Origin of the sequence: Pseudomonas mosselii, assembly GCF_005796105.1 — a bacterium.
In the GTDB taxonomy this organism is placed as follows: Bacteria; Pseudomonadota; Gammaproteobacteria; order Pseudomonadales; family Pseudomonadaceae; genus Aquipseudomonas; species Aquipseudomonas mosselii_C.
In genome coordinates this window covers 1-57293 of sequence record NZ_VAUO01000006.1, presented here as the reverse complement: position 1 = coordinate 57293, position 57293 = coordinate 1, and the positions used below count along the sequence as shown (strand labels likewise).

The following is a 57293-nucleotide window of genomic DNA, read 5'->3' as shown; positions in this document are numbered from 1 at the left end:
TTGATCCACCAGGTATCGATGCCCACGTCGTACTTGGGTGATTTCTCCGGGTGGCCGATGTGGTTCCAGTAGGCCACGCGGTTGGTCTTGATGTGCCAGTTGGGAATCACGTAGTAGCCCGCCAGCAGTACCCGGTCCAGGGCGCGGCAATGCTCGACCAGGCTCTGGCGCGAATCGGCGTTGATCAACTGTTCGACCAACTGGTCGATGGCCGGGTCGCGCAGGCCGATGAAGTTGCGGCTGCCGGGGTTGTCGGCCGAGGTGCTGGACCAGAACTCGCGCTGCTCGTTACCCGGTGAGTTGGATTGCGGGAACCCACTGACGATCATGTCGTAGTCCCGCGAGCGCAGGCGGGTGATGTACTGCGACACGTCCACCCGGCGAATGTCGAGGTTGATACCAAGGTCGGCGAGGTTGCGCTTGAACGGCAGCAGCACCCGCTCGAACTGGGTCTGGGCGAGCAGGAACTCGATGCTCACGGGTTTGCCGGTGCTGTCGACCATCTTGTCGTCGACGATTTTCCAGCCGGCTTCCTGTAGCAGCTTGTAGGCCTCACGCTGTTGTTCACGGATCATGCCGCTGCCGTCGGTGACCGGGTTATGGAAGGCCTGGCTGAAGACCTGCTCGGGGATCTTGCCGCGCAGCGGTTCGAGAATTTTCAGCTCTTGTGGAGAGGGCAGGCCGCTGGCGGCCATCTCGGAGTTCTCGAAAAAGCTGTCGGTACGGATGTAGGCACCGTTGAACAGCTGCTTGTTGGTCCATTCGAAGTCGAACAGCAGGCTCAGCGCCTTGCGCACCCGCACGTCCTGGAACATGGGTTTGCGCAGGTTGTAGATGAAGCCCTGCATGCCCACCGGGTTGCCGTTGGGGATTTCTTCCTTGATCAGGCGACCTTCGCGCACTGCCGGGATGTCGTAGGCGGTGGCCCAGTTCTTGGCGCTGACTTCCAGTTCGTAGTCGAACGCGCCAGCCTTGAGGGCTTCGAGGGCGACCGTGTTGTCGCGGTAGACATCGAAGGTCATGGCGTCGAAGTTATAGAAACCTCGGTTGATCGGCAGGTCCTTGCCCCAATAGTCCTTGACCCGCTCGTAGCGGATCGAGCGTCCGGCCTTGACCTCGGCGACTTTGTACGGGCCGCTGCCCAGCGGAATCTCCAGGTTGCCACGGTTGAAGTCGCGGCCTGCGTACCAATGCTTGGGCAGCACCGGCAACTGGCCGAGGATCAGCGGTAGCTCGCGGTTGTTCTTGTGCTTGAACGTGAACAGTACCTTGAGCGGGTCTTCGGCGACCACCTCGGCGACGTCGGCGTAGTACTGGCGGTACAGCGGGGCGCCGTCCTTGATCAAGGTGTTGAAGGTGAACACCACATCGTCGGCCCGCATCGGGTGGCCGTCGTGGAAGCGCGCTTCAGGGCGCAGGTAGAAACGCACCCAGCTGTTGTCGGGGGCCTTTTCGATCTTGCCGGCCACCAGGCCGTACTCGGTGAACGGCTCATCCAGGCTCTGACGCATCAGGGTGTCGTAGATCAGACCGAGGCTGTCGGCCGGCACGCCCTTGTTGATGAACGGGTTGAGGCTGTCGAAACCGCCGAAGCTGGACTGGCGGAAGGTGCCACCCTTTGGTGCGTTGGGGTTGACGAAGTCGAAGTGCTTGAAGGTCGCCGGATACTTGGGCGGCTCGTCGTACAGGGTCAGGGCATGTTGCGGGGCGGCCAGCGTCGGCAGGCTGGTAAAGGCCAGTAAAAGGCTGGCGGCAAGCGTGCGCAGCGTCGGGGTCATTGGGCTTTCTCCGAAGGCTTGATCCACCAGGTATTCAGCCCGAGGGTGTAGGGCGGCGTGGTGACGAAGGCGAGGCGGTTGCGGTAGGCCAGGCGATGGTTGTCCAGGTACCAGTTGGGGATCATGTAGTACTGCCACGACAGCACCCGGTCCAGGGCGCGGGCAGCGGCCACCTGGTCATCGCGGCTGCGGGCGGCCAGCAGGGTGTCTAGCAGGTGATCGACCACCGCATCCTTGACCCCCGCGTAGTTCTTGCTGCCGTGGATCGCGGCCTGGCTTGAGTGGAAATACTGCCACTGCTCAAGGCCCGGGCTCAGGGTCTGGTTGAGGGTCATCAGAATCATGTCGAAATCGAACTGGTCCAGGCGTTGCTTGTACTGGGCGCGGTCTACGGTGCGCAGGTGCGCGTCGATGCCCATGCTGGCGAGGTTTTCGACATAAGGCTGGAGGATGCGTTCAAGGTTGGGGTTGACCAGCAGCAACTCCAGGCGGAACTGGCGGCCTTTGCTGTCCAACAGGCGTTGGCCATTGAGCTTCCAGCCTGCCTGCGCGAACAAGCCCAGGGCCTGGCGCAGGTTCTGCCGGCCAACGCCGTTGCCGTCGGTGTGGCTGACCTGGTAAGGCTCGGTGAACAGCGCTGGCGGCAACTGGTCGCGCAACGGCTTGAGCAGCAGCCACTCCTTGCCGGTGGGCAAGCCTGAGGCGGCGAACTCGCTGTTGGGGTAGTAACTGGTGGCGCGGCGGTAGGCGCCATTGAACAGCGCGCGGTTGGTCCACTCGAAGTCCAGCATCAGGCCCAGCGCCTGGCGTACGCGTGGGTCGCTGAAGGCCGCGCGGCGGCTGTTCATGAACAGGCCCTGGGTTTGCGTGGGGATCTGGTGCGGGATCTGTGCCTTGATCACCTCGCCACGGCGCACCGCAGGGAAGGTATAGCCGTTAGCCCAGTTCTTGGCCTGGTGCTCGATATAGATGTCGAACTCGCCGGCCTTGAAGGCTTCGAATGCCACGGTGGCGTCACGGTAGAACTCGTATTCGACGCGGTCGAAATTGTACTTGCCGCGGTTCACGGCCAGGTCCTTGCCCCAGTAGTTCTTGACTCGCTCGAACACCAGGCTGCGCCCTGGTTGCACCTCGCTGATGCGATACGGGCCACTGCCCAGCGGCGGCTCGAAGGTGGTCGCCTTGAAGTCGCGGCCTTGCCAGTAATGCTTGGGCAGCACCGGCATTTCGCCCAGGCGCAGGATCAGCAGTGGGTTGCCTGCGCGCTTGAAAACAAAGCGGATGCGCAGCGGACCGAGTACGTCGACGCGCTGCACTTCCTGCAGGTTGGTGCGGTACAGCGGATGGCCATCCTTGAGCAGGGTGCGGTAGCTGAAGGCCACATCGGCCGAGGTGATCGGCGTACCGTCGTGGAAGCGCGCTTCAGGGCGTAGATTGAACACCACCCAGCTGCGGTCTTCGCTGTACTCGACCGAGCGCGCGATCAGACCATAGCTGGAGGTGGGCTCATCGCCTGAGGGGTCGTACATGCCGGTGCCGACCATCAGCGTTTCGTTCAGCTCGCTGACGCCGTACTGCAGGAAATTGGGCGTGGTGACCGGACTCGATCCCTTGAAGGTGTAGGGATTGAGCGTGTCGAACGTGCCGAACGCCATGGCTCGCAAGGTGCCGCCCTTGGGCGCTTGCGGGTTGACCCAGTCGAAGTGGGTAAAGGTGGCTGGGTACTTGAGCATGCCGAACTGCGCGTATCCGTGGCTTTCGCTCACCATCGCGACGGCGGGGAAGCTCAAGGCCAGGCTGAGAGACAGCAGGAGGGGACGTATCAAGTCGGCATCCGATCCAGAGGCGTTGGGCTTGGGTCGGGCTACAGTAACAGCTTGTCTTGGTTGGAAAAAGAGTGTGGCGCGGGGGTTTGTACGGGGGTGAACGCATCGCGGGGTAAGTCGTATCAACGCAGCGTCGATACGACTTACCCCGCGCCAGGCTTATCCAGGCCGCATCAGCGTGCCAGGTAAACGGTCAGCGTCTGCCCAGGCTTGAGGGCATGCCCGCTGCGCGGGTTCCAACGCTTGAGGTGTTTCATTTCGACGTTGAAACGTTTTGCAACGAGGTAGTAGGAATCGCCCTTGCGCACCTTGTACTGGGTGGCGCGTTGCTGCGCCTCAGCCACGCGGTTGGCCGAGGCACTGCTGCCGCCACGCAGGGCCAGCACCTGGCCGACCTTGAGGTTGTGGTTACGCAGGCCGTTCCAGCTTTGCAATTGCTTGACCGAGACGCGGTTGGCCTTGGCGATGCTGCCCAGATTGTCGCCGCGCTTGACCCGGTAGCTGCGTGCCGCAGGAGCCTTGGCTTCGGCAAGCGCCGCTTGGAACACGGCCTTGTTCGGTTGCAGGCTGACCAGCTCTTCGGGCTTGAGGTTGGACATGCGGTCCGAGAGCAATTGCGCCTTGGCTGTTGGCACCAACAGTTGCTGTGGGCCGTCCACGGTCATGCGTTTCTTGAACGCCGGGTTGAGCTGGATCAGCTCGTCCTCGTCGATGTCGGCGAAGGCGGCGACACGCGACAGGTCGAGGCGATCGTTGATGGCGACGGCTTCGAAATACGGCTCGTTGGCGATCGGGTTGAGGTTCACGCCATACGCTTGCGGGGTGTTGATCACCTGCGACAGGGCCAGCAGCTTGGGCACGTAGTCGCGGGTTTCCTGCGGCAGCGGCAGGTTCCAGTAGTCGGTGGGCAGCCCGAGTTTCTCGTTGCGCTCGATGGCGCGGCTGACCGTGCCTTCGCCGGCGTTGTAGGCGGCCAGCGCCAGCAGCCAGTCGCCATTGAACATGTCGTGCAGGCGGCTGAGGTAGTCCAGGGCGGCGTTGGTCGAGGCGGTGACGTCACGCCGACCGTCGTAGAAGTTGGTCTGGCGCAGGTTGAAGTGGCGGCCGGTGGACGGGATGAACTGCCACATGCCAGCGGCGTGTGCACGGGAGTAGGCCATCGGGTTGTAGGCGCTCTCGATGGCTGGCAGCAGCGCCAGTTCCAGTGGCATGTCGCGTTCTTCGAGGCGCTCTACGATGTAGTGCAGGTAGAGACTGCCGCGCTCGCCAGCGGTCTCGACGAACGAGGGGTTGCTGGCGAACCACAGGCGTTGTTGCTCGATGCGCGGGTTGACGTCAATGCCGTCCTGCAAGGCGAAGCCCTGGCGCATGCGTACCCACACGTCCTGGGGCGGCTGTTCCTGTGCCTTCACCACCAAGGGCGCCGGCTTGTGCTTGATCCGAGCCTGGTAATTGTGCGCGCGAACGCTGTCGGATTCGTCGAGCTGACGGGTGCTCTGGCAGCCCACCAGTGTGGCGGCCAGCGCCAGTGCACTGATCTGTGCCAGTCGCGTCAGGGCGACCGAATGAGCGGTTCTGCGGCTACGGGAAGACATCGGCTGGAAGGGTTATCCGGGCAAAAAAGTTGGGCGATTCTAGGAACCGCTCCCCGGTCGGTCAACCTTTGAGCCAGCCTCGCGATATATCTTGGGGTTATCAGAACTGGTCCTTCCAAGACCTCAGCGCAGCAAAAACAGTGGCTTGAGTGGGGTTGGAATGCCCCCTCCATTCGTCTGCTTTTTGTTTAACGAATGTTTCTGCTGTGCGAAGAAATGGGTTGGTGAGGCGCTCCAGGCCGATGCTGGAGGGCAAGCTGATGCGATGCTCGGCGCGCAGCCGCGTCACCTCCTCGAAGCGCTGCATGACATGGGGATTCTGCGGCTCCACGGCGCAGGCAAAGCGCAGGTTGCTCAAGGTGTATTCGTGGGCGCAGTAGACCTCGGTTTCGGCAGGCAGGGCGGCCAGGCGTTGCAGCGAATGGTGCATCTGTTCGGGGCTGCCCTCGAACAGGCGGCCGCAGCCGGCGGCGAACAGCGTATCGCCGCTGAACAGCAGGGGTGTAGTGGCTTGCGCGGTGTAGTAGGCGATGTGGCCCAAGGTGTGGCCGGGCATGGCCAGTACCTGGAAACGCAGCCCCAGAACCTGCACGGTGTCGTTGTCCTCTAGCGCCAGGTCGCGTGCCGGGATGCGCTCGTGGGCCGGGCCGCTGACCCGTGCGCCGGTGGCGGCCTTGAGCGCCTCGACGCCCCCAACGTGGTCAGCGTGGTGGTGGGTCACCAGAATATCCTGCAAGGCCCAGCCGGGGTGTTCGCCTAGCCAGGCGAGCACTGGCGCGGCGTCGCCGGGGTCGACCACCGCGCAGCGTCGATTGGCAGTATCCTGTAACAACCAGATGTAGTTGTCGGAGAAAGCGGGTAGGGCAACGATCTGTATCATGGTGCGGATCCGTAATTCGCCAAGCTTCGGGGTTAGCAGCATCTTAGCCGCGATAGCCCGGCCGTAGAACCTTCGAGGGAGCATGCAATGACCGACCAAGCCTTCGCTCAGGCCGACCCCGAGTGGGTCGAGCTGATCCGCCTGGCCCGCGACTGGTTCGATGGGCCGCTGGGCCAATTGATGCTTAAAGAGGAAGAGCGGCTGCTGGGCGAAGAGCTCGGGCGCTTTTTTGGGGGTTACCTGGTGCACTATGGCCCCGGTGCCGAACCGCCACCCCACGCCCCGCAGGTGCAGCGTAACGTACGCTTGGGTGCGCCGTTGCCCGGCGTCGAGATCGTCTGCGAAGAACAGGCCTGGCCGCTGTCCGAACACGCCGCCGACGTGGTGGTGTTGCAGCATGGCCTGGACTTCAGCCTGTCGCCCCATGGCCTGCTGCGTGAAGCCGCCAGCGCAGTACGCCCTGGCGGGCATTTGCTGATCGTCGGGATCAACCCCTGGAGCAGTTGGGGCATGCGCCATGTCTTCAGTCGCGGGGCGTTGCGCAAGGCTCGCTGCATCTCGGCGTCGCGGGTTGGCGACTGGCTCAACCTGCTGGGTTTCGCGCTGGAGAAACGCCGGTATGGGTGCTATCGTCCGCCGCTCGCTTCACCCGCCTGGCAGCAGCGTCTGGCGGGCTGGGAGCGGGTCGCCGGGGGCTGGCAGAGCGCCGGTGGCGGCGTTTACCTGTTGGTGGCGCGCAAGATGGTGGTCGGCCTGCGCCCGCTGCGCCCGGCGCGTCGCGAGCCGATGGGCAAGCTGTTGCCGCTGCCGTTGGCCAAGGTCAATCGCAATGTCGCCACCGCGGATACCGAAAAGCACTGAACATGAGTGGTACATGAGCGATAACGTCGAGATCTACACCGATGGTGCCTGTAAGGGTAATCCTGGTCCGGGCGGCTGGGGTGTACTGATGGTTTTCAAGGGCGTCGAGAAGGAACTGTGGGGCGGCGAGCGTGAAACCACCAACAACCGCATGGAACTGATGGCCGCGATCGAGGGCCTCAAGGCACTCAAGCGCGAGTGCGAGGTGGTGCTGACCACCGACTCCCAGTACGTCATGAAAGGCATCAACGAGTGGATGACCAACTGGAAGAAACGCGGTTGGAAGACGGCCAGCAAGGAGCCGGTGAAGAACGCCGACCTATGGATGGCGCTCGATGAGCAGGTCAATCGGCATAAGGTGACCTGGAAGTGGGTGCGCGGGCATATCGGCCACCCTGGCAACGAGCGCGCCGACCAGTTGGCCAACCGTGGCGTGGACGAGGTGCGCAAGGCGCGTTGAAGCCGCGAAGGGCCGCAACCTGGTCCTAACCCCAAGCGGTGGTTGGGTTATACTCGCGCCCCGAATTCAGGCACTGCAAGTTGGAGTCCGCCGTGGAGCAGCAGCAAGACAAACGCTTCGTCGTACTGGACTCCAATGTCAACCCACTTGCAAAAATCAATTTGTTAGCTAATAACTTGATTTCATTGGATTTTTCTATGTTTACGAAGTTTTAGGCTGGAAAATCGTAAAAATAGATCAGATTTCCTTTCTTCGAGGCACTGCGCGTCTTCGTCTGGTGAGGAGAGTGGGGGAGGATTGATGGTGGTGAGGCTATAATGCTGCCTCACATCTTAAGGTGGGTAGGGTGACCCACCTTTTCTAGGAGGCACGCGTCTGCATTGTGTGCCTGTGCTCGCATCACTCAGGCCTCACCTTGATTTCTTTGATGGCCGGTCGATCAGGTACGACCTTTCACATTCCTCTTGGCTTCGTCCAGCAGGTCTTCGAGGCTTCTTTCAGGGTCACGCTTCTGGTAGCACTGGACGATGAGTGCAAGTGGTGGAATGCCAAGCACCTTCGCCAGCGAATCTATCGTTTCAAGCGTGGGAGATCGTAAGCCTCTCTCAAGCAGGCTCACGTACTCGCGGCTGACATCAGGTGGAAAATCGTTTTGCGTCTTATTGGCATGGATTCGTAGATCTCTCAAAGCCAGCGCAAAAGCTTGTTTCAGGTCACGCACGGGCTCTCTCCACAAAAGAGAGTATGTAGCCACATTGAGCTTCAGCTTTCAGCGTACTATAGTACGCATATCGAGAGAGCGAGGCATATAATATGTTTGAAACTAACGATTCGGGCCGACTCGAAGACAGTCCTTTCTTCGCTCCCCAGCCGGGGGGGCATCGTTGGGCCTATGTCGCACTGACGTCTAATCACGAATGGTTTTTTGTGACTTACGACGTCATTCAAGACGAAGAGGTGCATACCCAGCAGTTGATGATCCCCGGTCCCCAATACCTGCTCGGTTTGACTTCTAGGTCCAGTCCAGAAGAAGCAGTCAGGGAGGTCCAGCTCGTATCTCCTCCATGGTTGAATGAATGTGGGGTGTGGAGGATGGAGCCACTAACTGGCCTTAGCATAGTTGGGCAGCGCTTCTGCTACGAAGTGGCAGATGGCAAATTCTATCCAGCGGAGCTTCTCGGAAAGCCGTCGAAGGTCATGTGGCGAAGCGAGGTTAGTAGTGGTGGATAGTTTTAATGAAAAAAACCTTTTGGACCGCCATCGGAAGCTTCTGTTCGGTTTGGCCGGGTCCGAGGTTTTGTTTAGCTTCGAATGCAATGGCGGATGGGCATCGCTGATCGATGGGATATTGTGCCTGATCGATAAATATTGCGCTAAGCATAACTTGGATATAAGGGTCGTTCAGATTAAAGAAAAGTTTGGTTTACTTAGAGTCTACGTCGATGGTGGAGATGTAGTGATTGATCGGATTCTGGATGTTGCCGAATTGGTATCCAGTTGCACTTGCGAAATTTGCGGTGAGCTTGGTAGGTATTATGAAATCAATGGGTGGCTTCAGGTTCGCTGCCTTCGACATCAGCTACAGATGTCATCCGAAGCTACCCCTGTTTTTAGCGAGGATTATTCGATGAATGTTGCAAAAACGATTTCCTTGATATTGTGGTTCTTTGGGGGCGATTATGCTTGCTGGCTGAGTCAAGAGTGCTTGGCACTAGGTCGAGTGCGTCCTGTGGAGGCTCTCACAAGTATTCAGGGCTGCCAAGCAGTTCATGATTTTCTAAGAAGGCAGGAGCATGGGGTGGTTAGTTGAAATGAAGAGTTTTAAAAACTTTGAGTTGACTATGGTTGATCAGCCTGATCTGGAAGGTTTACTTCGGAAGAAGCTGTATGAGGATTTTTCCAAAGGGTTGGTTGATCTATGCGTTGTCCGCGAATTAGTGTCATCGCCTAGATTAATGTCGTACGGGGTGCAGGCATTTTCCCATCCTGGATTGGTTCTGGCAGGTGATTCCTTTCTGGATGCGAATACTATGTTGGCTGATGGCGGGCAAAAAACATACGCCATTTCGCTCGATGAATGGAGACAAATTGAGGGGGGTGTGGAGAGAATAGATTTTTATGATTTCCGTGATCGCTCCCTAATGAAGGTGCAGATCTGGTCTGTGAATCCACTTGCCCTCAGTTCATTTGCAATGGGCGTGGCAGTGGCGCTGAGTTATAAGCGATCAGAGCTTCAGGCCGAGTCTAGAATATCCTCAGCCTTGAATGAGCTAATGATGCCGTGGGGTTATTATGCTGAAGAATTCTAATTATGGTTTTGTGATGTTAAGTTTATATAAGGTGAGCGTGATTGTGGTGAATTTAGGGTGTCTTGTAAGTCAGGCCGAACCTCGTGCGGGTCTTAGCATGAGGTTCGCTACTTCCTGCGCTGTGCTTTAGATTTCTGAAATCTGTTAGTCAATGGGGCTGATGCATTTGTCGCCCAGCCGAATATATTTGAATGGCACTCCGCTAGTGGACTCTTTGAATGCTGCGTCGGAGTCATCAAACGAAGCTGCTACGATTGCTTGTAAACTCGATTCAGCGGAGAGCATTTTGAATAGCGCCAATTGGCTTTTTGTAGCCATTGAGTGCTGGCCAGGTTCGTCGAAAATTATAATGCCTGGATGGTTGCCTTTGACCAGATTGTGTGCGGAGGCCTGGTATAGGGCGATGATATAGCTCCAGATCAGGCGCACAAAGTCACTCGCACTAGAGTTTTGAGCCATGTCGCCATCCTTAGGTGCTTGCTCTTTTTCTTTCTTTTCGGCTGATGTGTCTAGAATTTCTCTCAGCTCAATTTTAGCCAGATATGGCAGCAGTGTGTGCCTATCGAACTCGATATCCTTTATGGGCGCGCTTTGGTAATCAAATGATCCAGCATTGGATCTGAATAGTTTAAAGAATAGATCGATTTTGAAAAGGTCGTCACTGGAGTAATGCTCTGAGCCGAGACCCTTTCTGCGTTTTTGATTGTCTTTCAGGCTAGCTGCGAGGGCAGTAAAACCTTCAATGAAATAGTCAAGTTTGCCATTGAATTTCTCGATTTTCTCAAGCTCCACTTCTACAAAAAGCTGCTGCTTTAACAGTGCCCTGGAGACTGTGGCCCCTTTGGTAACGTCGCTCCTTAGAGCTGCCAGTAAAGATCGAGCCCTCTCTAGCCTGGAGCTGTAGTCCTTAACAGATAACTCAGACTCCTCAATTTTTATCTTTATCCCTGCTTCTTGCCTAGAAAGCATTTTTGCCTGGCTGTCTAGGTAGCGGATATTTGTTTCAATATCCATTTTGCTGCCTGGATCATTTAAGCTGGAAAGTGAGTCTTCAATGTGCTGGTGGCATGTTGGGCATGAATCATTTGCGGTGTCCAGACCAAGTTCGGCGCCATATTTTTTAAGCTTTAAGGCGACTTGGTTTTTTGCTAGTTCTTCGGCAGCTTGTTTGGCTATTTGGGAGTGGTTAGCAAGTGTTGCCTTGTGTATGGCGAGATTACTTAGCGCATTCTCGTAGTTGGCTGTTAGATGGTTGATCTCTCTGGTCTTTGCCTCGATGTCTGCTATGGCATTTTTATTGGCATCCTCCGGTGTCCCGTTGGCTTTTTTTTCAAGATCTGCATGCCTGCGATGCAGGCTTGCTACAATTTCAGTGAGTTTGTATTTTTTGCCTTCAACTAATTTTTCGACGCCTATGTTTGCGGGGTCCAGTTCGGCATCAATTTTAGATGAGAGGCCTTCCAGCTTTAGACCGAGTTCGCGTGCTTCAATGCTTACCTTTTTGTGCAAATTATTCCAATCAGAGTTTAGTTTCTCTGACTCAAAATCTAATTCGGATCGCAGTGCTTGTTGCTCAAAGACTTGTGTTCCTAATAGGAATTCTACGACTTTTATCCTTGCGTCTTTCACACTGTAGAAGGGGATGTTGGCGATGTAGTCCGTCCAACCTCTCTTTTGCTCTACAGCAAATGCCGCAAATACTGCCTGGAGATAAAGCTTAACCCGTTTGCCTGATGAGTCATAGACCTCTGGCAGGTTAAGCTTTAAAAACTCTTCTAGGAACTTAAAAAAGCCATCAGTGGAAACTGCACTATATCCATCGTGGATGAACTTGTATGTAATCGGGCCGGTGTAATTTCGAGTAAGAGCAGGGCCTTCTACGACACGTGCTAGCTTTGGGTTGAAATGCTCGCTTCTGATTGAGCGAGTTATCGTGGCAATTTCTCCCTCACGATTTTCAATTTCAATCGATACACTAGACTCTGTTATTAAGAAGGTTTCTCCTTCAAACTCTACGCGATTTCGTACGGCATATTGAAGTGCACCGTCATTTTTACCGCCAACTAGTTCTTCCATGCCTAAGCTGTATAGCATGCAGTTTACTAGAGTGCTTTTGCCGGAGGAGTTTGATCCTCGAATTATGTTTAAGCCTTTGTTAAAGGTCTCCTGAAATCCAAATTTTTTCTCAGAGCATCGAATGTCTATTTTAAAGGCTCTTATCAGCATTTTTACTCCCATCCCTTGGCTGCGCTGGAAACCATGGCCTCAGTGATTCCTTTGCCAATAGTTTTAAGTGCTTCTTTTTCTGATTCTAGTGCGCTCTTGTCTTTGTTTATTTCTAAAAGAAGTGCACTTCCCTTGTCAGTTATTCCAATGCTACTGCCGTCAATTGCTAGTAGTCCTTCTTCAATTGCTAGTTGCAAGGCAATTGCAAGAGCTGGATCAAATCCCCAAATGGGTGAGAAAAGATTTTTACTTGTAACTGATCTATGCAGGAGATCCATTCGTGATTGGGTCTTTAACGCCCAGTTCAGTAGATGGAGCTTGATCAGACTACATTTTTTTCCCCATCCACAGATGTCGATAATTAATAGCGCTTGAGCGATCTTATACATTGGGCGATGCTCGGCAAGCACAGGAGAGGGCCTTTTTGTAAATTTGATTTTTGCCATCCCAATTACTCGTAGTCTAGTTGGCAGAGTCCCAGCCAGTTGGCTACTGCATGATTAACTATTCTGGTGGTAAGGATGTAGTCTACATGTGACTTGAGTTCGTTCTCAAGGCGGTTCTTGAGATCGCTTTTTATCTTCTCTGTAAGCTCGTCCGGTGTTGCGCGAAGAGTGTCCGACCACTCGTAGACTTCGCCTTCAAATGTACCTAGAATTCGGTCCACCTTATGGAATAGCAAGGGGGAGATTGTGTCTAGTTCAGCGCGAAATTGACTGAAGCTGAGAAAATTGTTCAGTGTTGAGGTGTAGATTCGCTCGACTTTTGCAGCATGTCTTTGTTCCAACCTATCTACACAGGTTAGCCCTTGGCTAGCGGCTACGCGAATCTTTGATTTTCGAAGAATATGCTCTTCGTATTCAGTAAGATCACCAGTGAGATCCGGTAGAGTAAGTGATGTGCCTTCTATGTAAAACGCTTCACCCTGTAGAGACTTCTGTTCTTGAATCTCTTTTCTATAGAAATCACCATCATGAAGCAATATTCCGAAGTCAGGGCTCAGAATGCTCAGCTTCCATGCTTTTGCCTCTTCGGCTTTTTCTTGAGCGTGGGCAAGCAGCTTATTTTTATCAATTTCTGGCGTGATGAATATCCATCTTCGAATCAAGGAGTTGCCGATTCGTTTCTTGATTTGAGTTTCGTATTTTTGCAGTTTTGCGATGTCTTCGGTAATCTTGTCTCGCTGTTTTCCGTATAAGGTAATAGGATCATATAGTTTTTTGGGGCAGTAACATTGAAAAGCTACACCGGTTCTCCCAACAAATCCTTCAATGCCGTAATCACCAGGTGACGCTGGCATCTCTTGATAGTCGTCTTCAGCGTGTTTGGTTTTGAAGATATTCTGAAACAAATTCTCCCAGCTATTCCCATCGAATAGCCCATGTTTTGTAAGATGCATGTGTGCTCCCGTCCTCAGCACGTGATGCCTCCTCGAACAGGAGGGCAGTTTGATTTTGATTACAATTGTTAAGAAATCTAAGGTCCTTCAATGCTGCTTGTGATGTCCAAATGTACGTGTTGATAGATGGTTTTTTGTAGATCCACTGCTTGTGAGCAAGGCTGTGCTAGATTTCATATTCACTGCCGTCACTCAGCTGGTCAGACTATAGCTAATTGCTGGCCATTGGCCAATAGAGTACATCTGTACTCCTTCGTCTTTGGTTTAGGGGTTCGAGTGGTGACTGTGTACTGGGCGCGTCAGTGAACGTGGGATAGACTGCCGATCTCGAAGCATCAGATTTGCCCTAGACCCGTCACTAGGATTCTCCGAAGAAGCTCTAGTGAGTTCAGGCGCTAGGCGTGCTCTAGATTCTTCCGGCTAACGCAGGTCGGTTATTTCTTTTAGCAATTTAAGGAGCGCTTATGCGCACCACCATAAAGGACTAGTCGCTGACTCAAGAAGTTGTATCCCAGATGAGATTAGGTACTCGGTCAGAGAAAAATAAAACTCCAGTATTGCTGTTTTTATATCCATGCGTACACCAGTCGGTGCTCTGTTGCGTCTAGCATCGTTCGTATGCAGCACGACACCATGCTTGATCTTGCTATTTTAGCGTGGTATAGTATATCTGATTCCGCATTTTTCAGCCTAATTGCTGTTAAGGTCCGGAAGGCTGAGTAAAGATCAGCGTAGCGAAGCATTAGCAGCTCCCACAAGGCTCTATTAGCTTGGCTACTTTAAGGTTGATGTAAGGATAAGTTTATAGATTTTATAATCTTTAGCTTGTTTGAACATGTCCGCTCATCTTTCTCGTGTGGGTATACGTATGAAATAAGGGGTCCCTAGGACCCCTTTTTTCTGACCAAGGGAAAAGGACTTTATGGATTACGAAGAAATCCTAGATCTGGCACTAGATCAGGTTTCGAAAAGCGGTGCGGCAGTTCCAGGCGCTAAATTCAGATCTTTTGTCTCAAAAATTGCGGCCGATAATCACGTCCAGTTTCCACCTGATGGAATGTCGAGCTTTGCAAAGTTTTTGGAAAACTTTCCTCATAAAGTCATCATTCAGCGAACGCCCGGTCGTGATATTCAAATTGCACCGATAGGTCGTGGAGAACTTTTAGCTGAGCCGACAGTTTCCAGCCCATTTACACGAATTCGCGAAGATTTTTTCAGCGCGTTGACTGCTCTGCCAAATCCTAAAGAGCCGGTCACTCATTACTATTCTATCGAAACTGATGAGGTTTTTTGTCAGTCAAGTGCGGTTGAGATGCCTGTCGACGGTATTCCACTTCCACCCGGTGGGCTCGAACAGGAAGTTGAGGTCCGGAGAGCCTTTATTGATGGCGTTAAGCTTGATTCCACCATCAAAGGTAAGCTGAGTGAAGCACTGGATGGTGCTAAACCTCTCGCAAGTTTTACTCACGCTGCTCGGGCATATGGTGTTGCTCAGAAATGGCATAAATTTAGGTTAAAGGCTCTCGCTCAAAAGCTAAAGGATTGGTCTGATGAGCGAGGACTAATCTGGCAGCCTACTTGGGTTACAGGTAGTCCTGGGAAGTCTCCGACGGTAATCGCCGAGGTTGCGGAGCCATTGGTGGATGAAGAGCTGGAAAATGGTTTGCAAAGCTTCTTAGCTCGTTTGAGCCGTGAAGATGTTTCTCGTATTTCAGTGCCTTTAGATGTGGTTTTAAAGCTTCTCTCTCATAAGTGATGCTTCATGAATCACAATATCATTATTGCGGGAGTTGCAGGCTCACGAGTAAAGAGACTCCAATCTGTGTTCGTTGAGATTGGTTGCGAATTTGATCCCTGGGTCTTTACTGTATTTGCTGGCTCGGATAGTAAGGAAGACGGGCTTAGAAAGGTTCAGGTTGAAGCTCTTTTGGATAAGGTGGTGAGTCAAGGTGGCGCTACCGTTGTGGGTGTCGCGAGCGGCACTGCGGCCGACCGCGAGTTGCTGGCTATCGAGCCTATGATCAGGCCTTTTTTTCGCTATCGGCGTATAGACGCTTGTCACCTTAAACTTGCTTATTCGGCTCCAAGTTTGGCGGATTTCAAAAGATTTTTAGCGGATGTCCTAGAGGAAGAGTGCTTCTGGCAAGAGCATATTAAACCTAAAGACCAGTATTCTCCGTTAATTCTGCCTGAGATGTTTTTGTCCAAGAAACATCATGGGCTCTGGCGTATGGCCGAGAGCTATAATGGCTTGGATAATCTAAAGGGTGTTAAAAAAAGCTTGGCAAGGTTCTCAGATGACCATAGTCGCCAAGCTAGATCTAATAATTACCCAGTCTGGGTTGATAGTAAAGAGAGGGCCTGGGATGTTCGAGGGCCGCGCCACGGTAAAGCAACTTTCCCTGAGACGTGGAAGTATTCTCATCAGCTAATAGAGGGCCTTCATTTTGATGTGAGTTCGGTGAATCAAAGAAGTTTTGAGTTCGTCGATAGGTACAAGAAAACTCACTTTAAGAAAAATGGACCTACGGAGTATCTTAATGTCACCCCGTTCGGAGCTGTGAGAGGTAAGAAATAGCCTGACGCAATTTTTTGCTCTCAGCCTACCATAGATAATTAATCTGACTGCTCCCCTAGCTGCGTTACATCGCGACGGTATTATTTGGAAACGATCAGGAAAGCCTAAGAGAGGAAAAGTGCTGTCTACATCCGAGATATTTGCCTCAGAAGAGGTACGCGACCTCTGCCTGCGAGAGCGTTATGTCCGGGGACATAGCACGAAGACGCGGACGTTCGTGGTTTTGCAAGACGGTGTAGAGGTAGGTTTGCTTATCTACGAAGACTGGGGGCTTCCGCAGGGCTTCATTTACGAAATTTTTGTGCTTCGCGAAGTGAGGGGGGCAGGAATAGGAGCGTGGATGCTTGGGCAGGCCGAGAGTATTGCATCTGAGATTGGCTGTATGAGCGTCAAGCTTACCGCAAGGTCCTTGGACCGAGAGCATTATTCCGATGAGGCTCTGATCCATTGGTACGAGCGCAAGGGGTACGTTCGGTGCGATCCAGACAGCTCAGATTTGACCAAGTGCTTTTCGCCCCCCGTTGAGTGATCGCGCTGTTGACCAAGGGCATTGAAGCGACACTGGCTTCGGCCAGGTCGAAGCCAGTGACGGTCCCCATTACAACCACATCCAGCATGGCATGCGTCTTGACGGACTTATTTGTCTTCCGCAGCGTTCGTACCCCGGTTCGAGTGGATTGCTGCCCGCGCTATCCTTACCTCTAGTGGCTTTGCCGTTTCCGTCTGATTAGCTGCTCCAATGTACAAGCGCCTGGTCGTCCTCCACTGGGGAGTAAAGCCCTTGCGGATTGTCGTCATATAGCCTTTCGAATAGAACGTACCCATGACGCTCGCGTCGTATCGTATATGCCAGGCGTTGTTGGCTTGCCTGCAAAATCGAAGTCGTGGAAAACTCCGATATGGGTCGGGCGAAACGCGCTGGTCGCGCGGGTATCTAACCAAGCGGCCAGCCATAGCCCACCTTGTAGGTTGATAGGTTGGGTGTGGCATTCGCTCGGACTACCTGGTGAGGGGGGACACATCGCCTGATTTGATTTTCCACGCTCCTCAGAAGTGCTACGTAGCAGAACTGTTTTTTCGTTTTACTGAAGCCAGAAGCTTTGATTTGTAGTCAACCTCCATGTTGCAAAGATATATCGTTATGTTTCTAGACTTGTTTAAGAAGCCATATGTCTCTCTAGGTTCGATGTATGTGAATGCTAAGTGGTTTTCACTGCTTTCGTGTTTTTGGCATGTAATATTTTTCTCCAATGAGTATTTGTTAACGGCGGCTTCGATGTGCTGCGCTATTGCATCAAATTCTCTGTCGAACGAGAAAATCACTAGATAGAGGTCTATCGGGGAGCCTTCGTTTATAATGTCGTTTTCGCTATATCGCTTAAATAATTGATGAAGGCCTTCATATATTTTCTGATAAAAGTTTTCTGTTGCGAGTTTGGATTCAACTAGTCCTATGGTTTTCCCGTTGTTTGTTATTTTTATATCTGCGCGGCCTGAACCTATGTAAGCTTCACGTTGAATTGATATTCTGCTGTTTTTAAAATAGGCTGCTCTTAGCAGGCTGGCAAGAACTGCGGTTAGGTTTTCCTCTTTAAACTTATTTTGAGAGGAGCTGTCGGAGTTTTTTAACCTGTACAAGCCGTCATTTCTTTTTATTTCAAGTAACGAAGCGCGTATATTTTCGCTGAGATTAAGCTCGTTTACCCATGAATCCCACATTCCAGACAACAAGGTGTGGACTGTTCTAAGGGGGTTATCTTGGTTTTTAAAAGGGTCGGCATGAAAATTGAGTATGCGGTCGTTGGAAATTTCAATATGTTTCCTGGTGAGCTTCAGTTCTTCTAGGAAAAGATGGCCTTGGGGCCGGTTGTATCTTTGAAATTCCTCTCTGAGCTTAAAGAGTTTTGCAAGGCACGCATTGTATTCGCTAAGTGTCTTTGCTGCCGTGGGATGGTCGGATTTGAGTTTTGCCGATGCCGCCTGTATTAGGTCGATACAGTTTTGTAATGGGTTGGATAATGTGATTTCGTTGAAGTAACCATTTTCGTTTCTGATGGCTAGCGAGCACACATTGCCTTGAGTTGCTATTTCAGATGGTATGCTGAGTTTGTCATCTGCTGTTACTATAAGATGAAAAGAGCCTCTGCCAGTTTTTATAGAGTAGTCGGCCCAGCGTCTCACGACATATAGTGTAATTGTAGGGTGGTAAAATGAAACTGCAAGGTTCTCTCCTTGGCTAAAAAGCGTGTAATAAAAAGTTGAGTAGGATTTTAGTGAGTCCTCTATGAGGTTTTTTATCTGGTCATTTGTCAGGTTTTTTAAAGATATTTGGCGTTGGATGTTTAGTGCAGTGTTTCTGATAATGTCGAGGGTAGTGCCGTGTGACATGTAAAGCTCTTCCCTTATGCCTTGCAGGTAAAGCTGGAAAGCAAGCAGGTAATCATGTTCTGCTTTGCTCAAGATGTTTTCTATATTGCGTTGGTCATGAATGTCGCCTTTGTATCTTAAAAAGTTTTGTATTCTAAGTAGCTTGTGCCGTTCAGGCGCGTTGTTAAAGATGATTATAAGGTCATCAAGTACGTCTAGGAAGACGCCTATGCTTTTTAGACTTCCGTTATGAAGTGCGACTCTCGTGTCAATGGTTTTTTCAAGATTTTTATTTCTGGATAAATGGCTGAGTTTCGAGATCATTTTATTTTTCCGTATTTTAAAATTTGTGCTGGCTCTGTGTTGATAAACTTGTGGTCGAGGTTTTTCGGTACTTGAATCGTTCGTTTGAATTGAGCCGGGTAGTTATTGTAATTGTAATTTCAATGCGAGTGGGAGTACATGCTGCTTAACCCATGCTTTCATGACTGTCCGAAAACTCTCATCCAGTCGAAAAAGTCCTCGGAGGCGTACCCGACGCTACAGTTGGCGTCGAACCGTTCGTTGATTCTGATGAGGGGCATCCGCTGAGCTTCGTGGGGAGAGGTTGGAAAAAACGCTCCACCAGGCTCGCTGTGCAGGAAGAAATCGCCGAGCTTTGCCCCGCAGTGCTCGCAGTGATTCATCCAGTATCGGGTGCCAGCTGTTTTGCTGTGGGCCAGTTTGAACTTGCTGCTAAAGCGGTAGATCTGCTTCGTGACCTGGGAGGAGAGACTGCCGACATTGGAGACAGTCCCCCGATATCCATGGCACTGCCATTCGCCCAGGTTGCTGGCGAGCGCGAAATCCTCGTTCTCGTCCTCGTAGTAATCGAATTCTTCGTGTGTCTCCGGCAACTTGAACGAATACACACGAGTCAAGCTGGGGCAGGCCCAGCAGCCGGAGACCGACTCCAGGATGTAGTAGTAGGGCGCCCTGACGCAAAATTCTGGTCCGTGCTCCAGGCCGTCGTGCTGCGTTACCGGCAGCCACTGAGCCAAGGGACCCATCTCGATTCCCTCTGGAATGTACCAGGTCTTCTGGCTAGGGTCCCATTTGGCACCGAGGGATTTTGCTTTCATCTTTCTCAGCGAAGGAGACTTTCAGGTCAATCCTTGCCATTCCTGTTTCCTTATTTCTGGCGCACCATGAAGTGCCCGAGCCCAAGCTAGAGCCTTATGGTGTTGCTTGGAGGCGCAGTATCCCAGAAAGTTGGCGCATCTGGAGAAGGTTCCTAACCAGAAATTGATTGCCAAAAAACGCGCTTCTGTGGCCTGCGAAGAATGCGGGTGACCTGTCGCACTTGTGGAAGGGGGCACCGCATTTGCTGACCAATACTTGAGGGTACTGACTCCCTTGAGCCGCTCTCTGAGGCACTTCAGCTCAGTCGAGTAGGCCCGGCGAATCCATAGAGTCCCTGTAGACCAAGATGGTTGCGCTTATATGGTAAGCCGCGTGCCATCCGTTGGCATTTCTGCCTCCAGAGATTGCTGAGTCTGGGTGATTCGGTAGAGGAGTTGTGGCAGAATCCTAGCTTCTATTGGGCATCAACCCTTGGTTTTCAAAAAACACAAGGGCTCCGAGTTAATTAGGATAGTTCTGATATAAGGAATTCGCAAATGCGGTTTGTTAATCTCATTTCTCTCATCCAAGCAAGTGAATCATTGGGTGAAGAGGTCTTCCAAAAATTTTTGCAGTTTCATGGTATAAAACTAAGGAAAGGGGAGCTTGAGGATTTATCTGGTTTGGTTGAAGAGCTTGATTATTCCCCAGGTGAAATGAAAGTTTTTGATGGTTTCTATTTGGGTTATAGAATACCTCAGATTGGTAAGGAATTTGATCTGCTCAGGTTTTCTGATGATGCCATAGTTAATATTGAGCTAAAAAGCACATGTACGAAAGAAAAGGCGAGAGAGCAGCTAAGAAGAAATCGATATTACCTAGCGTTCACCAAGAAAAAAGTCCGCGCTTTTACGTATATTTCTGGTAGTAAAAAACTGTACGAGCTTGATGAGGACTCTAATTTAGTAGAAGCTAAGGCTAGTGCCCTTAAAGCATTGCTTAAACGGAAAGTTCCTGTTTGGAATGAGAGGGTTGATGCGCTATTTGACCCCTCGAATTATTTGGTTTCTCCTTTTAATGCTACGGATAGATTTTTGAATAATGAATATTTTTTGACGCATCAGCAGGAAGAATATAAAAATAAAATTATGGAGTCAATTGAAGTTTCCAAAAGCTATCGTTTTATATCTGTGACAGGCAGCGCAGGTACTGGTAAAACGTTGCTAGTCTATGATATCGCTAAGGGTCTTCAGGTTTCAGGTTATAAACTTGCAGTCATCCATTGTGGAATTATAAATGATGGCCAGTCAAAGTTAAAGGATCACGGGTGGGATATTTCGGAAATAAAAGAATACAAAAAATTCAAGATTGAGCGCTACGATGTGGTGGTTGTCGATGAAGCGCAGCGTATTAGAAAGGCGCAGCTCGACATACTTGTTAAGTGGGTTGAGGATTCGGGGAGGATATGTATTTTTTCCTACGATAAGGCCCAAACGCTGTCTAGGGAAGAGGAGGCGATGGATGTTGCTAGCGATATAAATAAGGTCGTTCAGGATAGTTACAGTCTTTCGGAAAAAATAAGAACGAACAAAGAGATTTCTGATTTTATTAAGGCCCTGTTTAATAATAAAAGAAATCATCCTTTGTCAAGGAGGGATAATATTGAGATTAGCTATTTTGACAATGTTGATGATGCTAAGTCGTACCTTTCTTCGCTGGATGGAAATGACTGGGAGGTTATTCGTTTTACACCATCCTTATATAATGTTGAGCACCATGAGAAATATTTTTCCCAAGTGGGAAATACTTCGCATCAAGTGATTGGTCAGGAGTTTGATGGTGTTGCAATTCCGATTGATCACTATTTTAGCTATCGTGATAATGGTGAGCTGTATTATAAGGGGCGGGCTCATTATCATGTTTCCAAGATGCTATTTCAGAATATCACGCGTGCTAGAAAAAGACTTAAGCTGGTGATCATTAAAAATAATGAAATATTGACCCGGTGCGCATCCATTCTTCAGTAGGTTTCATGTATGCAGTGAAGGTTAAGTTTCTTGTTAGTAAAGGTGTTTGCTGATGCCGGGGTCGGAGTTTCCATTGTCTAGGGTTATTGCCGGCATCAGATGGTTAGAAATTAGTGCGCTCATTGAAGCTGATATACGATGGGGGTGAAGTGCGCGCTGTGGGGATTTCCCCGCGACGGATTGTTTAAGAAATGTTTTTCTTAGTTATGAGCAGTCTCTGCTTTATTTGCATAGGCCGAGCTATAGATACATCATTGAGCTTTACGGTAATTATTCGGTCTTTCTCGTAACTTCTCCTGATGGCTGAGAGTTTTTTGTGGAGAGTCGCCTGCACCGTTCGACGCGTCCCAGTCTCACATCGCTGAGAAATTCTCTCTCTAGGAGTTACTGCGTAAGGCTCTCGGCCAACTTCGGGTTTGGATTCTTGCTGAGGCAACAGCAGATGCTCGGACAGGTAAGATGATTCAGTGGTTTCTTATTTTGTGGTCAGGGTGCGCTGATGTTGATAGTGTGTATTGATCGGTTGCTGGCGTTATTTTTTTGATCTATTTGGGGTTGGCAGTGCTTTCATTAACTCCTCTTTAGATATCTTGTGTTGAGCAGAGTTGTAAATCATTCGGTGGAGCATGTCGTGCAGCATGCCATTTTGATATTCGAGTGATGCGACGCTTTTCTCAAGAGTCTGAATTTTTTGCATGGCCACGGTCATGTTTTTTGGGCGGTTTGGTGCTTTCTGGGTTTTGGCGATTAGCTCTTCTTTTTTCGCCTTGTATTCAAAGACCAGAATACTTTTTGTCGAGAGTGCTTGTCTCGTTGGGATGTAGTCCAGGTGCAGCTTGGCCGCTTGGCATATCGCGTCCCATGTGAGTTTCATGTCGGCTGGCCATGAACGAATGTCTTTGGCGATTTTTTTGATAATTTTGTCAGGAATGGGGGCTGGCATTGTTTTCGTCCATCATAAATTTCATGTATTCCAGGACTTCATTGCTCAGGTTAGACGTGTCCAGTTGCTCTGGGCGCGAATTAGGAGTGCTGGAGACTTTCTCCACAATCCGCTGCTCAAGACTGAAGTCCAAGCCGATGTTCTTAATCACCGCCCCGTCTGCGATTGCGGGGTCAGTCATGACGTTGAGCAATGCAAGATACCCTTGATAGCGCATAAAATGCGTATCATACCAGCGATCCGCTGGGCGGTTCCCTTTTTTCATGTCAGCCAACGCAGCATCGAGATTTTCTTTAATCGCATCTCGCTCGAATTCAATGGCTTCGATTGAGCGTTTGTGGCCTTTGCACAGCAGTAGTTCCGAACAGTTCAAGCAGTCTTTGAATTTGTTGCAGTAGCTGACGGTGTAATCGTGGGAGCATATGCCGAAAGCGGTGACAATGTTAGGGCCTTTGGGGCGTGAATTGCGATACTCCTCATGGGTGATCGGGTTGTGTGCAATTTGAATGGCAGGAATTCGATTTTCCGCAATTTTCTTTGCTGTTCGTGCAGGGTCCTCGTGCATGTAGGTGACGGTTTGTTGTTGCGAGGCGCGTGCGCTCCACTCTGTGATCATTTTGATTGAAATGCCCGCCTCTTTAGCAATTGTATTTAGTAGATGGCGGAATTGGTGCGAATTTACCGAAATATCTCCAAAGTTATGCTTGTGAAAAAAGCTCATGCTAATTTCTTTGTTTCCACGCATGATGCGCTTGCTAGTCATTCTTTTTGAGTAGTAGTCTCTGTTATAGGGCACCAAAAACACTGGGCTACTTGATAAGGTGCTCGACAGTTGGTTGTATCGAAGGCACATCAAGGCCTCCGACATCTTCAGGCGGTGAGCGCCTTTTTCATAAGGCAGCTGGTAGGGGAAGTCAGGGTTTAACTTCATATTGTGTCTTTTTACAACTTGCCATAGTGAGTTTAGCGTGTATCCCGTGACGCTGTAGCTCCCTGTGTTGTTAAGCATAAATGTCTCTGTGGAGCCGATAGACTTGAAGCCTAAAGCATCAGTCACTTGTTGAGGTGTTAATGGCGCATCGTCGTCGACATCCGGACAGGAGGTGTGGCGATAAAATTTGTCGCTGCCGCTTTCGAGGTGGCGGGCAAGTTTTCTTCCCTCAGCGGTAATGGATTGAAGTCGCTTGACGGCCTCTTCTGTGATCGGGGCGATAGTCTCTACGACGGCTTTTGCCATAAATTTATTAGTCTTAGGGGCGAAGCCCTTTAAAATCAGTTCGGGCTCACCGTTCTTGTTATTTTCATACGCATAGGGGACCGTTCTGAAATATCCCAGTTCGCTAATGCGGCAAGGAAATGACAGTAGCAATGCCGTGGTCGAGGTAATGAAGATGTCCTCATCGTCCTGTGGGACAGAGTAACCATTGGCGAAGATTTCAGCCGTGGCCCAAATCGCGTCCGAGCACGGCAGCTTTGCTTCATGCTGCTCGCGGCTAAGATTTTGAGGTGCTCCAGGGTTGGCATTCTTGCCAACAAACGAATGTGTCCAAAGAATCTGATGGGTTGTTAGTTTGTTGACGGAGATGTGTTTTCCAAGTGCCTCCAAGGCATTGCCCACGCCACTTCGATCCATGATGCTCTTCTCTAACAGAAGTTCGCTGGCAGCCACAAAGTGCCTATCTTGGGCATCACAGATTAAGGCATGGCCGTCTAAGCGGATCATCGCCGTTTCCAGTAGTTGAAGTGCGAGCACGCTTCGGGAGACTGTTTGCGTTGGCTTAATGTGCTGGGTATAGCGTATGTAGGCTTTAGCGAAATCTCCAAACGGGTTAGACATTAGATCACTGAGCTGCGGCGCTCGGGTCTTATGAAGCTGACGGCTCTCAAGATTAAGAAAACGAATTCTTCGGAACGGTGTTTCCCACGTGTGATTGTCCCAGGCAAAGCTGTCGAAATTCGACCACAGTGTGATTTTTGATTTTGCCTGGTCGATATAGTGTGCCAGATTGTTCCCAGCGGTTAGCGTAGCCTTGGGCTTGAATAAGACGATGTTATCCATTTTTCTGGTCCTCCAGCATCAGCTTCCGCATTTCACACCGACGAATCACCTCGATGACCGCTTCCTTTTCACGCTCGTAGTCGATGGTCATGAGTACATTGCGTCCGCTACCAACTGTGGGAATCAGGTTGTGCCTTTTTTCTTTCTCTATGAGCATGTCCAGCACTTGATGGTGAGGTCCGTCGAGCCACGGTTCGAAATGGGGGCAGTGGTAGCAGGCGACAGGAATACCGGCTGCACAGAAGGTGCGTTCACCACAGCCCCCAAGGTTGGTCGATTCACGTCCATTTAACGAGATACGACTGATCTTTCCCTCATTGCCATATGTTCGATCCTGAACTTCGTCTCGAATCGGCCCTGTGAAAGCTCGCACGATAGGGTTCATGTAGGGGGCTATCGGGCGAAGCATTCTGGCCGTTTCGGCATCATCCTTATAATACACATGCAAGGCCCTGGATGTTTTGTGGCCCAACCAAAACTGAAGCTGAGCCATCGGTACGCCCGCTCGTGCAAGTTGCCATGTACGTGTGTAGCGATTCCGGTAAGCATTCTCTAGCAGAATCTCACCCGTTCTCTCCGAGGTGATCTTGGTTCCAAATCCTTCTCGGCGAATAGCTTGTGTTGTAGATGATCCTAAACAATGAAGCAGTCGGCTGGCATAAATGAAGTCGAGTGTGCGCTCGTATTTTTTAACCATAGCCACACGACGCCTCAGATTACCGTAGCTGAAGAGAGGGAGTTCCAGTTCCTGTTCTTTGGTGAAATAAATGCCTGTCAGGGCTGTAAGCTCTGCAATTGTTCTCTTTGCTACTTGCTGGCAAAGGTCCCACAACTCGTCGGCGATTGGATGCACCTCAGGTGCACCCTGGCGGAATGCAACGGCCCTCTCTTTGGCGGCTGGAAATGCAATTCGCCGTCCTTTCACGCCCTGGGTTTCACCAAGCTCTTGCAGGTCTTTAATTTTTAGGCGTGCGAATTGAACGGGGCGCCTGCCATATTGGGCGGACAGTAAACACAGCGTAGATTTATCTAATGGGGTGATGCCTTTTTCGAGGTCTTGCCAAAGAGTGCGAATCAGCAGGTCATGCTCTTCATTGGTGTACCAGCCTTCATTTGGATCATCTGATTGGACCTTGCTGCCAGCTGGCCTAGGTGGAGCAGGAGGGTGCAACAGCCGGAGAAGCTCTATGGCTTCGGGGTCAACGCCAGGGAGGGCTAAGTCATGCCATTGTGTCAGAATGCGTTTAATGCTGTGAAAAAAGTTACAATGCGCGTAGTGCGCGTATGATTGGAAGCTATGTACGAAGTCTTCAGTAATCCGTGGGCAGGGAAAATTCGTGAGTAATTTATTTAAGTCGCTGATAGACGCCCAGATGACCGACGGTGAAAATTTGAACCTTGTGCACATTTTGGTCAGTGTTTGACTAAAGCCACTGAACGCCTCTGCGGACAAATTTTCATATATCGCCATGGCGGGCGCGTGCCCAACACCGACTACCTCGATGGACTCATCATGGTAGTTGATGAAGACTGTATTGTTGGTGTTGATAAACGGATTGTACTTCGGTTGGGTAGGCTGGACTGCTTCAGTTGTCGCGATAAGATTGTGCGAAGGAATCATGAGCGCGGCGTTCTCCGGTCGGTAACATAGCTGGCAGCTTTAAGGCCGGTTTCGGCAGCGCCTTCGATTATATGGCGTTCATTGTAGAGAGTTGCCATAGCTGAACCGGGAATCCAGCCCATCAGATAGCAGCGCTGCGACGCTTCTTCAGTCTCATTCAAACCCAGCTCTTGCGCGGATTTTGAGAATCGATAATTCCAATCGTGCCTGAGCAGGTGCGGATGAAGTTCACGCAGTGCAGGATACTTATCACGAATCAGCTGTAGTGCATTGTAAAAAGCGCTCGCCTCTAAGGGTTTGCCTTGTGTAGCGTTTGCTCGGTGGTTGATGAAGATAAAATGTTCGTCACCAAACTCCACATAGGGAACCAGGGCTCTGTCTAGCCGCAGATAGTCTTGAATTTTCTTGGAGAGTTGCTCCGTGATCGGAACAAGGCGGCCTAGCGTCTTGGCTACAGGCTGGCGCACGCGTCGGTCCAGCTCATCATCATGGTTGATATCAATTTGCAAGGTGGCACAGTCCCCACCGCGAGCGGGTGTGAAATTCTTCAGTTTTAGGCTGAGCAGCTCGCCAAATCGCATCCCTGTTTCATAGAGAATTTCAAGCATTACCGCGTTACGCGTAGCAGCGTGCCGATTTGCGGGTCGCAGGACATGGGCATGAGGGTTCTGGAATAGCAGGCATAGCGCGTCCTGCGCGGCTTCAGAAAGGTGCTTGGCAAGGGTGTCGCGCTTACGCTGGTGCTCGGAGCCGGTGGGTAGCTGCAACCCGGATAAGGCCTTGATCATGTCGCTGATCGACCGAGCGATATCGCCATTTGCATGGTTAATCAGATAGCCTGCCAGCCATTCCAGATAATGTTGGATATGTCCGCAGCGGCTGTTGAATTTGCCTGAGCAGATGGCTTGGGTGGTGGATTTTCGATTGATCATCAGAAAGCCCCCCAGTCTGCCAATTTCTGCTGTGGTCAAGGGCAAGCGGCTTACAAAGCGCTGATCCAGGTCGATGCCTTCCATATGCGCCCACTCGTACACGCGCTGGATCGATGTCAGGGTGTCTCGCTGGGTGGAGTGCCTGCGTTGCCATAGGCTTTGTCCGGCATACAAGGTGGGGTAGTACAACGGCACACCGCCTTGTTCTCGATCACAGAGCTGAGAGAAATGCACGTTCTGCGTTGAGATGTAGTCAAGCACGGCTAGCTGCATGGTTTTTACGTTTTCTTGAGTGAGCAAATGTGTAAGCAGGTTTTTACATTTTCTCGGCGCGATGAGCAAGTGGAAATCTCCGTAAGGACCTGTTATACTTGGTCTTATGGGTGGTTTTGGTAGAGAGGTTTTTACAAATGTTGGATAACAGGATAGTCATCCTCGACACCGAAACCACCGGCATGCCGGTGACCGAAGGTCACCGCATCATCGAGATCGGTTGCGTCGAGGTGGTTGGCCGGCGTCTGACCGGGCGGCACTTCCACGTCTACTTGCAGCCCGACCGCGAGAGCGACGAAGGCGCGATCAACGTGCACGGCATCACCGACGCCTTCCTGATCGACAAGCCGCGTTTTGGCGATGTGGCCGAGGAATTCTTCGCGTTCATCCAGGGCGCCACCCTGGTCATCCATAACGCGGCGTTCGACGTCGGCTTCATCAATAATGAGTTCGCCCTGCTGGGGCAGCATGAGCGCGCCGATATCTCGCAGCACTGCGCGATTCTCGACACCCTGATGATGGCGCGTTCGCGCCACCCTGGGCAGCGCAACAGCCTCGATGCCCTGTGCAAACGCTACGGTATCGACAACTCCGGTCGTGAACTGCACGGCGCGTTGCTCGACTCGGAACTGCTGGCCGACGTCTATCTGGCGATGACCGGTGGGCAGACCAGCCTATCGCTGGCCGGCGAGGGCGCTGCTGGGGAAGACGGACAGGCCGGCACTGGTAGCGAGATCCGTCGCATCGTTGGACGCGCGCCGGGGCGGGTGATCATGGCGACTGGTGAAGAACTCGACGCGCATGCCGAGCGCTTGGCAGCGGTGGCCAAGTCTGCCGGCGGGCCTTCGATGTGGCAGGCGTTGAGTGAGCCGGCAGCAGGCTGAGTCACCCAGCCCCTCCAGGCGTGGCTAAAGCCGTCTATCCATCCGGCAGTTAGCGATGCAGCCCCACCGATTCTCGATTACCTGTTTTCGCACAGGCCTTCGACGAAGGTTTCCCGGGCTTCGTCGCCGACGTGCATGGCCTGCAGCGCGAACGGCAGGCCTACACGGTGACTGCATCAAGGAATACGGATGATTTCGACGCCGGTTTGCGCCAGTTCGAAGCGATCTTCGCCCAGGTGGTTGACCCGGTCACCGATGGCCAGGCGATAGGTGGTGATTGGCGCACCTTGGATGCTGCCATCGGCCTGGAGCGTGGACTCCTGGAATTCGTGTACCGGGTAGATACGGCCTTCGGCGTCGCGGGCGTGGAACTGGCCGACCATTACTGCTGCCATTTTGGGTGGAACCCTCTGAAACGTTTGGGAAATGTCTGAGGTGATAGACCTGCGTTGGCACCGGGAAGTTTTCCGCTGGATGGAAAAAAACCTTGGGGCTGAGCAGGGGTCATCTATAACTACTGGCCTGTGCTGGCGAATCCGCCATCCAGGTCATTTCCCTACCGCAGCAGAGGATGCAAAGTGCCATGAGCCAGGTCTATTCGGTCGCTGTCGTCGTCGGCAGCCTGCGCAAGGACTCCTTGAACCGCAAGGTGGCACGCGCCTTGTCGGAGCTTGCGCCGTCCAGCATCGCCCTGCAGGTCGTCGAAATTGGCGACTTGCCGTTGTACAACGAAGATGTCGAGGCTGAGGCGCTGCCGCAGAGCTGGCAGCGTTTTCGCGACGAAATTCGGCGCAGCGATGCGGTGTTGTTCGTCACCCCGGAGTACAACCGCTCGGTGCCGGGCTGCCTGAAGAACGCCATCGATGTGGGATCGCGCCCCTATGGACAGAGCGCCTGGAGCGGCAAGCCGACGGCGGTGGTGAGCGTGTCTCCAGGGGCGATTGGCGGGTTTGGCGCCAATCACGCGGTTCGCCAGTCGCTGGTGTTTCTCGACATGCCCTGCATGCAAATGCCCGAGGCCTACATCGGTGGAGCGGCGGCCTTGTTCGACGAGTCAGGCCAGCTGAATGAAAAGACCCGGCCGTTCTTGCAGGCTTTCATCGACAAGTTCGCCTCGTGGGTGAAGCTCAACCGTTCGGTCTGAGGGCCTGCGCAGGCCAACGCGTGCCCGCAGCCTCGCCTGTCGGTGCGCTCGGCCTGCGAAAACTTTGCCTGATCAAGACGTTCCTTGGCTTGGCCGCGCTGGCCTGATGGGCCTAACATGCGGCCTTGCCGCCTGCGCCTGAACCCGCCAAGGACCGTCGATGAGCGAGAAAGACACCATCTCCATGCAACTGGTGCGCGAGGCGCTGTTACAGACCTGCCCAGCCGGCGAGCCGGACGCCAGCCTGCTGGCCAGCGCCGGGATTGATGCGCAGCAGCTCGATCTTGCGGCGGCGCGGGTCAGTGCCAAGTCTTACGCACGCCTGTGGCGGCTGCTGGCGCGGCGCTGCGATGACGAGTTTTTCGGCATGGACCCGCGAGGTTTGCGCAGCGGCAGCTTGGCGTTCCTGTGCCGCGCGGCGATGGCCCAGCCGACCCTGGGCGATGGGCTACAGGCGGTGCTGGATTTTCTCGGGTTGATGCTTCAGGACCTGCGGCCGGGCCTGGTGCGTCAGCAGAGCCTGGCGGAAATCATCATTGACGAGCCGCGCGCTGCGCCGCGACGGGCCTTCACCTATTTCACCTTCTGGATGATCGTGCATGGTGTGACGTGTTGGTTGGCCGGGCGACGCATCCCGATCCTGACCATCGACCTGCGCTGCGCCGAGCCGCCGTTCTGCGATGACTACCGTGTGATGTTCTCCGAGAGCCTGCAGTTCGAGCGGCCACGCACGCGCATGATCATCCCCGCTGACTGCCTGGATGTGCCCTTACGGCGCAGCAACGAGGAGTTGCAGCGTTTCCTTGCCGAGGCTCCGGGCAACATTCTGGTGAAGTACCGTGATCCGGCCAGTCTCGCCCGGCGTATCCGTACCGACTTGCTGGCCCAGGCACCAGCGCTGTGGCCCGATGCCCAAGCCGTGGCTTGCCAATTGTGCCTGTCGCTGTCGACCTTGCGCCGGCGCCTGGCCGAGGAAGGCCAGACCTACCAGGGCATCAAGGACAGCGTGCGTCGCGAGCTGGCGATTGCCTGGTTGGCCGATGCCGAGCCGAGCCTGGCCGACATCGCCCAGCGGCTGGGGTTTGCCGACAGCAGTTCGTTTTACAAGGCGTTTCGCAAATGGTTCGGCTGCAATCCGGGGCACTATCGCAACCTGATGATTTAGCGCCTTGCCCAGGACACGGCCACAGGTGAACCGCATATTGCCGCGGACGCCTGTACGTTTTCCCTCTGCCTCGCAAGCGCTCGGCGCCTGAAGCTCGCGGTTTTGAGCCCAGCGAGGTGCTTGTCATGCCGTCCGAAGTTGTTCCGTCTTCCGTGCCCGCCAAGATCGAACGCGCTACCGATGCGTTCATCGGGGCTCGCCTTGCGCAATGGCTGGTCCAAGCGTCGCCGGGCCAGATCAATACCTTGCGTGACCGCTTCAAGGCCCACCGCGACAGCGAGCAACGATTGCGCGAGGCGACCGTTGACTTGCTGTCCGTGCAGCACTTCGCCGAGCAGCAGTTCGACGCGCTGCTGACTGAGCGGTTGGCGCCAGGGGTAAACGTCAAGCACCTCGAATGGCTGGAGATCACCCCTGAGTTCGGGCGATACCTGGGCAGCGGCTGGCCATACGTCGTGCCGCGTTATACCCGCAAGCCGGGCCTGTTGACGCTGATGCAGAACTTTCATGAGGGGGCATCGTTCTATGAGGGCTCGGGCTTAGTGATGCCAGGCACCAACCGGGTAGTCTCGGGCGATACCACGACCCTGGTTAGGGCTTGCCGCGAGCGCGATATCGGTGCTTTGTACCAGGGGTTGCTGACACGTACCTTCACCCCGGCGACCGAAGCGCTGCTCAGCGACAATAAGCGTGCGGGCCTTCGGCTTGCGGTGGAGGTTGCGACCTTGCAAGGGCTGCTCGATGCCCACGAGCAACTCGCCCTGAGGGCCGTGGCAAATGGCAGTGACGACCTGTTGACGACTTACTTGCAGGCCTCACCGGCGCTGTTGACGATACTCGGCCAAACGGTGGCTGACGCAGTGGTGCTGCGACTGCGTGACAATCAAGGGCAGGGCGCTGGCGTCATACTCTATCTGCCCAGCGATCCACAGCGGGCGCTGCGCAAGTTCAGCTCGTGGGAGGTGATGGCCAGCGAACTGCTCGATGACCTCAAGCGCCCTGAGTATCGTAGCTACTTCAGTCAGTTGATCGGTCTGGGTGAACGCCCTGCCTGGTTGGGCACACTGGCGCTGCGCTTGAAGGACAGTTCGCCAGACCTGCAATTGCAGGCCCACGAAGTTGCCTCGGACATCTTTACGCGGCTTGTAGCCGTGCAAGTCAGCCACGCCAAGGAGAATGCGCGGTTGTTGCTGGTGCCCACGGCCGATGCTGATCGTGCTGCGGCACGCGCACGCCTGGAGGCTTGGAAAAGCGTGGGCATGAGCCTGGCCAATCTGGCCGGGCTGTTCATTCCTGTGGTCGGAGAGCTGCTACTGGGCCAGTTCGTCGTGCAGACACTCTCGCAGGTCTACGAAGGTGCGGTGGATTGGCACCGTGGGCACCAGCACGAGGCGCTCGAACACATGCTCGGCGTGGCCGAAAGCCTGGCGGTTGCTGCGGCGGTAGCTGGTGGCGCGAGTATCGTCGCCAAGGGGTTCGCCCGCAGTGCCTTCGTCGATGCGCTGGAACCTGTGCAAACGGCGGCTTCGCAGCAGCGACTGTGGGCGCCTGATCTGCGCCAATACGCCAGTGAGCCAGAGGACGCCACGTTGCAAGCTGACGGCCTTTACGGACAGGGGCCGCGACGCTGGATCAAGGTGGGTGGGCATTTCCATGAAGTTCATCGTCCCGATCCGCTGGGGCCGTGGCGCTTGCGGCATCCGCGCGGCGATGATGCGTTCGGACCGGTGTTGTGCAGCAATGGCGAGCGTGGCTGGTGGTTGCGCGGCGAGCGACCGCTGGAGTGGAATGACAGCGCTCGACTGCTCGACACCCTATGGCCTCACCAGCCTGCACTACAGGCCGCGCGGGCGGAGCAGATCATGCAGGTGGCTGGCATCGACCAGGACGAATTACGCGGGCTGCTGGTCGAGCAACGACCGGTTCCGGTCAACCTGCGCTACACCGTGCGGCGTTTCGCGGCTGACCAGCGCATCGACGCGTTTTTTGCCGGGCTGCACGACACTGCGCTGATCACCGATGACCTCGAACGTACGACTACGGCCAGCGGCGACCGGCAGATCCTCGATTGGTGTCTGGCCCGGCCTGCTGTTCAAGGCCTGCGAGGGCCCGCGCTACAGCAGGCATTGATCGATGATGAACCGATGTTCAGGGGCGAGCTGCTTGAACACCTGACGTCGGTGGCGTCGTCCGACGAGCCGCTGTTCGTGTTGCTCAAGCGCGACTTTCAAGGCTTGCCGGATGATTACGTGTTGAATGTGGTCGAACGCGCCGATGCGGTTCAGCTGGCGGTGGCGCGGGTCGAGGCGCGTGTGCCGCTGCCGCTCGCACAGCAGGCCCGCACGCTGTTGCAGATGGCTAGGCTCAACCGGGCACTGGAAGGCCTCTATCTCAGTAGCTCCAACAGCGATGAAACCGGCGAGCTGGTGCTGTCGCTCCTTGGGCGCGTGCCGAATTGGCCCAGTGCGGTGAGTATTGAGTTGCGTCAAGGTTCGGACAGCGGACGACTGATTACTCGGACCGATCCCCAGGGCGATCCTCGCACGCTGACGACGCTGGTCCTCAAGCACGGGCGCTACTGGCTGTACGACAATCGGGGGGTCGAGCTTGAGGTTCTGGTCGAGGAACCTGCCGGATTGTTCGAGGCCATCGTCGCGCTGTTGTCGCCGCAGCAGTTGCAGCGCATGGGCATCAGCACCGAAGGTGCCGCCGCTCAGTTGCGCCTGAAGGTGCTCGAACAGGTCCCGGCGCAGCGGACGCGGCTTCTGCAAGTCATGGGCTGGCGTGCGCAGCAGCCGTGGTTCAATCCGGGTCAGCGCCTGCCCGACGGGCGCGTAGGTTACCTCCTAAGTGGCCGCGGGCAGGGGCCTGCCAACGCCCGTGAAACCTTGCGCACGCGCGTTCGCAGCTTGTACCCCGGCTTTTCCGATACCCAAGTCGAGGGCTACTTGAACCTGCTTCTCAGACGCCCGGGTGAGGCGTTCGACATCTTGCTTGAGCAAGAGGAGAACTATGTACGACTAGACCGCAGCCTCAACCGCTGGGAGCAGGCGCACACCCAACCCGCGACCCGCAGTGCCTGTGCGCAGGTCGCCGCGCGTCTGCGTCAAGCGTGGCGCTTGCAGGGCGAGCGTGTGGTGAATGCCCAGGGCGCCATCGAAGGTATGCGCCTGGACTTGAGCGGCTTACCGGTACAGGACTTACCCGCCGTGCCCCATGACACCGACTTCGGACACGTTACCGTATTGGTGATGGCCAACATGCGCTTGGAGCAGGTGCCCGCTGACTTCCTGCGGGCGTTCTCTGGCCTGCGCCGGCTGAACCTGGTCAGCAACCGCCTGACCCAGGTGCCCGAAGGTATCGCGTACCTCACCGAGCTGCGCACAGTGCGCCTGAGTCACAACCAGATTCGTATGAGCCATGACGGTTTCGCCAGGCTGACGGGGTTGCCGAGGCTCGTCGACCTCGACCTGAGCTACAACCCGCTGGGTAGGTTGCAACTGCGCTTCAACCACCTGCCGTTGTTGGCGAGCCTGAACCTGCGTTATTGCCGACTGAGCGAGTGGCCTGGCGGCCTCGAGCTGCTGGGTAATCTGCAGAGCTGTGATCTGCGTGACAACCAGCTCACCGATATCCCACAAGACATCCTGCGCATGCCGCTGTATTACCGGCAGGCACTGTTGGTCCAACGCAATCCGATACCGGCACAGGCCTTTGTGAACCTGCATATGCTTGAAGTTCACTCGATGCAGCACGAGGGTGTGGGTGAAGGGAGTCTGGGGGGCGATTATGCCGACGCCAGGCGGGTATGGCTGGACAGGATGCCGGACACTCAACAGGATGTGCTCGCCCAACGCTGGGACACGCTCGTGGCGTTGCCGCACAGCAGTGCGGTATTCGACGTCCTGCGAGAGCTGCCGCGTACGGCAGACTTTCGTTCGGGCCAGGCGTACATGACCGATCACGTGTGGACGCTGTTGCACACTTTGGAAAGCGACAGCGAACTGCGTGATCAGGTGTTCACCGTTGCCAGCCAGCCTTTGACCTGTGAAGACAGTGTCATCGACCGCTTCGCGGCCCTGCAGGTGCAGGTCAGGGTCGCTGTGGCCGAGCGTGAGGGCAGCCTGCATGAACGCCGTGCGCAATTTCTCGAACTCGGGCGCGGGCTGTTCCGCCTGGAGCGCTTGGAGCAGTATGCGCGTGAGGATATCCGCGCCCGTGCGCTGCAAGAGCGCGGCGTCGATGAAATCGAAGTGAGCTTGTTCTACCGCGTGCACCTGGCCGATCAGCTCGAACTGCCTTTTCAGCCACGCAGCATGCGCTTCGGTGACGTTGCGCGGGTGTCCTCGGCGCAGTTGCAGGACGCCAGGCGCGCCGTACTGGCGGCGCAGACACCGCAGGCACTGGCCGAAAGCCTGGCCGCCCGGCTGTTCTGGCAACGCTATCTGCGTGAGCGGCATGCGGCGCTGTTCGGTGAAGTGGAGCTGTCGTTCGATCAGCGCGGCACGGCAATCGACGAGCAAGAAGAGACGTTGACCAGCGAGCAGTACGTGCAGCGCTGGGATGCGCTTCGGGTGGAGCGCCAGGCCGCGATGAACGCATTGAGCGTGCGACTGACCTTGGAGGTGCTGGCCGAAGAGCAGGGCTGACCGGGCAAAACCAGTCATCCAGATTGACAGCTTTGGCCATTGCCGGGCTCGCCAGGCGGCGCGAACATCTTCAGACCGATGGTGCACTCCAACAATAAGAAGCTAGGAGTCTGACGATGCGCGATTACGCCGGGGCGGCCCGTTCGTTCAATTACGCCGAGGCCGCCGCAGCGGCCCTGCACGGTAGCTTGCAGGCCCTCAACGCCTGTGTCGAATGCTGCGACCGGCATGTCGGTCGCGGCAAGCTGGCGTTGATCCATGAAGACCGCGACGGTAACGGTGGGCGCTACAGTTTCGATCAGTTGCAAGCCCAGGCCGCGCGCTTTGCCAACGTGCTCAGGGCGCAGGGTGTCGGCGTCGGCGACCGGGTTGCCGGCCTGTTACCTCGCACCCCCGAGTTGCTGGTCACCCTTCTGGCTACCTGGCGCTTGGGCGCCGTCTACCAGCCACTGTTTACCGCGTTCGGGCCGAAGGCCATCGAACACCGTCTGGAGCAGTCCGGTGCGCGTGTACTGGTTACTGACCGCACCAACCGTGCAAAACTCACCCAGCTGCCCCAGTGCCCGACGCTCATTACGGTCGGCGCCGCGTCCGGTGAGCTGGACTTTCATGCGTTGCTGCAGGCCGCTGAAAGTGCCTGCGAGCCGGTAATGCGAACGGGTGACGATCCATTCCTGCTGATGTTCACCTCTGGCACCACCGGCCCGGCCAAACCGCTGGAGGTGCCGCTTCGGGCAATCATCGCGTTCCAGGGCTATATGCGCGATGCCATCGATTTACGCCCCGACGACCGTTTCTGGAACCTGGCCGATCCCGGCTGGGCCTATGGCCTGTACTACGCGGTGATCGGACCGTTGTCCATGGGGCATGCCACGACGTTCTACGACGGGCCGTTCAGTGTCGAGAGCTGCGCGCGGATCATCGATAAATTGGCGATCAACAACCTGACCGGGTCTCCCACCGCATACCGCTTGCTGATCGCGGCCGGGGATGCCTTCGCGGCGCCGGTAAAAGGCCGCTTGAGGGTGCTGAGCAGCGCAGGCGAGCCGCTCAATCCCGAGGTTATTCGCTGGTTCGCCGAAGCGCTTGGCGTGACCATCCATGACCACTATGGCCAGACCGAACTGGGCATGGTGCTGTGCAATCACCATGCGCTGGCGCATCCGGTGCGTCCAGGCTCAGCCGGTTTCGCTATCCCTGGTCATCGCATCGTCGTGGTCGACGAGCAGGGTCGCGAGCTACCGGCTGGGCAGCCGGGCATCCTGGCCGTTGACCGCGAGCAGTCGCCACTGTGTTGGTTCGGTGGCTATCAGGGTGTATCGACCAAGGCGTTCGTGGGCAAATACTACTTGTCCGGCGACACCGTCGAGCTGAACGCGGACGGCAGCATCAGTTTCGTGGGACGTAGCGACGATGTGATCACCACCTCCGGCTACCGTGTGGGGCCGTTCGATGTGGAAAGCGCATTGATCGAGCACCCGGCGGTGATCGAAGCCGCCGTGATCGGCAAGCCCGACCCGGAGCGCACCGAGCTGATCAAGGCGTTCGTGGTGCTGGCCCAGGGTGTGGAGGGCGATCCGACACTTGCCGACGCGCTGCGTCAGCACGTGCGCCAACGTCTGTACGCCCACGCTTACCCGCGTGAAATCGAATTTGTCAGCGAACTGCCCAAGACCCCCAGCGGCAAGCTGCAGCGCTTTATCCTGCGCAATCAGGAAATTGCCCGACAACAAGCCGCGCAGCCGACTGCTGCGGGCGCCTGAAGGAAGACTCCCATGCACATCACCGAAAAACACTTCATCGTCAGTGGCGGCGCGTCAGGTCTGGGCGCGGCCACTGCGCAGATGCTCATCGAAGCCGGTGCCAAGGTCATGCTGGTAGACCTGAACGCCGACGCGGTCCAGGCCAAGGCTGCTGAACTGGGTGGCAATGCCCACTTCGCGGTGGCGGACATCAGTGACGAGCAAGCCGCACAGACAGCGGTTGATGCCGCCGTCAGTACCTTCGGCAGCCTACATGGGTTGGTCAACTGCGCCGGCATCGTCGGTGCCGAAAAAGTCCTGGGCAAGCACGGCCCGCATGGGCTAGCCAGCTTCGCCAAGGTGATCAACGTCAACCTGGTGGGCAGCTTCAACCTGCTGCGCCTGGCCGCCGCCGCCATCGCAGAAGGACAGCCTGATGCAGGCGGCGAGCGCGGGGTAATCATCAACACGGCCTCGATCGCCGCCTACGACGGTCAGATCGGCCAGGCCGCCTACGCCGCTTCCAAGGGGGCTATCGCCAGCCTGACCCTGCCGGTCGCAAGGGAACTGGCGCGTTTCGGCATCCGTGTGATGACCATCGCGCCCGGTATCTTCGAGACGCCGATGATGGCCGGCATGACCGACGAGGTGCGTGCCTCGCTGTCCGCTGGCGTGCCATTCCCACCTCGGCTGGGTCGCCCGCAGGAGTATGCGGCACTGGCCCGTCACATTATCGAGAACAGCATGCTCAACGGCGAAGTCATTCGCCTCGACGGCGCGCTGCGCATGGCTGCCAAGTAAGGAGTTCGCCACATGACTCTCACCCACGACCCCATCGTCATCGTCAGCGCGGTACGCACGCCCATGGGCGGCTTGCAGGGCGATCTCAAGAGCCTGACCGCGCCGCAGTTGGGCAGCGCAGCAATCCGCGCTGCGGTCGAGCGTGCCGGCATCGATGCCGCCAGCGTCGACCAGGTGCTGTTCGGCTGCGTACTGCCGGCAGGGCAGGGCCAGGCACCGGCGCGCCAGGCAGCACTCGGCGCCGGGCTTGGCAAGCACACCACCTGCACCACCCTCAACAAAATGTGCGGCTCGGGGATGCAGGCGGCAATCATGGCTCACGATCAGTTGCTGGTCGGCAGCGCCGAGGTGATCGTCGCCGGCGGCATGGAAAGCATGAGCAACGCGCCGTACCTGCTGGACAAGGCCCGTGGTGGCTATCGCATGGGCCACGGCAAGATCATCGACCATATGTTCATGGATGGCCTGGAAGATGCTTACGACAAAGGCCGGCTGATGGGCACCTTCGCTGAAGACTGCGCGCAGCAGCGCGGCTTCAGCCGCGAGGCCCAGGACGCTTTCGCCATTGCCTCCCTGACCCGTGCCCAGCAAGCGATCGCCAGCGGTCGCTTCGCTGCCGAGATCGTTCCGGTGGAGGTCACCGAGGGCAAGCAGAGTCGACTCGTCAGTGATGACGAGCAGCCACCCAAGGCACGCCTGGACAAGATCGCGCAACTCAGGCCGGCGTTTCGTGAAGGCGGTACGGTCACTGCTGCCAACGCCAGCTCGATCTCCGATGGCGCCGCCGCCCTGGTGCTGATGCGCCGCAGCGAAGCGCAAAAGCGCGGGCTTACGCCCTTGGCGGTGATCCACGGACATGCCGCGTTTGCCGACACTCCGGCATTGTTCCCCACCGCGCCAATCGGGGCGATCGACAAGCTGATGCAGCGCACGGGTTGGAACCTGGGCGAGGTCGACTTGTTCGAGATCAACGAAGCGTTCGCGGTGGTCACCCTGGCGACCATGCAGCAGCTCGACCTGCCCCATGACAAGGTCAACATCCACGGCGGCGCCTGTGCCCTGGGTCACCCGATTGGCGCCTCGGGTGCGCGCATTCTGGTGACCCTGCTGTCGGCACTGCGCCAGAACAACTTGCGCCGTGGCGTGGCCGCCATCTGCATTGGCGGTGGCGAGGCCACGGCCATGGCGCTCGAATGCGTGTATTGAGGTGGAACCATGCTGGTAACTGATGAGCAACAACAGATCGCCGATGCCGTGCGCGATTTTGCCCAAGAGCGCCTGAAACCCTTCGCCGAACAGTGGGACAAGGAACACCGCTTTCCCAAGCAGGCCATCGCAGAAATGGCCGCGCTGGGGCTGTTCGGTATGCTGGTGCCTGAGGCTTACGGGGGCAGTGATACCGGTTACGTGGCCTATGCGATGGCCCTCGAAGAGATCGCCGCCGGTGACGGCGCCTGCTCGACCATCATGAGCGTGCACAACTCGGTAGGTTGCGTACCGATCCTCAAGTTCGGCAACGAGGCGCAAAAGCAGCAGTTTCTTGCGCCGCTGGCCAGCGGCGCGATGCTCGGCGCGTTTGCCCTCACCGAGCCCCAGGCCGGCTCCGACGCCAGCAGCCTGAAGACCCGCGCACGCCTTGACGGCGATCATTATGTGCTCAATGGCAGCAAGCAGTTCATCACCTCCGGTCAGAACGCCGGGGTGGTGATCGTCTTTGCCGTCACCGATCCTGACGCCGGCAAGCGTGGCATCAGCGCGTTCATCGTGCCGACCGACTCTCCCGGCTATCAGGTCGCGCGGGTCGAGAACAAGCTCGGCCAGCATGCCTCCGACACCTGCCAAATCGTCTTCGACAATGTGCGCGTGCCGGTGGCCAACCGCCTGGGCGAGGAAGGGCAGGGTTACAAGATTGCCCTGGCCAACCTTGAGGGTGGGCGTATCGGCATCGCATCGCAGGCAGTGGGCATGGCCCGTGCGGCATTCGAGGTTGCTCGCGACTACGCCCAAGAGCGCCAGAGTTTCGGTAAGGTGTTGATCGAGCACCAGGCGGTGGCCTTCCGTCTGGCCGATATGGCTACTCGCATCGCCGTGGCCCGGCAGATGGTGCTGCATGCTGCGGCACTGCGCGACGCAGGGCGTCCAGCCTTGGTAGAGGCTTCGATGGCTAAGCTGTTTGCCTCGGAAATGGCCGAAAAGGTCTGTTCGGATGCCTTGCAGACCCTTGGGGGTTATGGCTATCTGAGCGACTTCCCGTTGGCTCGCATCTATCGCGACGTGCGGGTTTGCCAGATTTACGAAGGCACCAGCGATATTCAGCGCATGGTTATTGCGCGCAACCTTTGAAGGAGCAGCCTGCATGGCATTCGAAAGCATCCTGTTGGACATTCACGGCAAGGTCGGTTTGATCACGCTCAACCGCCCCCAGGCGCTCAATGCCCTGAATGCGCAGATCGTGCGCGAGATCAACCTGGCCCTGGATCAGCTCGAACGTGATCCAAACATCGGTTGCGTTGTGCTGACTGGCTCGGCCAAAGCGTTCGCCGCCGGTGCCGACATCAAGGAAATGGCCGAGCTGCAATACCCGCAGATCTACGTCGACGACCTGTTCAGCGACGCCGACCGCATCGCCAACCGGCGCAAGCCGATCATTGCCGCCGTGGCAGGTTTCGCCTTGGGCGGTGGCTGTGAGCTGGCGATGATGTGCGACTTCATTCTCGCCGCCGACAACGCCAAGTTCGGCCAACCGGAGATCAACCTTGGCGTACTGCCGGGCATGGGCGGCACCCAACGGTTGACCCGTGCGGTGGGCAAGGCCAAAGCCATGGAGTTATGCCTGAGCGGCCGTTTGATGGGCGCCGAGGAGGCCGAGCGCTCCGGCCTGGTGGCCCGCGTGGTGCCGCAGGCCGATTTGCTGGAGGAGGCGCTGAAGGTGGCCGCGAGCATCGCGAGCAAGTCGATCCCGGTCAGCATGATGGTCAAGGAGAGCGTCAACCGTGCCTTTGAAGTCACCCTGAGCGAGGGGGTGCGCTTCGAGCGGCGAGTGTTCCACGCCGCGTTCGCCACCGAAGACCAGAAAGAAGGCATGGCGGCCTTCATTGCCAAGCGCGAAGCGCAATTCAAGGATCGTTGAAGGGCCACGTCGGCTATGCCGACGGCCCACAGCAGACCCCTGGCCGCAGGGCGCTGTGCGCCTGCGGCACCCTCCTTGGGCTGCTGCACCCGCTCGACCAGCGAGCAGATTCCTGGCTATTTCGGTCAAATCGACCTTCATTTCTGTTGCCCGTCGCGGCTTGGCACCTTAGACTTCGGCCCCCTGTAAAAGAGTGCCGGTTGGCGCTTGACGTATTCCGCTGCTGGCGAGTGAATCGACGGCGGCACCTGAATCGCCCCAATGCACATTTTTTCATAGAGAAATCGATGACCAAGGAACAGTTGCTGGCCATGTCGGCCGATGACTACATGAACGCCGAGCAGCTCGCGTTCTTCACCGCGCTGCTGCAAGCGATGAAAGTCGAGACGCATGAGCGCATCGAACTCAACCGCACAGCCATCGAAGGCCTGGATACCCCGTCGGATCCGGCTGACGTCGCCTCGGTCGAGGAAGAGCGCACTTGGCTGGTCAATGCCATCGACCGCGATCAGCGCCTGCTGCCGCAACTGGAGATGGCTCTGGACCGTATCGGTGACGAAAGCTTCGGCTGGTGCGACGACAGCGGTGAGCCGATTGGCCTGAAGCGCCTGCTGATCAGCCCGACTACCAAGTACTGCATCGAAGCCCAGGAGCGCCACGAGCAACTCGACCGCCACCAGCGGCAAGTCTGACTCGGCACCCCTTGCGAAGGCCCCATGGAGCGATCCCTGGGGCCTTCGTGCTTTATTGCCTTGCATCAAGCGACGGAGTCGTCCATCCAGTCGGCTATGGATAGTGGCTTTATAGTGGCGTTTAATGGCGTCACAATAACGACACACAGATGGATGATCACGATGATGCGAGAAGGAACTCTGCCGCCTGTCGAATTCGCCCAGCCGGCGCGTGGCGTTGCCCTGCTGCAGGGCCTGGCCCTGTGCGCGCTGCTCTGCCTGACGGCGCTCGTCGAGCAGGCACTGTACCTGGCTGTCCCCCTGGCGTTGATCGTGCTGTGGTTGCCCCGGTGGCGAAAGACGCCTGCGTCTGCGGCGCAGGTCGAGGTTGCCGGACACGACGACCTGATCCGCCAGTTGGCTCGGGGTACTAGCCACAATGCCCTGTCGGCCGCCGCCGTGGCGCACGCTGCTCAGCAATTGGCTGCCCGGGTGCAGTCGCAGTTGGGGGCGGCCCAGGAGATCGTCGGCAGTGCCGAGGCCATGATCACCACCGAGAAAGCCAGTGCTCAACTCAGCCAGCAGGCGCTGGCCGCAGCGCGTTCGGCCCACGGCAGCAGCCTGACCGGAAGCGCAGTGCTGGGCGAGTCGATCCAGCGCATGCACCAACTTAGCCAGCGTGCCACGGCCAGCCGAGAGCTGATCGAGGCCCTGCACCAGCGCAGTGAGGATATCGCCCGGGTCACCTTGGTGATCCAGGCGATCGCCAGTCAGACCAACCTGCTGGCCCTTAACGCGGCCATCGAGGCCGCGCGTGCGGGCGAGCATGGCCGGGGTTTTGCCGTCGTCGCTGACGAGGTGAGGGGCTTGGCTGGGCGCACTGCCAGCGCTACCGAAGAGGTGGGGCAGATGGTCGCGGATATTCAGACGCGCACCGCGCAGGTCGTGGCGCAGATCCGTGAACTGGCGGACGACCTGGGCAGTGGTGTCGAGCAGGTAGAGCATACGGGCGGCCAGCTGACGCAGATCGCCGAGCTGGTCGCCTCGGTCGAGTGTCAGGTCAGCGAGATTGCCGGCGGCACCGAAACCAATCGTGACCAACTCGATACGTTGTTTCAGGCGGTGGCTCAGGTGCGCGGCGACCTGGCGGTGAGCGAGCAGCAGACCCAGCGGCTGGCCAAGGCTGCCGTGCAAATGGAAGGACAGGTGGAGCGCCTCAGCGAACGCTTGGCCGAGGTTGGCCTGGATGCCTATCACCAGCGTGTGTTCGAGCTGGCCCAGGCCGGTGCCCGGCAGATCGGCGAACGCTTCGAAGCTGACATCGAGCAGGGCGTCGTGAGTTTGGCGGATCTGTTCGATCGTCAGTACCGCCCCATTCCCCAGATGCAGCCGCCGCGCTTCACGACGCGTTTCGATCGCTATACCGATGGGGTGTTACCGGACATTCAGGAGCCGTTGCTGCAGCAGCATGAGGGGCTGGTGTATGCCATTGCCTGCACGCCGCAGGGTTATGTGCCGACCCACAACAATGCGTTCAACCAACCGCTGACCGGGGAGCTGCAGCACGACACGGCCTACAATCGCAGCAAGCGCTGTTTCGACGACCGTACCGGCATTCGCTGTGGTAGCCATCAGCAGCGGGTGTTGTTGCAGACCTACACCCGCGATACTGGGGAACTGATGCACGATCTGTCGGTGCCGATCTTCGTCCAGGGCCAGCACTGGGGCGGCCTGCGTCTGGGCTATCGCCCCGAGCCTGGATTGGACTGAAGGGCGCGATCAGCGCTCCAATTGGCGGGCCAATGCGCAGGCATCGACGTGATGTCTGCGAAAACCTTTGACCCGGCCGGTGATGCGGTCGGTGATGTGATAGAAGGCGACTCCGGCGGGGACAACGGTAAAACGAGGCGCGCGAGCGCAGGAAATGCTCCGCGCCTCTCGACGGGTTTCGGTGTTTTCGTGCATATTCATCTCCCTGTAATGCGTATCTGAAGATCGCGGCCCCGTTCTGTCGACGGAGCTGAGGTTGTCTGCCGCTTTTTTCCTGGCGTTTGGCCGTCAGGCATTACGTATCCTTGTTACCGAATCCTGTCGAAGCGTACCGCGTGCACTGGGGAGATGGACGGGAGAAGTACTTCCGGGTTGTCCCCTGGGTCGTACCGCATGGATGCTCCGTCGGCAGGTCCCGGGGCCTACCCGGCTTTGAATTGAAGTGACGACCACCTTGCGCGATCAGGCGCAGGACGGTGGCCGGTTGCAATTGATGTGAGGAGCTTTTCATTGGCAGTCAGTACTCTCGACACACATGCCCTGTTCGCCTTGGGCGACCTGCGCGCCAAGTTGGTCAAGTTGTTCCAGGGACGTTTCGTCTACGTCACCGAGCAGAATCCCGACGGCCTTTACATGGCCGAAATCGACACCGATGAGGCGATGGTGGTCGATGATAAGCAACGTCTGGAGCTGAAAGTGGGCGACCACTTCCGCGCCGCCGTGTTGCCCAGCCGCGAAGGTGGGAAACTGGAGCTGCGTTTTCGCGATATCAAGTTCAATGTCTACGGCCAGGGCGACTACGCGTTTGTATCTGTCGCGGAAGGTGACGGCATCGTGTTCCGCGAAGGGCAGGGTGTGATGCTGGTGTTCGCAGCGCAGCAGCAAGTGCCGGAAGGTCTGGGCAAACTGCTCAAGGCCGTCACGGGCAAGGTCGCGAAATGGCGCAAGGGTGAGCTGACTACGTTCAAGGCCAGCGAATGAGTGCGCCTTCGCTGGCGCATTCGCGGGCCGCATTTCACCGCGAGCATCAGGCCGCGGCCCGCGAGTTGGCCCAGTACTTGTTGTCGCGCCGTGAAGCGCTGCAGGGCGGGTGGTTGACCTGGGTGGCTGGGCAGCTCTATGCGCTCAGCCCTGCGCCGTTCGCGGCGATGGTGCGCCGTGAACTGGAGCAGTTGAACCAGGGCTGAGCATCAGTTGCCGCGGTCGCGACCGCTGCTGACCTCATCGGGTACGTCTTCGCCACTGGTGCGCTTGCGAAACAGCGCTGCCCGTGCGAGTAGCAGCGTGGTCACCGGGACGGTGATCGACAGCAGGATCGGGATCAGCCAGGCGTGCAGCACGGGGCTTTGCTTGAGGGCCGAGAAGTACAGGATCGACGCCAGCGCGACGCACCACGCACCGATGGTCGAGGCCAGTGCCGGTGGATGCATGCGCTGGAAGTAGTCCTTCAGCCGCACCAGACCGATGGCGCCGATCAGCGCGAACAGGCTGCCGAACAGCAGCAAGGCGGCTACAGACAGCTCCAGCCAGAACGGCAGTTGCACGGATTCGTTCATTCGATCACCTCGCCACGCAGCAGGAACTTGGCCAGGGCGAACGAGCCGACGAAGCCGAACAGGGCGATCAGCAACGCCCCTTCGAAGTAGGTGTCACTGGCGTAGCGGATCCCTAGCACCAGCATCATCAACATGCCCAGGATATACAGATAGTCCAGTGCCAGTACCCGGTCCTGGGCCGACGGGCCGCGGAATAGCCGGATCAGGGCCAGCCCCATCGCCAGGGCGAAGATGAACAGGCTGGCGAGGACGGCGTTGGTCAACAGGCCGCTCATTCGAATATCTCCATCAGCGGGCGTTCGTAGGTGTGCTTGAAGTGCTCGATGAAAGCGGCTTCGTCTTGCAGGTCGAACACGTGCAGGAGCAGGACGCTGCGGTCCAGTGCCAGCTCCGACCAGACAGTACCCGGCACCACTGTGGTAATCATCGACAGTGCGGCCAAGCCGTGGGCGTCGCGCAGTTGCAGTGGGATGTGGATGAAGGCCGAGCGTGGTGGGTGGCGGTGGGCACGCAGCACGCCGCGCGCTACCTGCAGGTTCGACACGATCACGTCCAGGCCCACCCGGCCAATTAGCTTGGCGATGACCCATGGGCGGCGTACGTGGGCATGCTGCGGACGCAGCGGCGCCATCAGGACCGGCGCCAGAACGCCCAGGGCTGTGCCCAGCAGCAGGTTACCGGGGCTCACCGAGAGATTTAGCAGCAGCCACAGCGCGAACAGCGAAAGCGACAGCAGCGGAGCCGGAAACAGGCGATTCATGGCTGGACCTCGGCATTGGCGGTGGTCGGGCCGGGCAGGGGGCGGGTGGCCATGACAGCGTTGATATAGGCGTCCGGTGCCTGCAGGCCGGCTGCGGTGTCTTGGGTATAGCGCAGCAGTGGTTCGGCTTTGAGGCTGAGGAAGACGCACAGGCTCAGCAGAATGACGATGGGAAGGCACTCGTAGCGGCGCAGCAGGGGCGAGGGGCGTTCTTCGGGCTTCCAGAAGCGCTGGATGCCGACCCGGCCAAAAGCGATCAGCGCTGCCATGCCTGACAACAGCAGCAGGGTCACCAGGACCCAGCCTGCGGCGCCGAGCGATTGCGTCGGGGCCATGCCCAGGCCCTGCGGGTTGAACAGTGCACTGATCAGGTTGAGCTTGCCGATGAAACCCGACAGCGGCGGCATGCCGATGATCAGCAGTGCGCAGGCGATGAAGCTCAAGCCGAGAAACGCCATGGTCCAGGGAATGATCTGGCCGATCACGGCTTTCTGCTCGTCGTCCAGGTTGATGCCTTTGGGCGGGTGCAGCGATTCGAGCGGTGACGGCATCGCGCCTTCTTCGTCCTCCAGCGGTGCTTCGTTGGCTGAGCGCGAACGCTCCACCAGCTCGGCCAGCAGGAATAGCGCGCACAGCGCCAGGGTCGAGCTTGCCAGGTAGAACAGTGCCGCGCCTGTGAGCAGCGGCTGGCCGAAGCCCACCGCCGCCAGCAGGGTGCCGGCCGACACCAGGATGCTCAGCGCGGCCAGACGCTCCAGGCGTTGGGCCGCGAGGATCGATACCGCTGCGATGGCCAGTGTCGCCAAGCCGCCGTACACCAGCCAGTCGCCACCAAAGTGCGCCGACGCACCTGCTTGCCCGGAGAACAGCAGGCTCCACAGACGCAGCACGGCGTACAGCCCAACCTTGGTCATGATCGCGAATAGGGCCGCCACCGGCGCACTGGCCGAGGAGTATGCCGGTACCAGCCAGAAGTTCAGCGGCCAGATACCGGCCTTGGCCAGGAATGCCATGGCCAGGATCGCTGCACCGGCGTGCAGCAGGCCACGGTCGGCTTCCGGCACCAGCGGGATCTTCAAGGCGAGGTCGGCCATGTTGAGGGTGCCGGTCACCCCATAGAGCATTGCCGCGCCCACTAGGAATAACGATGAGGCAAACAGATTGACAGCGATGTAGTGCAGACCGGCCTTGACCCGCGCGCGGCCCGAGCCGTGCAGTAGCAAACCGTAGGAGGCCGCCAGCAGCACTTCGAAGAACACGAACAGGTTGAACAAGTCGGCGGTGAGGAAGGCGCCGTACAGGCCCATCAACTGGATCTGGAACAGTGCATGGAAACTGGCGCCGGCGCCATCCCAGCGGGCGCGGGCGAACAGCAGGGCACAACTGCCGACAATGCCGGTCAGCACCAGCAGCAGCGCCGAGAGGTGGTCGACCACTAGCACGATGCCAAAGGGTGCAGCCCAGTTGCCGGGCAGGTAGACCCCAATCGACTCGGCCTGGCCCTGGTTGCGCACCCAGATCAGCAGCGATACGGCAATCGCCAGGCCGGCGAACGTGGACAGCAAATTCAGGCGGGCCTTCATCCAGCGGTGCTTTTCGCCGATCAGCAGCATCAAGGCAGCGGTGAGCAGCGGCAGCAGAATTGGTGCGATGATCAGTTGGTTCAGGCCACTCATTCCTCACGCTCCCGGCCATCGACATGGTCGGTGCCCGTGAGGCCGCGCGAGGCCAGCAGCACGACCAGGAACAACGCGGTCATCGCAAAACTGATGACAATGGCGGTGAGCACCAGGGCCTGGGGCAGTGGGTCGGTGTAATGCAGAAGATCCTGGGTGACGCCTTCCTTGATGATCGGTTCCTTGCCGATGAACAGGCTGCCCATGCTGAAGATGAACAGGTTGACCCCGTACGACAGCAGGCACAGACCCATGATCACCTGGTAGGTGCGTGGGCGCAGGATCAACCAGACCCCGGAGGCGGCGAGTACACCGATGGCGACTGCGATGACTTCTTCCATCAGGCGGCTCCTGCTTGGCTGGACTTGGCGGGGTTACCGGGCCGATAGGCACGTACCGACTGGTGAGCCAGTGCGGTGAGGATGAGCAGGGTCGAGCCGACCACCACGCTGAACACGCCGATGTCGAAGAACAGTGCGCTGGCGACGTGCACGTCACCGAGCAGCGGTAGTTGCAAATGGGCGGTGTGGGTGGTCAGGAACGGGTAGCCGAGCAGCATCGCACCGGCGCCGGTGAGCGTTGCGCAGAGCAAGCCGGTACCCATCCAGCGCAGCGGGCGCAGGCTCATCTGTGCCTCGACCCATTGGGTGCCCGCGACCATGTACTGGAGGATGAACGCCACCGACATCACCAGGCCTGCGACGAAGCCGCCGCCGGGTTGGTTGTGGCCACGCATGAACAGGTACATCGAAACCAGTAGGGCGATCGGCAGCAGCAGGCGTACCAGCGCGGCCGGAACCATCATGAAGCCCAACGCGGTGTCGGTGGCATGACGCGGGTTGACCAGGTCGGTGACCACGTCTGGCGCCAACTGGCGTTGCTGGGCCGGTAACTGCATGCTCTCCTTCGGTGGGCGGAAGCGGCGTAGCAGGGCGAACACGGTCAGCGCTACGGCCACCAGCACCGTGACTTCGCCCAGGGTGTCGAAGCCACGGAAGTCCACCAGCATGACGTTGACCACGTTGGTGCCACCGCCTTGGGGCAGGGCGCGGCTGAGGTAGAACGAGGAGATGTCGTTGGGGGTCTGTCGGGTCAGCATCGCATATGACAGCAACGCCATGCCGCCGCCGACCAGTACCGCCAGCACCAAGTCACGCAAGCGGCGCAGGCGGGCGCGGTCCTGGCTGCCTGGCAGTGGCGAGACGCCTTCGATACGCCGGGGCAGCCAGCGTAGCCCGAGCAGCAGCAAGACGGTGGTCACCACCTCCACGGCCAGTTGCGTGAGGGCCAGGTCAGGGGCCGAGAACCAGACGAAGGTGATGCAGGTCATCAGGCCGCACACGCTGACCATGATCAGCGCCGCGAGACGGTGGTACTTGGCCTGGTAGGCCGCGCCGATGGCACAGGCAATGGCGATCAGCCAGAGCGCGACGAACACCCCGGAACCCGGGATCTTAGGTCGCTCGCCCCAGCTCAGGCCGGTGTACAGCAACGGGGTGAGGCCGGCGATGAAGGCCGCCAGCACCAGCATGAACAGTTGCTTTTGCAGGCGGCGAGTGGTCAACACCCGCTCGATGTGCCGCGCGAGCAGCATCAGGCGTACCAGGCCGTGTTCGAACAAGCGCTTGCCGTTGAAACGCTCGATCAGTGGCGGGTAGGCGAAGCGACCGCGCTGGAACTGCTTGCGCAACACCAGGTAGAGCGCAATGCCACCGCTCATGGCGATCAAGCTCATGATCAGCGGTGCGTTCCAGCCATGCCAGATGGCCAGGCTGTATTCAGGTAGGGTGCCACCGACCACTGGTAATGCGGCGGCGGCTAGTAGAGGGCCTACCGATTGCGCGGGGAAGATACCGACCACCAGGCAAGTGAGAACCAGCAGTTCAACCGGAGCACGCATCCAGCGCGGCGGCTCGTGGGGGATGTGAGGCAAGTCTTGAGCGGTGGGCCCGAAGAACACATCGACCGTGAAGCGCAGCGCGTACGCCACGCTGAAGGTGCCGGCCAGGGTGGCAATGACTGGCAGTGCGGCTTCGACCCAGGCGGTGGAGCTGATGAACACGGTTTCGGCGAAGAACATCTCCTTGGAGAGGAAACCGTTCATCAATGGCACCCCGGCCATCGAGGCGCTGGCCACCATGGCCAGGGTGGCGGTGAACGGCACCAGTCGGAACAGGCCGCTGAGACGGCGGATGTCACGGGTACCGCTCTCGTGGTCGATGATGCCCGCGGCCATGAACAGCGAGGCCTTGAACGTGGCGTGGTTGAGAATGTGGAATACCGCCGCGACTGCGGCCAGTGGGCTATTGAGGCCCAGCAGCAGGGTAATCAGGCCCAGGTGGCTGATGGTCGAGTAGGCCAGCAGGCCCTTGAGGTCGTTCTGGAACATCGCCGCGAAGGCGCCCAGCAACAACGTGGCGGCACCGGCGCCACCGACGATCCAGAACCACTCCTCGCTCCCCGACAGCACCGGCCATAGGCGTGCGAGCAGGAACACCCCGGCTTTGACCATGGTTGCCGAGTGCAGGTAAGCAGAAACCGGGGTCGGCGCGGCCATGGCGTGGGGCAGCCAGAACTGGAACGGGAACTGCGCGCTCTTGCTCAGTGCACCGACCAGGATCAGAGGCAGCAAGACCGGGTACAGGGCGTGCTGGCGAATCAGGTCGCCGGCGGCCAGCACCTTGTCCAGGTCATAGCTTCCGACTACATGGCCGAGCAGCAGTGCGCCGACCAGCAGGCACAGTCCACCCGCGCCGGTGACCATCAATGCCATGTAGGCGCCGCGGCGCGCGTCGGCACGGTGATGCCAGTAACCGATCAGCAAGAATGAGAACAGGCTGGTGAGTTCCCAGAAGAACACCAGTTGGATCAGGTTGCCCGAGATCACCAGCCCGAGCATGGCGCCCATGAATGCCAGGAAAAAGGCGAAGAAGCGTGGTACTGGGTCTTGTGGCGACATGTAGTAGCGCGCGTAGAGCGACACCAATGTGCCGATGCCCATGATCAGCAGGCTGAACAGCCAGGCGAAGCCGTCCATGCGCAGGACCAGGTTCATGCCCAGGCTCGGCAGCCAGAGGAACTCTTCACGGATGACGCCACCATGGGCGACCTGTGGGTACATCAACGCCACCTGCACGGTACCCACCAGCGCGACGAGCCCGGCCAGGATGGATTCGGCGTTACGTGCGTTGTGCGGCAGGACGGCCGCCAGGCAACTGCCCACGAAGGGAAGAAGCAATAGCACAATCAATGACATAGCGTTCTGATCTGAAAAGTTTGTCAAGGATCATACGTGCCGGGTGGGGGATCACCAACACGCAAGCGGTTGCGAAATCCTACAAATGCGCTGTGACAAGGTGTTTTTTTATAACAGCTTTTTACAAAGCATAGCGGGAACCGAGGGATTCACCGACCCGCTTCGCGCTCAGGGGCATCGCCCTCGACACGCGTGCTGGCCTTGCTTGCGCGCCGCACTTTCAGTTCGCTGATCACCACCGCCATGACGATCAGTACGCCGCCGAGCAGCGCCACGCCGGGCAGTCGCTCACCGGCGAGGCGCCCGACCACTCCGGCCCAGACCGGCTCGCCGGCGTAGATCAAGGTGGCGCGGGTCGGCGAAACGGACTGCTGCGCCCAGTTCATCGCCACTTGGATCACCGCGCTCATCGCACCTAGGCCGATGGCGCTGCCCATAAGCAGCCAGGAAAACTCGGGCAGGCGCTCCTGAGTCGGCACGATCATCAGGAAGGCCAGCGCCGACGCGGTGGTCAGTTGGACCACGGTGACCCGACGGACATCTACGTGGCCTGCGTAGCGACTGATCAGAATGATCTCGGCAGCGATGGCCACGGCGCTGACCAAGGTCACCAGTTCACCTTCGCTGAAGTGCAAGGTCCCACCTTCGGGGCCTGCCAGCAGCATCAGGCCGACGAAGGCCAGGCAGATACCCAGGCTCGGCATCAACCCCGGGCGACGCCCCAGCACTAGCCACTGTAGCAACGGTACGAACGGCACGTAGAGTGCGGTGATGAACGCCGACTGGCTGCTGTTGATGGTTTGCAGGCCCATCGTCTGCAAGCCGTAGCCGAGCATGATGGTGACGCCGATCAGCAGGCCTGCCTTGAGTTCGGTAAAGGTCAAGCCCGGCAACGCCCGCGCCGATACCAGGCCGACGAACAGTGCGGCGGCGGCGAAGCGCAGGCCGACGAAGAACATCGGGCCGCTGACGCTCATGACGTTGTGCACGATGAGGAACGTGCCGCCCCACAGCATGGTGATGAACACCAGCACCAGTTCAGCCTTGCTCAGGCGGAAGGTGACGGCGGGCTTGCCTGGGGCGGTGTAATTCATGGCCTTGCGTACTCGACAGGGGCGGCGCACAATTCGCCGCAAAGTGTGCAGTATACTGCGCAACCCTAGCAAGTGAGCAATATAGTGCACAAAGACTCCCTACACCGGGCCTCGGTGCTGCAACATGTCAGTCAGAATGTCCGTCGCCTGCGCGGTGATGCCGGGCTGAGCCAGGCTGCCCTGGCTGAGCGCTCTGGTGTCAGCAGAAGGATGCTGGTGGCGATCGAGGCGGGCGAAAAGAATGTCAGCCTCACCACCCTCGACCTGATTGCCGATGCCCTCGGCGTTGCATTCAGCACCCTGATCCAGGCGCCTGATCAGCGCGATCCGAGTCGCATCGACGAGCTGGCCTGGGCCGGCGAGCACCCAGGTAGCCGCGCGGTACTGCTGGGCAGCAGCATCGCACGGCGCGAGGTGGAGCTGTGGGAATGGACCCTGGCTCCTGGCGAGCACTATGCCAGTGAGGCGGATGCTGCCGGCTGGAGCGAACAGATCTACGTCGCCGAAGGGCAGTTGACTCTCTTGGTGGAGGACACCGAGCATCGTCTATGTAGCGGCCAATTCCATGTGTTCCCTAGCAATTGCCGCTACGCCTACCGTAACGATGGCGTGCTGCCGGTGCGCTTCGTGCGCAACGTCGTGATCTGAGCCTTCAGTCGTCGAGCAATTCGTCGGTGCTGGCCACCCTGGCGTAAGCAAAGGCCAGCGCGGCCATGGCCGAGGCGTGTACGTCGCCAGCCGCCACCTGTTTATTATCAAAATCCAGTGCGAGGGTGGCGCAGGCGTCATGCGCCACGCTTACCTGGTAGCCGAAATCGGCCGCAGCACGGGCAGCGGCATCGATGCACATGTGGCTCATGCTGCCGGCAAGGGTCAATGCGGTGACGTCGTGTTGGTCGAGCAGTTGCTTGAGGTTGGTGTCGCGAAAACTGTTGACCTGATGCTTGAGTACCACTGCTTCGCCGTCGGTGGGGGTTACCTTGGGATGTATTTGTGCGCCGTGGGAACCGGGGGCGAAGAACGGCGCATCGGCGCTGTCGAACTCATGGCGTACGTGGATCACCAAATCGCCCCGCTCGCGGGCAGCGGCCAGCAGCCGCACGGCGTTGTCAGCGGCGGCGTCGGCACCGTGCAGGGCCCATTTGCCACCTGGGAAGTAGTCATTCTGGATATCGATCAGGATTAGCGCCTGCTTGCTCATGTTTGTCTCCTATTGCGGTCGTGGTGAACGGTTACCGGTCTACGCCTAGTCATTTCGTCTTGGCGGTGCGTGAGTGTCAGCCGGGGTGGGGGCCAGGCCCTTCCTCGGCCAAGTGATCCTGATGGTTGCGCAGCGGGCACTCCTTGAGCGACAGGCAGCCGCAGCCGATGCAGCCATCGAGTTGTTCGCGCAGCATGCTCAGTGCCTCGATACGCTGGTTCAGGTCTTCACGCCAGTGCTGCGACAGGCGCTGCCAGTCCTCGGCAGTGGGGGTGTGGTCGCGGGGCAGGGCCGCCAGTGCCTGGGCGATATCGGCCAAGGGAATGCCCAGGCGTTGGGCCATCTTGATCACCGCTACGCGGCGCAATGCCGCGCGTGGATAGCGGCGTTGGTTGCCGCTGTTGCGGGTACTGTGGATCAGCCCCTTGGTTTCATAGAAGTGCAGTGCCGTCACCGCTACGCCGCTGCGTGCGGCCAGTTGGCCGACACTGAGCAGGCGCTCGGCGCTGGGTATGAGCTGCATGTGAGAAAATCCTTGACCTTGAGTTAACTCAAGGTTTTAACCTGCGCGGCACTAGGCTGCAACTGCCACGAGCGAGGAGACGTACCATGACGGCGAATGCCCATTCCCTGTGGTTTACCCAAATGATCGAGTACGACGTGCCACCTGCCCGCCAGGCCGAGTTGGCCAACGCTCTGGCGGCGCGCAGCGAGCAACTGGCGCGGCGTTGCGAGGGCTTGGAGAGCGTGAGCATTCAGGCCAGCGATGATGGTTGCCGGGTGCTCCAGTCGTTGCAGTGGCGTTCGCGCCGGGCGTGGACGAGCGCTTGTGCGCTGTTCGCCGATGAGCCGTTCCTGGCGCTGCTGAGCCAGCACCAGGCGCGGGGCATAAATTTTTCGGCGTACCAGGCCTTGCGCAATTGGGTGCGGGGCGCCGATGGTGGCTTGCACTGTGAGGTCGCTGGCGCTCGGGCATAGCCGTGTATCGATCAACTTCTTCCACTCATTGCCGCTTCAGGCTTGTGGCCAGTTGCAGGCGCATGGCTCAGTCATAACGGCAAAGAAGTGTTCAGCCCCCGTTAATTGGAATTGATTGGCAGTAGGTGACGTTGATGCAGCAAACCCCGCTTGTATGTCGCCTGCGTGATTGCGAGCGCTGGCCGGGTGTTTCATTATCGATGGCCTGGATCCGTCGAGATGAGCCCGCAGGAGTGCGCATGAACAGTCAGTCCCCCCTTCTGGAAAGTGTGCCGGCGCGCCTGGCGCGTTTGCGCGAGGTGATGGCTCGGGAGGGTGTCGATGCCCTGCTGGTGCCGTCGGCCGACCCGCATCTCTCCGAGTACTTGCCCGGTTACTGGCAGGGGCGTCAGTGGTTGTCTGGCTTCCACGGTTCGGTTGGAACCTTGGTGGTGACTGCGCAGTTCGCCGGGCTTTGGGTCGACAGCCGCTACTGGGAACAAGCCGAGCAGGAGTTGCAGGGCAGTGGCATCGAGCTGATGAAGCAGCGGCCAGGTCAGCCGGGCGCGTTGGAGTGGTTGGGCGAGCAGGCGCCAGCCCATGGTGTCGTGGCGGTGGATGGTGCGGTGCTGGCCTTGGCAGCCGCGCGCCAGTTGGGCGAGCGTTTGAAGGCGCGCGATGTGCGGCTGCTGACGCATCTCGATCTGCTCGGTCAGGTATGGACGGATCGTCCTTCGTTGCCTGCCAACCCGGTGTATCAGCATCTGAGCCCTCATGCCACGGTCAATCGTGCGGAAAAGCTCGCCATACTGCGCCAGACCCTGCGTGAGAAGGGCGCTGACTGGCACTTCATCGCGACCCTCGATGACATCGCCTGGTTGTTTAACCTGCGCGGTAGCGATGTTTCCTACAATCCGGTGTTTGTCGCCTTTGCTTTGATCAGCCAGGATGCGGCGTTGTTGTTCGTCGGAGCCGATAAAGTCGATGATCATCTGCGCCAAGTATTGGCCGCTGACGGTATCGAGGTGCGCCGTTACGAAGAGATTGGCAAGGCCCTGGCCGCCATCGAATCAGGTCGTAGCCTGTTGCTGGATCCGGCGCGGGTCACGTGTGGGTTGTTGGACGGTGTCGATGAAGGCGTGCGATGGGTGGAGGGCATCAACCCCACCACGTTGAGCAAGTCGCGCAAGGGGGAGGAGGATTTGCTGCACATCCGTCAGGTGATGGAGCAGGATGGCGCGGCGCTTTGCGAGTTTTTTGCCTGGTTCGAGGCGCATCAGGGGCAGGAGCGCATTACCGAATTGACGATCGACGAGCGCCTGAGCGCTGCGCGTGCGCGCCGGCCGGGCTTTGTATCCCTGAGTTTTTCGACCATTGCTGCTTTTAATGCCAATGGCGCGATGCCGCATTATCGTGCGACCGAACAGTCCCACGCGGTCATCGAAGGCGACGGCCTTTTGTTGATCGATTCGGGCGGTCAGTACCTGGGTGGCACCACCGATATCACGCGAATGGTGCCGATCGGCGAACCTTCGAAGGCCCAGAAGGCCGATTGCACCCGAGTGCTCAAAGGCATGATCGCGCTGTCGCGGGCGCGTTTTCCGCGGGGTATCCTATCGCCCTTGCTCGATGCGATTGCCCGAGCGCCGATCTGGGCGGATCAAGTTGACTACGGACATGGTACCGGGCACGGCGTGGGGTACTTCATGAACGTGCACGAGGGGCCGCAGGTCATCGCTTTCCAGGCCGCAGCCACGCCCCAGACGGCAATGCAGCCGGGGATGATCAGTTCCATCGAGCCGGGAACCTATCGGCCTGGAGAGTGGGGCGTGCGGATCGAGAACCTAGTGGTCAATCGGGAGGCAGGTAGCAGTGCCTTTGGGGATTTCCTTGAGTTCGAGACGCTGACTCTGTGCCCCATCGATACCCGTTGCTTGCTCCCTGAGCTGCTCGGGCGCGAGGATACTGCTTGGTTGAATCGGTATCACTGGACCGTGCGTGAGCGGCTCTCGCCATTGTTGTCCGGTGACGCGCTGCAATGGCTGGAGCAGCGCACTGCGGCGATCTGATAGTGGCGGGTGGACGAATGAGGGCAGCCGCTGGCTGCCCTTTGTGCGTTCTACTTGCAGATCACGATCATGCTACGACTGGTGTAGCCAGCCGGGTTGATGCCGAAAATATAGTCCCCTGGCTCTTCGTCGCTGTCGCCTGAGCGGGCAATGACCTTATAGCCCTTGCTGCAGGCGCTGTCAGCCTTGGCATAGCATTTGTCCCAGGATGAAGAGAGCCCCGAGCAATTGATATGCAGGCCCTTTTTCCCGCGCTTGACCTCGGTCTTGGCTGTCGCGGCACATCCAGCTATGGCCAAGATGGCCAGGATGAGCAAAATACGTTTCATTCCTGTCCTTATGGGCCCGACTGCTTGATCGGACCTGTCGTCAGCGCTTCGGCTCTTCCCTGATTTTCCCCTGCATCCCTTTGCAGCCAAGTAGATAGCGTCTTGATTATGATTTTGTGACAGCTTAAGGCAGCGTTGTGCGCGGGTACAAGACCATAAGCGCGCAGATGAAAGTATTTCTCAAGTCAGTCCGCCGCCATCGGCGGCACTGCATCGCGCTTCATCGACAGTGTTGCGCCCACGGACGCGGTGATGATGGCGAGGATGGCTAGCCATTGCCACAGGGTTAGCTGCTCGCCGAGGAATAACAGGCCAGAAAGGGCGCCGAAGGCCGGTTCTATACTCATTAATGTACCGAAGGTGCGGGCGGGCATGCGTGTCAGGGCGACCATTTCCAGGCTGTAGGGCAGTGCAGTGGAGAGGACCGCGACTGCCAGTGCCACCGGTAGCAATGCGGGAGTCAGCAGGGCGCTGCCGGCATGCAGCATGCCGATCGGGGCCACGAACAACGCCGCGATCACCACACCCAGGGCTGCGGTCTGGATACCGTTCTCGGCACCGGCACGTTGCCCGTAAAGAATGTAAAGCGCCCAGCACACGCCCGCGCCCAGTGCATAGAGTGCGCCTAGCGGATCGATGCCGCCTCCGGCTTGGCCCACGGGAATCAACAGCAGCAGCCCGGCCACGGCCAAGGCGATCCACACGAAGTCAAGCGCCCGTCGAGACGCCAACAGCGCGACGGTCAATGGGCCGGTAAATTCCAGGGCGACGGCAATGCCCAGAGGTACGCTGCGCAGTGACATATAGAAGAGGAAGTTCATGCCGCCCAAGGCCATGCCGTAGATAATCACGCTGCGCAATGTGCTGGCATCCAGGCGGGCGCGCCAAGGGCGCAGTAGCAAGAGCATGATGATGCTGGCAAAGATCAGTCGCAACGTAGTTGTGCCTTGAGCGCCCACTATCGGAAACATGCTCTTGGCCAGCGAAGCCCCCGACTGGATGGATGCCATGGCGATCAGCAGCAGCCCGATGGGGAAGAGTGTGGCGGTCAGGCTGCGCGTTTGCGTGTTCATTATAAAGAAGGGGTCCGTGGTTGTTCGTGCGATTGAGCAATATAGTGCGCAATTTGCCCCATGATTCGCAAGGAGCGGTATTAATGCGCTTATTTTGAAAATAAGGGTTGACGGGGTTTCAGATCCCCTTA

51 protein-coding genes (1 of these 51 running past the window's edge) are annotated in these 57293 nt (G+C 57.4%); 24 read left to right on the top strand and 27 right to left on the bottom strand.

Features of this window, described 5'->3' with window-relative positions; all coding sequences use genetic code 11:
• From FEM01_RS14055 to gloB, 4 genes are all read right to left on the bottom strand, one after another.
• On the bottom strand, window positions 1–1778 hold the 5' portion of the coding sequence (locus FEM01_RS14055) for an extracellular solute-binding protein (RefSeq protein WP_138220096.1). It extends 49 nt beyond the left edge of the window; 1778 of the gene's 1827 nt are visible here — the first part of the coding sequence; it begins with the start codon at window positions 1776–1778; its stop codon lies beyond the left edge, outside the window.
• Window positions 1775–3604, bottom strand: a complete 1830-nt coding sequence (locus FEM01_RS14050; RefSeq protein ID WP_205884550.1) for an extracellular solute-binding protein — start codon at window positions 3602–3604, stop codon at window positions 1775–1777. Before FEM01_RS14050 ends, FEM01_RS14055 begins: the two co-directional genes overlap by 4 nt.
• 173 nt (window positions 3605–3777) lie before the next feature.
• Window positions 3778–5199 (bottom strand): lytic transglycosylase domain-containing protein, encoded by a 1422-nt coding sequence (locus FEM01_RS14045; protein ID WP_138220095.1) that lies wholly within the window; start codon window positions 5197–5199, stop codon window positions 3778–3780.
• A 100-nt stretch (window positions 5200–5299) separates the two neighbouring features.
• Window positions 5300–6079: a hydroxyacylglutathione hydrolase gene (gene gloB / locus FEM01_RS14040; RefSeq protein WP_138220094.1), complete on the bottom strand. Its 780-nt coding sequence runs from the start codon at window positions 6077–6079 to the stop codon at window positions 5300–5302.
• A gap of 87 nt (window positions 6080–6166) precedes the next feature.
• Here gloB and FEM01_RS14035 point away from each other — a divergent pair, with 87 nt between their 5' ends.
• Together FEM01_RS14035 and rnhA are read left to right on the top strand one after the other, a co-directional pair.
• Complete coding sequence (locus FEM01_RS14035; protein ID WP_138220093.1) at window positions 6167–6940, top strand: class I SAM-dependent methyltransferase; 774 nt, start codon at window positions 6167–6169, stop codon at window positions 6938–6940.
• Between the two features lie 13 nt (window positions 6941–6953).
• Window positions 6954–7400 carry a ribonuclease HI gene (gene rnhA / locus FEM01_RS14030; RefSeq protein ID WP_138220092.1) on the top strand — a complete coding sequence of 149 codons (447 nt, stop codon included), beginning with the start codon at window positions 6954–6956 and terminating at the stop codon, window positions 7398–7400.
• A gap of 439 nt (window positions 7401–7839) precedes the next feature.
• Here the strand turns inward: rnhA and FEM01_RS14025 are convergent, their stop codons facing one another.
• The gene (locus FEM01_RS14025; protein ID WP_171030963.1) at window positions 7840–8121 is read right to left on the bottom strand and encodes a helix-turn-helix domain-containing protein; all 282 of its coding nucleotides are present in this window, start codon (window positions 8119–8121) and stop codon (window positions 7840–7842) included.
• Window positions 8122–8550: 429 nt separating this feature from the next.
• Between FEM01_RS14025 and FEM01_RS14020 the strand changes: the two genes are divergently transcribed.
• Both FEM01_RS14020 and FEM01_RS14015 read left to right on the top strand, forming a co-directional pair.
• On the top strand, window positions 8551–9210 hold the full coding sequence (locus tag FEM01_RS14020; RefSeq protein ID WP_138220090.1) for an antitoxin Xre/MbcA/ParS toxin-binding domain-containing protein: 660 nt from the start codon (window positions 8551–8553) through the stop codon (window positions 9208–9210).
• Window positions 9194–9709, top strand: coding sequence for a hypothetical protein (locus tag FEM01_RS14015; protein ID WP_138220089.1), 516 nt, complete (start codon window positions 9194–9196; stop codon window positions 9707–9709). The genes FEM01_RS14020 and FEM01_RS14015 overlap by 17 nt, the downstream gene beginning before the upstream one ends.
• 144 nt (window positions 9710–9853) lie before the next feature.
• On the opposite strand, the gene FEM01_RS14010 is transcribed toward FEM01_RS14015, so the two are convergent.
• The 3 genes from FEM01_RS14010 to FEM01_RS14000 all read right to left on the bottom strand — a co-directional run bounded on the left by FEM01_RS14010 (window position 9854) and on the right by FEM01_RS14000 (window position 13334).
• Complete coding sequence (locus FEM01_RS14010) at window positions 9854–11785, bottom strand: hypothetical protein (RefSeq protein ID WP_171030962.1); 1932 nt, start codon at window positions 11783–11785, stop codon at window positions 9854–9856.
• Window positions 11786–11937: 152 nt separating this feature from the next.
• Window positions 11938–12381, bottom strand: a complete 444-nt coding sequence (locus FEM01_RS14005) for a hypothetical protein (protein WP_138220087.1) — start codon at window positions 12379–12381, stop codon at window positions 11938–11940.
• A 5-nt stretch (window positions 12382–12386) separates the two neighbouring features.
• Window positions 12387–13334 (bottom strand): hypothetical protein, encoded by a 948-nt coding sequence (locus tag FEM01_RS14000; protein ID WP_138220086.1) that lies wholly within the window; start codon window positions 13332–13334, stop codon window positions 12387–12389.
• 922 nt (window positions 13335–14256) lie between these two features.
• On the opposite strand from FEM01_RS14000, the gene FEM01_RS13995 reads away from it, so the two are divergent.
• The 3 genes from FEM01_RS13995 (at window position 14257) to FEM01_RS13985 (ending at window position 16441) form a co-directional block, all read left to right on the top strand.
• Window positions 14257–15090, top strand: a complete 834-nt coding sequence (locus FEM01_RS13995; RefSeq protein ID WP_138220085.1) for a hypothetical protein — start codon at window positions 14257–14259, stop codon at window positions 15088–15090.
• Between the two features lie 6 nt (window positions 15091–15096).
• Entirely contained in the window at window positions 15097–15912 is an 816-nt protein-coding gene (locus FEM01_RS13990; protein ID WP_138220084.1) for a hypothetical protein, read from the top strand.
• A 118-nt stretch (window positions 15913–16030) separates the two neighbouring features.
• The gene (locus tag FEM01_RS13985) at window positions 16031–16441 is read left to right on the top strand and encodes a GNAT family N-acetyltransferase (RefSeq protein ID WP_276610606.1); all 411 of its coding nucleotides are present in this window, start codon (window positions 16031–16033) and stop codon (window positions 16439–16441) included.
• Window positions 16442–16968: 527 nt separating this feature from the next.
• On the opposite strand, the gene FEM01_RS13980 is transcribed toward FEM01_RS13985, so the two are convergent.
• Both FEM01_RS13980 and FEM01_RS13975 read right to left on the bottom strand, forming a co-directional pair.
• Window positions 16969–18603, bottom strand: coding sequence for a hypothetical protein (locus FEM01_RS13980; RefSeq protein ID WP_138220083.1), 1635 nt, complete (start codon window positions 18601–18603; stop codon window positions 16969–16971).
• A gap of 158 nt (window positions 18604–18761) precedes the next feature.
• Window positions 18762–19400 carry a DUF5710 domain-containing protein gene (locus tag FEM01_RS13975; protein WP_205884552.1) on the bottom strand — a complete coding sequence of 213 codons (639 nt, stop codon included), beginning with the start codon at window positions 19398–19400 and terminating at the stop codon, window positions 18762–18764.
• A gap of 537 nt (window positions 19401–19937) precedes the next feature.
• On the opposite strand from FEM01_RS13975, the gene FEM01_RS13970 reads away from it, so the two are divergent.
• Complete coding sequence (locus tag FEM01_RS13970; RefSeq protein WP_138220082.1) at window positions 19938–21407, top strand: DNA/RNA helicase domain-containing protein; 1470 nt, start codon at window positions 19938–19940, stop codon at window positions 21405–21407.
• Between the two features lie 532 nt (window positions 21408–21939).
• On the opposite strand, the gene FEM01_RS13965 is transcribed toward FEM01_RS13970, so the two are convergent.
• From FEM01_RS13965 to FEM01_RS13950, 4 genes are read right to left on the bottom strand one after another with little or no spacing between them, the layout of a single operon-like run.
• Window positions 21940–22350: a hypothetical protein gene (locus FEM01_RS13965; protein WP_138220081.1), complete on the bottom strand. Its 411-nt coding sequence runs from the start codon at window positions 22348–22350 to the stop codon at window positions 21940–21942.
• Window positions 22331–24409, bottom strand: coding sequence for a hypothetical protein (locus FEM01_RS13960; protein WP_138220080.1), 2079 nt, complete (start codon window positions 24407–24409; stop codon window positions 22331–22333). Before FEM01_RS13960 ends, FEM01_RS13965 begins: the two co-directional genes overlap by 20 nt.
• Entirely contained in the window at window positions 24402–26030 is a 1629-nt protein-coding gene (locus tag FEM01_RS13955; RefSeq protein ID WP_138220079.1) for a hypothetical protein, read from the bottom strand. The genes FEM01_RS13960 and FEM01_RS13955 overlap by 8 nt, the downstream gene beginning before the upstream one ends.
• Window positions 26027–27304, bottom strand: coding sequence for a tyrosine-type recombinase/integrase (locus FEM01_RS13950; protein ID WP_138220078.1), 1278 nt, complete (start codon window positions 27302–27304; stop codon window positions 26027–26029). Before FEM01_RS13950 ends, FEM01_RS13955 begins: the two co-directional genes overlap by 4 nt.
• 68 nt (window positions 27305–27372) lie before the next feature.
• On the opposite strand from FEM01_RS13950, the gene dnaQ reads away from it, so the two are divergent.
• Window positions 27373–28119 carry a DNA polymerase III subunit epsilon gene (gene dnaQ, locus FEM01_RS13945; RefSeq protein WP_138220077.1) on the top strand — a complete coding sequence of 249 codons (747 nt, stop codon included), beginning with the start codon at window positions 27373–27375 and terminating at the stop codon, window positions 28117–28119.
• A gap of 176 nt (window positions 28120–28295) precedes the next feature.
• On the opposite strand, the gene FEM01_RS13940 is transcribed toward dnaQ, so the two are convergent.
• Window positions 28296–28514, bottom strand: coding sequence for a hypothetical protein (locus FEM01_RS13940; protein WP_138220076.1), 219 nt, complete (start codon window positions 28512–28514; stop codon window positions 28296–28298).
• 188 nt (window positions 28515–28702) lie between these two features.
• On the opposite strand from FEM01_RS13940, the gene FEM01_RS13935 reads away from it, so the two are divergent.
• The 10 genes from FEM01_RS13935 to FEM01_RS13890 all read left to right on the top strand — a co-directional run bounded on the left by FEM01_RS13935 (window position 28703) and on the right by FEM01_RS13890 (window position 43191).
• Window positions 28703–29263 carry an NADPH-dependent FMN reductase gene (locus tag FEM01_RS13935; protein ID WP_138220075.1) on the top strand — a complete coding sequence of 187 codons (561 nt, stop codon included), beginning with the start codon at window positions 28703–28705 and terminating at the stop codon, window positions 29261–29263.
• 160 nt (window positions 29264–29423) lie between these two features.
• Window positions 29424–30428, top strand: a complete 1005-nt coding sequence (locus FEM01_RS13930; RefSeq protein ID WP_138220074.1) for an AraC family transcriptional regulator — start codon at window positions 29424–29426, stop codon at window positions 30426–30428.
• A gap of 125 nt (window positions 30429–30553) precedes the next feature.
• Window positions 30554–35077, top strand: coding sequence for an NEL-type E3 ubiquitin ligase domain-containing protein (locus tag FEM01_RS13925; protein ID WP_138220073.1), 4524 nt, complete (start codon window positions 30554–30556; stop codon window positions 35075–35077).
• Window positions 35078–35193: 116 nt separating this feature from the next.
• Window positions 35194–36840: an AMP-binding protein gene (locus tag FEM01_RS13920; protein WP_138220072.1), complete on the top strand. Its 1647-nt coding sequence runs from the start codon at window positions 35194–35196 to the stop codon at window positions 36838–36840.
• Between the two features lie 12 nt (window positions 36841–36852).
• Entirely contained in the window at window positions 36853–37620 is a 768-nt protein-coding gene (locus tag FEM01_RS13915) for an SDR family NAD(P)-dependent oxidoreductase (RefSeq protein ID WP_138220071.1), read from the top strand.
• Between the two features lie 12 nt (window positions 37621–37632).
• Window positions 37633–38826 carry an acetyl-CoA C-acyltransferase gene (locus FEM01_RS13910; RefSeq protein WP_138220070.1) on the top strand — a complete coding sequence of 398 codons (1194 nt, stop codon included), beginning with the start codon at window positions 37633–37635 and terminating at the stop codon, window positions 38824–38826.
• A 9-nt stretch (window positions 38827–38835) separates the two neighbouring features.
• A complete protein-coding gene (locus FEM01_RS13905; protein WP_138220069.1) occupies window positions 38836–39963 on the top strand; it encodes an acyl-CoA dehydrogenase in 1128 nt (375 codons plus the stop codon).
• A 13-nt stretch (window positions 39964–39976) separates the two neighbouring features.
• Complete coding sequence (locus FEM01_RS13900; RefSeq protein ID WP_138220068.1) at window positions 39977–40750, top strand: enoyl-CoA hydratase; 774 nt, start codon at window positions 39977–39979, stop codon at window positions 40748–40750.
• A gap of 287 nt (window positions 40751–41037) precedes the next feature.
• Window positions 41038–41442, top strand: a complete 405-nt coding sequence (locus FEM01_RS13895; protein ID WP_138220067.1) for a TraR/DksA family transcriptional regulator — start codon at window positions 41038–41040, stop codon at window positions 41440–41442.
• A gap of 165 nt (window positions 41443–41607) precedes the next feature.
• Window positions 41608–43191, top strand: a complete 1584-nt coding sequence (locus FEM01_RS13890; RefSeq protein WP_240791759.1) for a methyl-accepting chemotaxis protein — start codon at window positions 41608–41610, stop codon at window positions 43189–43191.
• A 9-nt stretch (window positions 43192–43200) separates the two neighbouring features.
• Here the strand turns inward: FEM01_RS13890 and FEM01_RS13885 are convergent, their stop codons facing one another.
• Window positions 43201–43386, bottom strand: coding sequence for a hypothetical protein (locus FEM01_RS13885; RefSeq protein ID WP_138220065.1), 186 nt, complete (start codon window positions 43384–43386; stop codon window positions 43201–43203).
• A gap of 315 nt (window positions 43387–43701) precedes the next feature.
• Here FEM01_RS13885 and FEM01_RS13880 point away from each other — a divergent pair, with 315 nt between their 5' ends.
• The gene (locus FEM01_RS13880) at window positions 43702–44172 is read left to right on the top strand and encodes a hypothetical protein (protein ID WP_138220064.1); all 471 of its coding nucleotides are present in this window, start codon (window positions 43702–43704) and stop codon (window positions 44170–44172) included.
• The gene (locus FEM01_RS13875; protein ID WP_138220063.1) at window positions 44169–44378 is read left to right on the top strand and encodes a hypothetical protein; all 210 of its coding nucleotides are present in this window, start codon (window positions 44169–44171) and stop codon (window positions 44376–44378) included. Before FEM01_RS13880 ends, FEM01_RS13875 begins: the two co-directional genes overlap by 4 nt.
• A gap of 3 nt (window positions 44379–44381) precedes the next feature.
• Here FEM01_RS13875 and FEM01_RS13870 read toward each other — a convergent pair whose 3' ends face one another.
• From FEM01_RS13870 to FEM01_RS13840, 7 genes are all read right to left on the bottom strand, one after another.
• Window positions 44382–44747: a Na+/H+ antiporter subunit G gene (locus FEM01_RS13870; protein WP_138220062.1), complete on the bottom strand. Its 366-nt coding sequence runs from the start codon at window positions 44745–44747 to the stop codon at window positions 44382–44384.
• Entirely contained in the window at window positions 44744–45022 is a 279-nt protein-coding gene (locus FEM01_RS13865) for a K+/H+ antiporter subunit F (RefSeq protein WP_138220061.1), read from the bottom strand. The genes FEM01_RS13870 and FEM01_RS13865 overlap by 4 nt, the downstream gene beginning before the upstream one ends.
• Entirely contained in the window at window positions 45019–45507 is a 489-nt protein-coding gene (locus FEM01_RS13860) for a Na+/H+ antiporter subunit E (RefSeq protein ID WP_138220060.1), read from the bottom strand. The genes FEM01_RS13865 and FEM01_RS13860 overlap by 4 nt, the downstream gene beginning before the upstream one ends.
• Entirely contained in the window at window positions 45504–47183 is a 1680-nt protein-coding gene (locus tag FEM01_RS13855; RefSeq protein WP_138220059.1) for a monovalent cation/H+ antiporter subunit D, read from the bottom strand. Before FEM01_RS13855 ends, FEM01_RS13860 begins: the two co-directional genes overlap by 4 nt.
• Window positions 47180–47524: a Na+/H+ antiporter subunit C gene (locus FEM01_RS13850; RefSeq protein WP_043213881.1), complete on the bottom strand. Its 345-nt coding sequence runs from the start codon at window positions 47522–47524 to the stop codon at window positions 47180–47182. The genes FEM01_RS13855 and FEM01_RS13850 overlap by 4 nt, the downstream gene beginning before the upstream one ends.
• Entirely contained in the window at window positions 47524–50439 is a 2916-nt protein-coding gene (locus FEM01_RS13845) for a monovalent cation/H+ antiporter subunit A (RefSeq protein ID WP_138220058.1), read from the bottom strand. Before FEM01_RS13845 ends, FEM01_RS13850 begins: the two co-directional genes overlap by 1 nt.
• Before the next feature lie 149 nt (window positions 50440–50588).
• Window positions 50589–51533 (bottom strand): DMT family transporter, encoded by a 945-nt coding sequence (locus FEM01_RS13840; RefSeq protein ID WP_138220057.1) that lies wholly within the window; start codon window positions 51531–51533, stop codon window positions 50589–50591.
• A gap of 84 nt (window positions 51534–51617) precedes the next feature.
• Between FEM01_RS13840 and FEM01_RS13835 the strand changes: the two genes are divergently transcribed.
• Window positions 51618–52181: a helix-turn-helix domain-containing protein gene (locus FEM01_RS13835; RefSeq protein ID WP_138220056.1), complete on the top strand. Its 564-nt coding sequence runs from the start codon at window positions 51618–51620 to the stop codon at window positions 52179–52181.
• A gap of 4 nt (window positions 52182–52185) precedes the next feature.
• On the opposite strand, the gene FEM01_RS13830 is transcribed toward FEM01_RS13835, so the two are convergent.
• The gene (locus FEM01_RS13830; RefSeq protein WP_138220055.1) at window positions 52186–52734 is read right to left on the bottom strand and encodes a cysteine hydrolase family protein; all 549 of its coding nucleotides are present in this window, start codon (window positions 52732–52734) and stop codon (window positions 52186–52188) included.
• A 76-nt stretch (window positions 52735–52810) separates the two neighbouring features.
• Window positions 52811–53257, bottom strand: a complete 447-nt coding sequence (gene soxR / locus FEM01_RS13825; protein WP_138220054.1) for a redox-sensitive transcriptional activator SoxR — start codon at window positions 53255–53257, stop codon at window positions 52811–52813.
• Window positions 53258–53343: 86 nt separating this feature from the next.
• Here soxR and FEM01_RS13820 point away from each other — a divergent pair, with 86 nt between their 5' ends.
• Both FEM01_RS13820 and FEM01_RS13815 read left to right on the top strand, forming a co-directional pair.
• Window positions 53344–53712 carry an antibiotic biosynthesis monooxygenase gene (locus FEM01_RS13820; RefSeq protein WP_138220053.1) on the top strand — a complete coding sequence of 123 codons (369 nt, stop codon included), beginning with the start codon at window positions 53344–53346 and terminating at the stop codon, window positions 53710–53712.
• 239 nt (window positions 53713–53951) lie between these two features.
• A complete protein-coding gene (locus tag FEM01_RS13815; RefSeq protein WP_138220052.1) occupies window positions 53952–55760 on the top strand; it encodes an aminopeptidase P family protein in 1809 nt (602 codons plus the stop codon).
• A 50-nt stretch (window positions 55761–55810) separates the two neighbouring features.
• Here FEM01_RS13815 and FEM01_RS13810 read toward each other — a convergent pair whose 3' ends face one another.
• On the bottom strand, window positions 55811–56089 hold the full coding sequence (locus FEM01_RS13810; RefSeq protein ID WP_138220051.1) for a hypothetical protein: 279 nt from the start codon (window positions 56087–56089) through the stop codon (window positions 55811–55813).
• Between the two features lie 185 nt (window positions 56090–56274).
• Window positions 56275–57162 (bottom strand): threonine/homoserine exporter RhtA, encoded by an 888-nt coding sequence (gene rhtA, locus FEM01_RS13805; protein ID WP_138220050.1) that lies wholly within the window; start codon window positions 57160–57162, stop codon window positions 56275–56277.
• Window positions 57163–57293: the final 131 nt, after the last annotated feature.

Coding starts and splice junctions, on each gene's coding strand:
- FEM01_RS14010 (WP_171030962.1), bottom strand. CDS start 11,785: ATGGAAGAACTAGTTGGCGGTAAAAATGACGGTGCACTTCAATATGCC.
- FEM01_RS13915 (WP_138220071.1), top strand. CDS start 36,853: ATGCACATCACCGAAAAACACTTCATCGTCAGTGGCGGCGCGTCAGGT.
- FEM01_RS13865 (WP_138220061.1), bottom strand. CDS start 45,022: ATGAGCGGCCTGTTGACCAACGCCGTCCTCGCCAGCCTGTTCATCTTC.
- FEM01_RS13960 (WP_138220080.1), bottom strand. CDS start 24,409: ATGGATAACATCGTCTTATTCAAGCCCAAGGCTACGCTAACCGCTGGG.
- rnhA (WP_138220092.1), top strand. CDS start 6,954: ATGAGCGATAACGTCGAGATCTACACCGATGGTGCCTGTAAGGGTAAT.
- FEM01_RS13845 (WP_138220058.1), bottom strand. CDS start 50,439: ATGTCATTGATTGTGCTATTGCTTCTTCCCTTCGTGGGCAGTTGCCTG.
- FEM01_RS13995 (WP_138220085.1), top strand. CDS start 14,257: ATGGATTACGAAGAAATCCTAGATCTGGCACTAGATCAGGTTTCGAAA.
- FEM01_RS13815 (WP_138220052.1), top strand. CDS start 53,952: ATGAACAGTCAGTCCCCCCTTCTGGAAAGTGTGCCGGCGCGCCTGGCG.
- FEM01_RS13895 (WP_138220067.1), top strand. CDS start 41,038: ATGACCAAGGAACAGTTGCTGGCCATGTCGGCCGATGACTACATGAAC.
- FEM01_RS14000 (WP_138220086.1), bottom strand. CDS start 13,334: ATGCATCTTACAAAACATGGGCTATTCGATGGGAATAGCTGGGAGAAT.
- FEM01_RS13850 (WP_043213881.1), bottom strand. CDS start 47,524: ATGGAAGAAGTCATCGCAGTCGCCATCGGTGTACTCGCCGCCTCCGGG.
- FEM01_RS13875 (WP_138220063.1), top strand. CDS start 44,169: ATGAGTGCGCCTTCGCTGGCGCATTCGCGGGCCGCATTTCACCGCGAG.
- FEM01_RS13940 (WP_138220076.1), bottom strand. CDS start 28,514: ATGGCAGCAGTAATGGTCGGCCAGTTCCACGCCCGCGACGCCGAAGGC.
- FEM01_RS13920 (WP_138220072.1), top strand. CDS start 35,194: ATGCGCGATTACGCCGGGGCGGCCCGTTCGTTCAATTACGCCGAGGCC.
- FEM01_RS14020 (WP_138220090.1), top strand. CDS start 8,551: ATGGCAAATTCTATCCAGCGGAGCTTCTCGGAAAGCCGTCGAAGGTCA.
- FEM01_RS13905 (WP_138220069.1), top strand. CDS start 38,836: ATGCTGGTAACTGATGAGCAACAACAGATCGCCGATGCCGTGCGCGAT.
- FEM01_RS13840 (WP_138220057.1), bottom strand. CDS start 51,533: ATGAATTACACCGCCCCAGGCAAGCCCGCCGTCACCTTCCGCCTGAGC.
- FEM01_RS14045 (WP_138220095.1), bottom strand. CDS start 5,199: ATGTCTTCCCGTAGCCGCAGAACCGCTCATTCGGTCGCCCTGACGCGA.
- FEM01_RS13980 (WP_138220083.1), bottom strand. CDS start 18,603: ATGATCTCGAAACTCAGCCATTTATCCAGAAATAAAAATCTTGAAAAA.
- FEM01_RS13870 (WP_138220062.1), bottom strand. CDS start 44,747: ATGAACGAATCCGTGCAACTGCCGTTCTGGCTGGAGCTGTCTGTAGCC.
- FEM01_RS13930 (WP_138220074.1), top strand. CDS start 29,424: ATGAGCGAGAAAGACACCATCTCCATGCAACTGGTGCGCGAGGCGCTG.
- FEM01_RS13890 (WP_240791759.1), top strand. CDS start 41,608: ATGCGAGAAGGAACTCTGCCGCCTGTCGAATTCGCCCAGCCGGCGCGT.
- FEM01_RS13910 (WP_138220070.1), top strand. CDS start 37,633: ATGACTCTCACCCACGACCCCATCGTCATCGTCAGCGCGGTACGCACG.
- FEM01_RS14005 (WP_138220087.1), bottom strand. CDS start 12,381: ATGGCAAAAATCAAATTTACAAAAAGGCCCTCTCCTGTGCTTGCCGAG.
- FEM01_RS13810 (WP_138220051.1), bottom strand. CDS start 56,089: ATGAAACGTATTTTGCTCATCCTGGCCATCTTGGCCATAGCTGGATGT.
- FEM01_RS13885 (WP_138220065.1), bottom strand. CDS start 43,386: ATGCACGAAAACACCGAAACCCGTCGAGAGGCGCGGAGCATTTCCTGC.
- FEM01_RS13935 (WP_138220075.1), top strand. CDS start 28,703: ATGAGCCAGGTCTATTCGGTCGCTGTCGTCGTCGGCAGCCTGCGCAAG.
- dnaQ (WP_138220077.1), top strand. CDS start 27,373: ATGTTGGATAACAGGATAGTCATCCTCGACACCGAAACCACCGGCATG.
- FEM01_RS13900 (WP_138220068.1), top strand. CDS start 39,977: ATGGCATTCGAAAGCATCCTGTTGGACATTCACGGCAAGGTCGGTTTG.
- FEM01_RS13925 (WP_138220073.1), top strand. CDS start 30,554: ATGCCGTCCGAAGTTGTTCCGTCTTCCGTGCCCGCCAAGATCGAACGC.
- FEM01_RS13990 (WP_138220084.1), top strand. CDS start 15,097: ATGAATCACAATATCATTATTGCGGGAGTTGCAGGCTCACGAGTAAAG.
- rhtA (WP_138220050.1), bottom strand. CDS start 57,162: ATGAACACGCAAACGCGCAGCCTGACCGCCACACTCTTCCCCATCGGG.
- FEM01_RS13855 (WP_138220059.1), bottom strand. CDS start 47,183: ATGAGTGGCCTGAACCAACTGATCATCGCACCAATTCTGCTGCCGCTG.
- FEM01_RS13965 (WP_138220081.1), bottom strand. CDS start 22,350: ATGCCAGCCCCCATTCCTGACAAAATTATCAAAAAAATCGCCAAAGAC.
- FEM01_RS13955 (WP_138220079.1), bottom strand. CDS start 26,030: ATGATTCCTTCGCACAATCTTATCGCGACAACTGAAGCAGTCCAGCCT.
- FEM01_RS13970 (WP_138220082.1), top strand. CDS start 19,938: ATGCGGTTTGTTAATCTCATTTCTCTCATCCAAGCAAGTGAATCATTG.
- gloB (WP_138220094.1), bottom strand. CDS start 6,079: ATGATACAGATCGTTGCCCTACCCGCTTTCTCCGACAACTACATCTGG.
- FEM01_RS14035 (WP_138220093.1), top strand. CDS start 6,167: ATGACCGACCAAGCCTTCGCTCAGGCCGACCCCGAGTGGGTCGAGCTG.
- FEM01_RS13975 (WP_205884552.1), bottom strand. CDS start 19,400: ATGAAAGCAAAATCCCTCGGTGCCAAATGGGACCCTAGCCAGAAGACC.
- soxR (WP_138220054.1), bottom strand. CDS start 53,257: ATGCAGCTCATACCCAGCGCCGAGCGCCTGCTCAGTGTCGGCCAACTG.
- FEM01_RS13820 (WP_138220053.1), top strand. CDS start 53,344: ATGACGGCGAATGCCCATTCCCTGTGGTTTACCCAAATGATCGAGTAC.
- FEM01_RS13860 (WP_138220060.1), bottom strand. CDS start 45,507: ATGAATCGCCTGTTTCCGGCTCCGCTGCTGTCGCTTTCGCTGTTCGCG.
- FEM01_RS13830 (WP_138220055.1), bottom strand. CDS start 52,734: ATGAGCAAGCAGGCGCTAATCCTGATCGATATCCAGAATGACTACTTC.
- FEM01_RS14015 (WP_138220089.1), top strand. CDS start 9,194: ATGGGGTGGTTAGTTGAAATGAAGAGTTTTAAAAACTTTGAGTTGACT.